Origin of the sequence: Deinococcus marmoris, from assembly GCF_001949125.1 — a bacterium.
Classification (GTDB): Bacteria; Deinococcota; Deinococci; order Deinococcales; family Deinococcaceae; genus Deinococcus; species Deinococcus marmoris_A.
In genome coordinates this window covers 1-52,023 of sequence record NZ_MSTI01000007.1, presented here as the reverse complement: position 1 = coordinate 52,023, position 52,023 = coordinate 1, and the positions used below count along the sequence as shown (strand labels likewise).

Annotated in this window: 72 protein-coding genes (1 of these 72 only partly in view); 41 read left to right on the top strand and 31 right to left on the bottom strand. The window is 63.8% G+C overall.

Annotated features, from left to right (window positions below; all coding sequences use genetic code 11):
• Positions 1-223: the 3' end of a hypothetical protein gene (locus BOO71_RS00965; RefSeq protein ID WP_075830130.1), read on the top strand. 293 nt of this gene lie to the left of the window's left edge; 223 of the gene's 516 nt are visible here — the last part of the coding sequence; its start codon lies off the left edge, out of view; its stop codon occupies positions 221-223.
• A 1-nt stretch (position 224) separates the two neighbouring features.
• Here BOO71_RS00965 and BOO71_RS00960 read toward each other — a convergent pair whose 3' ends face one another.
• The 3 genes from BOO71_RS00960 to BOO71_RS26630 are packed head-to-tail and all read right to left on the bottom strand — an operon-like array spanning position 225 to position 1,649.
• Positions 225-572, bottom strand: a complete 348-nt coding sequence (locus BOO71_RS00960; RefSeq protein ID WP_075830129.1) for a hypothetical protein — start codon at positions 570-572, stop codon at positions 225-227.
• Positions 569-1,276: a Rha family transcriptional regulator gene (locus BOO71_RS00955; RefSeq protein WP_075830128.1), complete on the bottom strand. Its 708-nt coding sequence runs from the start codon at positions 1,274-1,276 to the stop codon at positions 569-571. The genes BOO71_RS00960 and BOO71_RS00955 overlap by 4 nt, the downstream gene beginning before the upstream one ends.
• A gap of 52 nt (positions 1,277-1,328) precedes the next feature.
• Positions 1,329-1,649 (bottom strand): helix-turn-helix domain-containing protein, encoded by a 321-nt coding sequence (locus tag BOO71_RS26630; RefSeq protein WP_139322661.1) that lies wholly within the window; start codon positions 1,647-1,649, stop codon positions 1,329-1,331.
• 190 nt (positions 1,650-1,839) lie between these two features.
• Between BOO71_RS26630 and BOO71_RS00950 the strand changes: the two genes are divergently transcribed.
• Positions 1,840-2,403 carry a hypothetical protein gene (locus tag BOO71_RS00950; RefSeq protein ID WP_139322660.1) on the top strand — a complete coding sequence of 188 codons (564 nt, stop codon included), beginning with the start codon at positions 1,840-1,842 and terminating at the stop codon, positions 2,401-2,403.
• Between the two features lie 134 nt (positions 2,404-2,537).
• Here the strand turns inward: BOO71_RS00950 and BOO71_RS00945 are convergent, their stop codons facing one another.
• Positions 2,538-3,713, bottom strand: coding sequence for a hypothetical protein (locus BOO71_RS00945; RefSeq protein WP_139322659.1), 1,176 nt, complete (start codon positions 3,711-3,713; stop codon positions 2,538-2,540).
• Positions 3,714-4,099: 386 nt separating this feature from the next.
• On the opposite strand from BOO71_RS00945, the gene BOO71_RS00940 reads away from it, so the two are divergent.
• From BOO71_RS00940 to BOO71_RS00795, 32 genes are all read left to right on the top strand, one after another.
• On the top strand, positions 4,100-4,510 hold the full coding sequence (locus BOO71_RS00940; protein WP_075830125.1) for a hypothetical protein: 411 nt from the start codon (positions 4,100-4,102) through the stop codon (positions 4,508-4,510).
• On the top strand, positions 4,507-4,683 hold the full coding sequence (locus BOO71_RS27500) for a hypothetical protein (RefSeq protein WP_175607324.1): 177 nt from the start codon (positions 4,507-4,509) through the stop codon (positions 4,681-4,683). Before BOO71_RS00940 ends, BOO71_RS27500 begins: the two co-directional genes overlap by 4 nt.
• Positions 4,680-5,078, top strand: a complete 399-nt coding sequence (locus BOO71_RS00935) for a hypothetical protein (RefSeq protein ID WP_075830124.1) — start codon at positions 4,680-4,682, stop codon at positions 5,076-5,078. The genes BOO71_RS27500 and BOO71_RS00935 overlap by 4 nt, the downstream gene beginning before the upstream one ends.
• Positions 5,075-5,332, top strand: coding sequence for a hypothetical protein (locus BOO71_RS00930; RefSeq protein WP_075830123.1), 258 nt, complete (start codon positions 5,075-5,077; stop codon positions 5,330-5,332). Before BOO71_RS00935 ends, BOO71_RS00930 begins: the two co-directional genes overlap by 4 nt.
• Positions 5,329-5,754 (top strand): hypothetical protein, encoded by a 426-nt coding sequence (locus BOO71_RS00925; protein ID WP_075830122.1) that lies wholly within the window; start codon positions 5,329-5,331, stop codon positions 5,752-5,754. The genes BOO71_RS00930 and BOO71_RS00925 overlap by 4 nt, the downstream gene beginning before the upstream one ends.
• On the top strand, positions 5,751-5,999 hold the full coding sequence (locus BOO71_RS00920; protein ID WP_075830121.1) for a hypothetical protein: 249 nt from the start codon (positions 5,751-5,753) through the stop codon (positions 5,997-5,999). The genes BOO71_RS00925 and BOO71_RS00920 overlap by 4 nt, the downstream gene beginning before the upstream one ends.
• Positions 5,999-6,184: a hypothetical protein gene (locus BOO71_RS00915; protein ID WP_075830120.1), complete on the top strand. Its 186-nt coding sequence runs from the start codon at positions 5,999-6,001 to the stop codon at positions 6,182-6,184. Before BOO71_RS00920 ends, BOO71_RS00915 begins: the two co-directional genes overlap by 1 nt.
• Positions 6,181-6,810: a hypothetical protein gene (locus BOO71_RS00910; protein ID WP_075830119.1), complete on the top strand. Its 630-nt coding sequence runs from the start codon at positions 6,181-6,183 to the stop codon at positions 6,808-6,810. The genes BOO71_RS00915 and BOO71_RS00910 overlap by 4 nt, the downstream gene beginning before the upstream one ends.
• Complete coding sequence (locus tag BOO71_RS00905) at positions 6,807-7,166, top strand: hypothetical protein (protein ID WP_075830118.1); 360 nt, start codon at positions 6,807-6,809, stop codon at positions 7,164-7,166. The genes BOO71_RS00910 and BOO71_RS00905 overlap by 4 nt, the downstream gene beginning before the upstream one ends.
• On the top strand, positions 7,163-7,390 hold the full coding sequence (locus tag BOO71_RS00900) for a hypothetical protein (RefSeq protein ID WP_075830117.1): 228 nt from the start codon (positions 7,163-7,165) through the stop codon (positions 7,388-7,390). The genes BOO71_RS00905 and BOO71_RS00900 overlap by 4 nt, the downstream gene beginning before the upstream one ends.
• Complete coding sequence (locus BOO71_RS00895) at positions 7,387-8,247, top strand: DNA adenine methylase (RefSeq protein ID WP_075830116.1); 861 nt, start codon at positions 7,387-7,389, stop codon at positions 8,245-8,247. The genes BOO71_RS00900 and BOO71_RS00895 overlap by 4 nt, the downstream gene beginning before the upstream one ends.
• Complete coding sequence (locus tag BOO71_RS00890; protein WP_083652819.1) at positions 8,237-9,061, top strand: N-6 DNA methylase; 825 nt, start codon at positions 8,237-8,239, stop codon at positions 9,059-9,061. Before BOO71_RS00895 ends, BOO71_RS00890 begins: the two co-directional genes overlap by 11 nt.
• The gene (locus BOO71_RS00885) at positions 9,058-11,127 is read left to right on the top strand and encodes a DNA cytosine methyltransferase (protein WP_139322658.1); all 2,070 of its coding nucleotides are present in this window, start codon (positions 9,058-9,060) and stop codon (positions 11,125-11,127) included. Before BOO71_RS00890 ends, BOO71_RS00885 begins: the two co-directional genes overlap by 4 nt.
• Position 11,128: 1 nt before the next feature.
• Positions 11,129-11,461 (top strand): hypothetical protein, encoded by a 333-nt coding sequence (locus BOO71_RS00880; RefSeq protein ID WP_075830114.1) that lies wholly within the window; start codon positions 11,129-11,131, stop codon positions 11,459-11,461.
• The gene (locus BOO71_RS00875) at positions 11,454-12,128 is read left to right on the top strand and encodes a hypothetical protein (RefSeq protein ID WP_075830113.1); all 675 of its coding nucleotides are present in this window, start codon (positions 11,454-11,456) and stop codon (positions 12,126-12,128) included. The genes BOO71_RS00880 and BOO71_RS00875 overlap by 8 nt, the downstream gene beginning before the upstream one ends.
• On the top strand, positions 12,125-12,436 hold the full coding sequence (locus BOO71_RS00870) for a hypothetical protein (RefSeq protein WP_075830112.1): 312 nt from the start codon (positions 12,125-12,127) through the stop codon (positions 12,434-12,436). The genes BOO71_RS00875 and BOO71_RS00870 overlap by 4 nt, the downstream gene beginning before the upstream one ends.
• A complete protein-coding gene (locus BOO71_RS26625; RefSeq protein ID WP_175607323.1) occupies positions 12,409-12,666 on the top strand; it encodes a hypothetical protein in 258 nt (85 codons plus the stop codon). The genes BOO71_RS00870 and BOO71_RS26625 overlap by 28 nt, the downstream gene beginning before the upstream one ends.
• On the top strand, positions 12,663-13,637 hold the full coding sequence (locus BOO71_RS00865) for a hypothetical protein (protein WP_139322656.1): 975 nt from the start codon (positions 12,663-12,665) through the stop codon (positions 13,635-13,637). Before BOO71_RS26625 ends, BOO71_RS00865 begins: the two co-directional genes overlap by 4 nt.
• A complete protein-coding gene (locus tag BOO71_RS00860) occupies positions 13,634-13,918 on the top strand; it encodes a hypothetical protein (RefSeq protein WP_075830110.1) in 285 nt (94 codons plus the stop codon). The genes BOO71_RS00865 and BOO71_RS00860 overlap by 4 nt, the downstream gene beginning before the upstream one ends.
• Entirely contained in the window at positions 13,915-14,127 is a 213-nt protein-coding gene (locus BOO71_RS00855) for a hypothetical protein (RefSeq protein WP_075830109.1), read from the top strand. The genes BOO71_RS00860 and BOO71_RS00855 overlap by 4 nt, the downstream gene beginning before the upstream one ends.
• The gene (locus BOO71_RS00850) at positions 14,124-14,735 is read left to right on the top strand and encodes a hypothetical protein (RefSeq protein ID WP_075830108.1); all 612 of its coding nucleotides are present in this window, start codon (positions 14,124-14,126) and stop codon (positions 14,733-14,735) included. The genes BOO71_RS00855 and BOO71_RS00850 overlap by 4 nt, the downstream gene beginning before the upstream one ends.
• Entirely contained in the window at positions 14,725-15,267 is a 543-nt protein-coding gene (locus tag BOO71_RS00845) for a hypothetical protein (RefSeq protein WP_139322655.1), read from the top strand. The genes BOO71_RS00850 and BOO71_RS00845 overlap by 11 nt, the downstream gene beginning before the upstream one ends.
• Positions 15,260-15,466, top strand: a complete 207-nt coding sequence (locus BOO71_RS00840) for a hypothetical protein (RefSeq protein WP_075830106.1) — start codon at positions 15,260-15,262, stop codon at positions 15,464-15,466. The genes BOO71_RS00845 and BOO71_RS00840 overlap by 8 nt, the downstream gene beginning before the upstream one ends.
• Positions 15,467-15,659: 193 nt before the next feature.
• Complete coding sequence (locus BOO71_RS00835) at positions 15,660-15,944, top strand: hypothetical protein (protein ID WP_075830105.1); 285 nt, start codon at positions 15,660-15,662, stop codon at positions 15,942-15,944.
• Positions 15,941-16,360 carry a hypothetical protein gene (locus BOO71_RS00830; protein WP_075830104.1) on the top strand — a complete coding sequence of 140 codons (420 nt, stop codon included), beginning with the start codon at positions 15,941-15,943 and terminating at the stop codon, positions 16,358-16,360. The genes BOO71_RS00835 and BOO71_RS00830 overlap by 4 nt, the downstream gene beginning before the upstream one ends.
• Complete coding sequence (locus tag BOO71_RS00825) at positions 16,357-16,620, top strand: hypothetical protein (protein ID WP_075830103.1); 264 nt, start codon at positions 16,357-16,359, stop codon at positions 16,618-16,620. The genes BOO71_RS00830 and BOO71_RS00825 overlap by 4 nt, the downstream gene beginning before the upstream one ends.
• Entirely contained in the window at positions 16,617-17,294 is a 678-nt protein-coding gene (locus BOO71_RS00820; protein ID WP_075830102.1) for a hypothetical protein, read from the top strand. Before BOO71_RS00825 ends, BOO71_RS00820 begins: the two co-directional genes overlap by 4 nt.
• The gene (locus BOO71_RS00815) at positions 17,291-17,629 is read left to right on the top strand and encodes a hypothetical protein (protein ID WP_075830101.1); all 339 of its coding nucleotides are present in this window, start codon (positions 17,291-17,293) and stop codon (positions 17,627-17,629) included. Before BOO71_RS00820 ends, BOO71_RS00815 begins: the two co-directional genes overlap by 4 nt.
• The gene (locus tag BOO71_RS00810) at positions 17,626-18,036 is read left to right on the top strand and encodes a hypothetical protein (RefSeq protein ID WP_075830100.1); all 411 of its coding nucleotides are present in this window, start codon (positions 17,626-17,628) and stop codon (positions 18,034-18,036) included. The genes BOO71_RS00815 and BOO71_RS00810 overlap by 4 nt, the downstream gene beginning before the upstream one ends.
• Positions 18,033-18,401, top strand: coding sequence for a hypothetical protein (locus BOO71_RS00805; protein ID WP_075830099.1), 369 nt, complete (start codon positions 18,033-18,035; stop codon positions 18,399-18,401). The genes BOO71_RS00810 and BOO71_RS00805 overlap by 4 nt, the downstream gene beginning before the upstream one ends.
• Before the next feature lie 197 nt (positions 18,402-18,598).
• Complete coding sequence (locus BOO71_RS00800) at positions 18,599-19,354, top strand: ParA family protein (protein WP_075830098.1); 756 nt, start codon at positions 18,599-18,601, stop codon at positions 19,352-19,354.
• Positions 19,351-20,253 (top strand): ParB/RepB/Spo0J family partition protein, encoded by a 903-nt coding sequence (locus BOO71_RS00795; RefSeq protein ID WP_075830097.1) that lies wholly within the window; start codon positions 19,351-19,353, stop codon positions 20,251-20,253. Before BOO71_RS00800 ends, BOO71_RS00795 begins: the two co-directional genes overlap by 4 nt.
• 159 nt (positions 20,254-20,412) lie before the next feature.
• Here the strand turns inward: BOO71_RS00795 and BOO71_RS00790 are convergent, their stop codons facing one another.
• The 10 genes from BOO71_RS00790 to BOO71_RS00750 are packed head-to-tail and all read right to left on the bottom strand — an operon-like array spanning position 20,413 to position 23,755.
• Positions 20,413-20,661 (bottom strand): hypothetical protein, encoded by a 249-nt coding sequence (locus BOO71_RS00790; RefSeq protein ID WP_075830096.1) that lies wholly within the window; start codon positions 20,659-20,661, stop codon positions 20,413-20,415.
• Positions 20,651-20,938 (bottom strand): hypothetical protein, encoded by a 288-nt coding sequence (locus BOO71_RS00785; protein WP_075830095.1) that lies wholly within the window; start codon positions 20,936-20,938, stop codon positions 20,651-20,653. Before BOO71_RS00785 ends, BOO71_RS00790 begins: the two co-directional genes overlap by 11 nt.
• Complete coding sequence (locus BOO71_RS00780) at positions 20,935-21,207, bottom strand: hypothetical protein (protein ID WP_075830094.1); 273 nt, start codon at positions 21,205-21,207, stop codon at positions 20,935-20,937. Before BOO71_RS00780 ends, BOO71_RS00785 begins: the two co-directional genes overlap by 4 nt.
• A complete protein-coding gene (locus BOO71_RS00775) occupies positions 21,204-21,731 on the bottom strand; it encodes a hypothetical protein (RefSeq protein WP_075830093.1) in 528 nt (175 codons plus the stop codon). The genes BOO71_RS00780 and BOO71_RS00775 overlap by 4 nt, the downstream gene beginning before the upstream one ends.
• Positions 21,728-21,967: a hypothetical protein gene (locus BOO71_RS00770; RefSeq protein ID WP_075830092.1), complete on the bottom strand. Its 240-nt coding sequence runs from the start codon at positions 21,965-21,967 to the stop codon at positions 21,728-21,730. Before BOO71_RS00770 ends, BOO71_RS00775 begins: the two co-directional genes overlap by 4 nt.
• A complete protein-coding gene (locus tag BOO71_RS00765) occupies positions 21,964-22,344 on the bottom strand; it encodes a hypothetical protein (RefSeq protein WP_075830091.1) in 381 nt (126 codons plus the stop codon). The genes BOO71_RS00770 and BOO71_RS00765 overlap by 4 nt, the downstream gene beginning before the upstream one ends.
• Positions 22,334-22,621, bottom strand: coding sequence for a hypothetical protein (locus BOO71_RS26620; RefSeq protein WP_139322654.1), 288 nt, complete (start codon positions 22,619-22,621; stop codon positions 22,334-22,336). Before BOO71_RS26620 ends, BOO71_RS00765 begins: the two co-directional genes overlap by 11 nt.
• Positions 22,618-23,328: a helix-turn-helix domain-containing protein gene (locus tag BOO71_RS00760; protein ID WP_075830090.1), complete on the bottom strand. Its 711-nt coding sequence runs from the start codon at positions 23,326-23,328 to the stop codon at positions 22,618-22,620. The genes BOO71_RS26620 and BOO71_RS00760 overlap by 4 nt, the downstream gene beginning before the upstream one ends.
• Positions 23,328-23,543, bottom strand: a complete 216-nt coding sequence (locus BOO71_RS00755) for a hypothetical protein (protein WP_139322653.1) — start codon at positions 23,541-23,543, stop codon at positions 23,328-23,330. Before BOO71_RS00755 ends, BOO71_RS00760 begins: the two co-directional genes overlap by 1 nt.
• 2 nt (positions 23,544-23,545) lie before the next feature.
• Positions 23,546-23,755, bottom strand: coding sequence for a helix-turn-helix transcriptional regulator (locus BOO71_RS00750; RefSeq protein ID WP_175607322.1), 210 nt, complete (start codon positions 23,753-23,755; stop codon positions 23,546-23,548).
• 146 nt (positions 23,756-23,901) lie between these two features.
• Here BOO71_RS00750 and BOO71_RS00745 point away from each other — a divergent pair, with 146 nt between their 5' ends.
• The 4 genes from BOO71_RS00745 (at position 23,902) to BOO71_RS00730 (ending at position 25,471) form a co-directional block, all read left to right on the top strand.
• Entirely contained in the window at positions 23,902-24,309 is a 408-nt protein-coding gene (locus tag BOO71_RS00745) for a hypothetical protein (protein ID WP_075830087.1), read from the top strand.
• Positions 24,306-24,824: a hypothetical protein gene (locus BOO71_RS00740; RefSeq protein WP_075830086.1), complete on the top strand. Its 519-nt coding sequence runs from the start codon at positions 24,306-24,308 to the stop codon at positions 24,822-24,824. Before BOO71_RS00745 ends, BOO71_RS00740 begins: the two co-directional genes overlap by 4 nt.
• A complete protein-coding gene (locus BOO71_RS00735; protein ID WP_075830085.1) occupies positions 24,821-25,210 on the top strand; it encodes a hypothetical protein in 390 nt (129 codons plus the stop codon). The genes BOO71_RS00740 and BOO71_RS00735 overlap by 4 nt, the downstream gene beginning before the upstream one ends.
• 63 nt (positions 25,211-25,273) lie before the next feature.
• Positions 25,274-25,471: a hypothetical protein gene (locus tag BOO71_RS00730; protein ID WP_075830084.1), complete on the top strand. Its 198-nt coding sequence runs from the start codon at positions 25,274-25,276 to the stop codon at positions 25,469-25,471.
• Between the two features lie 26 nt (positions 25,472-25,497).
• Here the strand turns inward: BOO71_RS00730 and BOO71_RS00725 are convergent, their stop codons facing one another.
• Positions 25,498-26,934: an ISL3 family transposase gene (locus BOO71_RS00725; protein ID WP_075830083.1), complete on the bottom strand. Its 1,437-nt coding sequence runs from the start codon at positions 26,932-26,934 to the stop codon at positions 25,498-25,500.
• 125 nt (positions 26,935-27,059) lie between these two features.
• Here BOO71_RS00725 and BOO71_RS00720 point away from each other — a divergent pair, with 125 nt between their 5' ends.
• Positions 27,060-27,521, top strand: coding sequence for a hypothetical protein (locus BOO71_RS00720; RefSeq protein ID WP_075830082.1), 462 nt, complete (start codon positions 27,060-27,062; stop codon positions 27,519-27,521).
• A 231-nt stretch (positions 27,522-27,752) separates the two neighbouring features.
• On the opposite strand, the gene BOO71_RS00715 is transcribed toward BOO71_RS00720, so the two are convergent.
• The 10 genes from BOO71_RS00715 to BOO71_RS00670 all read right to left on the bottom strand — a co-directional run bounded on the left by BOO71_RS00715 (position 27,753) and on the right by BOO71_RS00670 (position 36,427).
• Complete coding sequence (locus BOO71_RS00715) at positions 27,753-28,505, bottom strand: hypothetical protein (RefSeq protein ID WP_075830081.1); 753 nt, start codon at positions 28,503-28,505, stop codon at positions 27,753-27,755.
• A gap of 74 nt (positions 28,506-28,579) precedes the next feature.
• Positions 28,580-30,232, bottom strand: coding sequence for a DNA methyltransferase (locus BOO71_RS00710; RefSeq protein WP_217694830.1), 1,653 nt, complete (start codon positions 30,230-30,232; stop codon positions 28,580-28,582).
• Positions 30,233-30,429: 197 nt separating this feature from the next.
• A complete protein-coding gene (locus BOO71_RS00705) occupies positions 30,430-30,858 on the bottom strand; it encodes a hypothetical protein (protein ID WP_075830079.1) in 429 nt (142 codons plus the stop codon).
• Positions 30,855-31,676, bottom strand: coding sequence for a hypothetical protein (locus tag BOO71_RS00700; RefSeq protein ID WP_075830078.1), 822 nt, complete (start codon positions 31,674-31,676; stop codon positions 30,855-30,857). Before BOO71_RS00700 ends, BOO71_RS00705 begins: the two co-directional genes overlap by 4 nt.
• Positions 31,677-31,786: 110 nt before the next feature.
• A complete protein-coding gene (locus tag BOO71_RS00695) occupies positions 31,787-32,530 on the bottom strand; it encodes a hypothetical protein (RefSeq protein WP_075830077.1) in 744 nt (247 codons plus the stop codon).
• Complete coding sequence (locus BOO71_RS00690; RefSeq protein ID WP_075830076.1) at positions 32,531-32,863, bottom strand: hypothetical protein; 333 nt, start codon at positions 32,861-32,863, stop codon at positions 32,531-32,533. It lies immediately after the preceding gene.
• A complete protein-coding gene (locus tag BOO71_RS00685; RefSeq protein WP_139322652.1) occupies positions 32,863-33,408 on the bottom strand; it encodes a hypothetical protein in 546 nt (181 codons plus the stop codon). Before BOO71_RS00685 ends, BOO71_RS00690 begins: the two co-directional genes overlap by 1 nt.
• Positions 33,366-33,791, bottom strand: coding sequence for a hypothetical protein (locus BOO71_RS00680; protein ID WP_075830074.1), 426 nt, complete (start codon positions 33,789-33,791; stop codon positions 33,366-33,368). The genes BOO71_RS00685 and BOO71_RS00680 overlap by 43 nt, the downstream gene beginning before the upstream one ends.
• A gap of 33 nt (positions 33,792-33,824) precedes the next feature.
• On the bottom strand, positions 33,825-34,241 hold the full coding sequence (locus BOO71_RS00675; RefSeq protein WP_075830073.1) for a hypothetical protein: 417 nt from the start codon (positions 34,239-34,241) through the stop codon (positions 33,825-33,827).
• Positions 34,238-36,427, bottom strand: a complete 2,190-nt coding sequence (locus tag BOO71_RS00670) for a hypothetical protein (protein ID WP_075830072.1) — start codon at positions 36,425-36,427, stop codon at positions 34,238-34,240. The genes BOO71_RS00675 and BOO71_RS00670 overlap by 4 nt, the downstream gene beginning before the upstream one ends.
• Before the next feature lie 163 nt (positions 36,428-36,590).
• Between BOO71_RS00670 and BOO71_RS00665 the strand changes: the two genes are divergently transcribed.
• Entirely contained in the window at positions 36,591-37,565 is a 975-nt protein-coding gene (locus BOO71_RS00665; RefSeq protein ID WP_083652814.1) for a tyrosine-type recombinase/integrase, read from the top strand.
• A gap of 243 nt (positions 37,566-37,808) precedes the next feature.
• Positions 37,809-38,447 (top strand): hypothetical protein, encoded by a 639-nt coding sequence (locus tag BOO71_RS26615; RefSeq protein ID WP_139322651.1) that lies wholly within the window; start codon positions 37,809-37,811, stop codon positions 38,445-38,447.
• Positions 38,448-38,853: 406 nt separating this feature from the next.
• On the opposite strand, the gene BOO71_RS00655 is transcribed toward BOO71_RS26615, so the two are convergent.
• From BOO71_RS00655 to BOO71_RS00630, 6 genes are all read right to left on the bottom strand, one after another.
• Positions 38,854-41,451, bottom strand: a complete 2,598-nt coding sequence (locus BOO71_RS00655; RefSeq protein WP_075830069.1) for a hypothetical protein — start codon at positions 41,449-41,451, stop codon at positions 38,854-38,856.
• Positions 41,435-42,106, bottom strand: a complete 672-nt coding sequence (locus BOO71_RS00650; protein ID WP_075830068.1) for a hypothetical protein — start codon at positions 42,104-42,106, stop codon at positions 41,435-41,437. Before BOO71_RS00650 ends, BOO71_RS00655 begins: the two co-directional genes overlap by 17 nt.
• Positions 42,103-43,839: a hypothetical protein gene (locus BOO71_RS00645; protein ID WP_075830067.1), complete on the bottom strand. Its 1,737-nt coding sequence runs from the start codon at positions 43,837-43,839 to the stop codon at positions 42,103-42,105. Before BOO71_RS00645 ends, BOO71_RS00650 begins: the two co-directional genes overlap by 4 nt.
• A 12-nt stretch (positions 43,840-43,851) precedes the next feature.
• Positions 43,852-51,075 (bottom strand): phage tail tape measure protein, encoded by a 7,224-nt coding sequence (locus tag BOO71_RS00640; protein WP_075830066.1) that lies wholly within the window; start codon positions 51,073-51,075, stop codon positions 43,852-43,854.
• 74 nt (positions 51,076-51,149) lie between these two features.
• Positions 51,150-51,554, bottom strand: coding sequence for a hypothetical protein (locus BOO71_RS00635; RefSeq protein WP_075830065.1), 405 nt, complete (start codon positions 51,552-51,554; stop codon positions 51,150-51,152).
• A 56-nt stretch (positions 51,555-51,610) separates the two neighbouring features.
• A partial coding sequence (locus tag BOO71_RS00630) for a hypothetical protein (RefSeq protein WP_217694829.1) occupies positions 51,611-52,023 on the bottom strand: 413 nt, incomplete at its 5' end.

Below are 52,023 nucleotides of genomic sequence, written 5' to 3'. Positions count from 1 at the left end.
CCAGTACGCCCGCCTCCAGACGCTGTGTCCACCCGCGAACGTCAGCGTCGCGGACCTGGTGGTCAACTTGCAGCAGATGGTGCGCAGGGAATCAGGCCGCGATATGCCGCTACCCGACGTGATGCGGCAGCTCGCCACGGCGCAGGAAGGCGGTGCCAAGGCGGGCATGACCTGCACGGAAACTGGCGGCATGCTGGCCGAGCTGCTGATCAAAGGGATGTAGCTCATGCGCTGGCCGCGTCCAACGTCATCGGGTCATCCGCCTGCGCGCTGCTGGCCAGCCACTTGGCCAGCAGTTCATGGGCGTGATACGCGAGGTTCTTGACGGCCAGGCCCATAAATCCGGCCTCAAACACCGCCGGGTCCACCCGTTCGCGGCAGGCCAGGAGTTTGGTCAGGAGCTGGCGCAGTTCTTCGAGCTGCGCGTCGTCCTGCACTTCTTCCAGCGTGGGCGGCTGATAGGGGCGGGGCGACATGGGGCGCTGGGCAGCGGCGAGCAGCTCAGGCGGGTAGGTGCGACTGGGATCGGCGTCTGGGAACAGGCCATGTGGAGCCGGAATGTTGCGGCTCATGCCCTCGCCTCAATCAAGCGGCCATCCTGGCTGTGCTGCGCGATCAGGCCACGCAGATAGCCACAGCCCTCTGGGAAGCGGCGGGCGGGCAGACTGGTGTATTTCGCCAGAGGCAGGCCCGCTTCCCCGAATTTGCTCTTGAACGCCCGGTACGCGGCGCTGTACCCGCCGGGGATGACGCGGGCCAGCTCCTGACACAGCGCGTAGATGGTGGCCTCCATCTCGGGGTGCATGGCAATGGGCGTATTGTCCAGTCGGACCTCCAGCGCGGCGGTGGTGGCCTGCAACACCCGGACCTCCTCACGGGTCTGCTTCATGCCGCGCAGGCTCAGCTCCAGCAGTTCCAGAGGATCGGTGGGCAGGATCGGCGCAGGGGCCAGGGCGACGCGGCGGCGGTACTCCCCGAACGCCTGGACCAGCTCGCGCTTCATGGGGACGGTGGCGTCGCTGTTGCGAACCAGAGTCAGGAGGAAGTAGCACTGGTCTTCGTTCAGGAGGGCATGACGGGATTTATTTGCGGCTCCAACGCTGTTTTTAACAGTCTCCATTTCAAATCGCAGGTGTCCAAGGCGACTAAAATCCTCGGCATAATCATCAATGAGACTCATCAGGCTTTTGTGCTTGTTTTCCATGCGGGCAGCGAGATGGCGGCTGTCCGCCCGTGCCTCGCCCTGGAATTCTTGAACTGCTACAATGCTGGTCATACGAGAACCTCCAAAACGCCCCTGGGATCTGACCCCTGGGGCAACTTCTTTTTTAGGACGTGGGGTTGAGGGCGGGTTCTATGTACTGACCTCCTACGACTGCGCCAAGAGTGGCTGGCAGCCCCAGTGCTTGGGCTGCACGATCCCACTCCTCGGGGTTCTCGGTAAAATCGCGTGGGCTACAGCCGTAGGCAGCAGCCAGCGCGAGCAGGGTTTCCATTTTTGGATTGGTGGGTACCTTGGCGTCGCCACGCCCCTCAAATGCCTCAATCGTCTTGTAGTTCAAGTGCGCTGCGCGGGCTGCTGCCTGGACAGATCGGATACCCGCCGCCAAGCGGGCAGCGCGTACCTTTTCACCAGCTACTGAAATCATGACAACAAAATACCACTAACTGGGGATTTTTGGAAGACGGTGAAACGCGCCACCACTTAATCAGCTTGTGGCTAATACCGATCAGAACACTTAGCTTGCCGCGTATTTTTGCGCTGGCAACGGGGTTTACTTCACATGGACCCTTGTATAATTCTCCCAGCTACTGGTAAACTTGCAGATAGGAAGTGCTATGACTGACACAAAACGCTACACGCGACGCCGCGCAACTCCACTCCCAGAGAGTGTTGAGACGGCTCAGCATCGCGGGCAAGTGTTTCAGCACATTCTGGATTCCAGAGAGATTTTCCTAGAGGACTTCGCAAAGAAATCCAATATCGCGCTCAGCACCCTCGGCATGTACATCACCGGGGAGCTGGACATTGCCCGCATGCGGCAGGCCACCGCTGAGCGTTTCATAGGCACGCTCGGAATTACCGACAAAGAGGCGTGGAAGTTGTTCCACATCCCTCTGCCGCAGCAGCGGTCTTTCAGGACGTTCCGGCCAAAGCCCTGGGGGCACGGTGAGGATTCTCGTAACCTCATCGAGTTGGAATTAAAAAGTCCTCTCCACGGAGAGTGGACAGTTCCTGCCGGGCATATTGTCCAAATTGACCCAGACAGCACTCTGGAAGGAATCGTCATCACCGAACTGGACGACGGCAGATTGTTCGCACTGCCCGCGCAGCTTGCTGCTGGCCGGGGCCGGGTTATGGGTCAGTTGGTCGGCGCGCTGGCCGCGTTCAAAGAAAAGTAAGACTCAGCAGCCGTGGCAGGGATCGTTGCCGATCCTGGAAGGGCTGCCCTGTGACCCATCACTGCCCTTCAGTTTGATTGCACCAGCAGGAGCAGTCGCCAGGATCAGACAGAGGACCGTTAGCAGTAATTTTTTCATGCCTCCAGTGTGCGGCCACTGGAGGGCTGTCCGCAATGGTAAGTTCCTGTGATTGCCCCTGGCAGCGCCCACCGGCCCCCATGCTCAAACAGGACGGCCTCCCGCGCCATTCTCCACTGGTGTTCCAGGCCCACCCGCTCCTGATCTGCGGCGGTCTCAATCAGGTGTTCCAGGGCCACCAGGATGGCCCCAAAGTTGGGTGCGCGTCCTGGCCGCGTCTGGACGTTCTGCTGGGCATAAGCAGCCAGCACCTGCGCCGTGGTGGGGGAGCCTGAACGCGTCATCAGCGTGTTCGCAGCCAGCGCGATCTCCCGGTGTGCCCCTGGTCCCACGCTGGCAATCACCACCGCCTCTGGCATCAGCCGCGTCATGATGCTCAGCACGTCATCTGTGCTGCCCAGTCGCCTCAGCGCGTCAGACAGTGTGGCGACAGTGTTGAGGGGGTCTGCGACAGTGCCGCCGCGCGCAAGGGCCTGAAGACCGATTCCAGCCCAGAGCGCGGCCATGTCCGCCTGCCGGGGAGGTGTCGCCCCGATCAGATCGCCCACCAGCCTGGCCCCTGTCACCGTGCGCGAGTAATCAAGAGCCAGCGCCAGGACGGCGTAACTGCCGACCAGCGAGTGGCCCAGATCAGAGACGCGGGGGACGGTCTGCCCGGCCCAGGCTTTGGCCCAGGTTCGGGCGGCGATCTGGGAAGCGCTGCGGAGATGATCGCCGCCGTCGATGCCCTGCAAGGCCAGCGCGGCAGTGTGGTACATGTTCCCAGCCTCTGAGGCCAGTGAGGCGCGGCGGTACTCCCCCCGCTGCAACAGTGCAGCCGCGTAATTTCCGCTGTGCCAGCTCCTGCGGCCTTCGGCCATCGGTTCAGCAAGGTCCTGGTGGATGATCTCAGGGACCGCGATTCCGAGCCGCACCTCAATCACCCGCGCGTGGAACCGCAGGAGCTGGGCGCGCTCTGGCAGCCCTGCGGCCTCTGCGGCGGCAATGCCGCGCCCAAGTTCCACCAGCGCTTCCCCAGGACGGCCCAGAGCGGCCAGAGAGGAGCTGCGCCCCAAGTAGAACCATGCCAGCCCGTCCTGATCGGTGCGCGCAGAACTGGCGCGGGGCATGGGCATGTCCAGAGCCTCATCGTGTTCACCCACCTGGCTGGTAATGGCAACGGACAGGCCCATGGCGAGGGGGGTCTGGAAAACAGCCAGTCGCTGGCAGGCCTCCTGCATTTTGCGTAGATGGTTTGCAGTTAGCGCCGCACGCGCCCAGACGGCGGTTTGCTTCAGCCCTGGCCCCGGTGGCACGGCAAGAATGGCGTCAGCGCCTCGTTTCTTCAAAGCGGCGTCAACCTCTTCTGGCCCCCAATTGGATGTTCCGGGCATATGTCTCCTGTGTGAATTACGGTAGCAGACAAATCAAGTTCAGGTGGGCGTTGCCGACCTTCCTATCTACTGGAGATATTGTTGCATAATATCCCCAGTAGATGGTAAGATTGTTTCAAGCCAAAAAGGCACTCCCCCGCCGAATGCCGCTAAGCAAATCCAGGCGAGGGAGTAACGGAGAAAGCATGACGCACACCGCCCCCGAAAGCAAGCCCCACACCTTCCCCCACGCGGACGCCGCCCAGTGCGCGTGCTGCGGCCTGGCGCTGAGCAAGGGCGGCTACGACGTGCCCTTCATCGGTGTTGTCGGCCCCAAGTGCGTCCTGAAGTTCGTCGCGTTCGCTGAAGTACTGAAGTTCATTGAGGGACGCGCGATCACCACCACCGCCAGCCGCGAGTTCAACTTCAGCGCCAGCCGCGTCATCACCGGCCTACGCGTGCTTGGTTTTGAGGTCAGCACCGACGGCGGCACATTCCACGTCGCGCGCCGCACCCGCCGCCTGAACGACGTGGTCAAGAGCTGGAAGAAAGTGCGCGCTGAGTTCGAGCGGGATCTGAAGGCGGCCAGCGGGCTGGAAGGACAGGTGGCGGCGTGATCCGCCGTCCCGCCCGCTCTCGCCTCGCCCGCCTGCGCCGCCTGCATGCGCTGGCGCTGTTCTCCGAGCTGTCTGCCGATCCCTGCACCCCTGAGCGCCGCACCCGCGCCCGCCGCAGTGACCGGATCGCGCGGGCCTGCCGGATGGAACTGAACCGCATGGCGGCGGCATGAGCAAGCAGATTCTGGACGCTGGTGACGAAGTGGTGATCACCCGCGACAGCTGGAGTGCCCAGCAGGCATGCGTCGTTTCGATGGACGAATACGGAACCTACACACTGGCTGCCGAGGGCGGTAGCGCGGCTGGGTTGATTCTCCATATGAAGCGTACCGAGCTGATCCGCTGCAATGGCGATCTCCAGATAGGCGACTGGGTGCGCGTGAACGGCACCTGCGAACAGGCCGTCAGCATGGACGTGGACACCCTGGAGGATGAGCCGGGCCTGATCGTGGACGATTACCCGGAGAAAGGCGGGCCAGATTTCAAGGTGTTCTTGCAGGGCGAGAACCGCCCTTACGAGTGCCGGGCCGGGCAGCTCACCCGCGTGGCCCGCAAGGATCAGCAGTGAACCTCCCCTGGCTCCCCACCACCAGCAGCACCAAGCGCCTGGAAGCGGACCTGAAGGCGCGTGGCTGGCGGGTTTGGTGGACGCAGGGCGGCAGCGTGCGTCTGTTCTCCCCGGAGGGCGACACCATCGAGGTGGACGGCGCAACCCCGGCTCAGGCCATGCGGAACGCCTACGCCTCAGCGCAGGAATACAGCAACGCGCAGGTGGTTGAACTGGCCCTCGACAACTGGCAGGAACTGGCGGCGCGGGCATGATGGACTCCACCCGGCCCGGCCTGCTGGCCCGCATCGAAACGTATCTAGCCTCCCACCCGTGGGCCTCTGTGCGCGTGATCGCCGAGGAATTGCCCCGCCCCATCCGCGCCCCACTGGACCCGGCAGGCGTGAGTTCATTGCTGCTGTGTCTGAAACGCCGGAAGCGCGTGGAATCCCGCCGCCAGTTCGAGGAGGGCATGCCCGTTCTGGGCTACCGCCTGACCGCTGCGGCCTGCCCGGTGACTGCCGAGCTGCGTCAGGTGCAGGACTCCATCCACCCGGACGTGCCTGCCCGTGACGTGTTGCTGGCCGACGTGCGCCGCCGCCGGGAGGAACGCCGCGCTTTGATCGAGCAATACGCCCAGCCCACGCCGCCATCCCAGCTCAGCCCTTTCGATCAGCTCCTGGAGGACTGCCGATGAATTACCCGATCTATTCCACCGCTCCTGCCCCGACTGCCCTGCGTGCCCGGCTGCGCCGCGCGAACCTGCGCCGCCGTTTGAGTGGGCCAGTGATGGCGCTGGCCTTGCTGATTTGCCTGCTGGCGGTCCAGTCTTTCTCGCTCCCCGCGTTTCTGCTGGGCGCGGCTCTGGCTTGCCTGGGCGTGCGCTGGAGCGGGCAGCCGATCAGCGCATGGGTGGATGTCGGACCACTGGAGTGGTTTTAGTGGCTGTCGTTCAGGACCACGAAGCGCGTGGGGGTTGCCCCAGGTGCCAGCACCTGTTTCCCGAGGACATTCTGGAGAACGCCTTCGGCCACCTGAGTGACGGCGTGCTGTATCTCGCCTGCCCAAACTGCCGCCAGGAGCTGACCGTGGAAGTCAAGTTCGTCTGGAGCGAGGTGCTGTCGTGACTGCCCCCACCCATCCTGCCTGGAATCAGACCCATGGGCACGTTGCCTTCGATTTCCTCAGCCCCACGCCCGCCCACATCAAGGACGCTGATGTGGCGCACGCGCTGGCCCACATCAACCGCTTCACCGGCCATCTCAATCGCGCCTTCTCGGTGGCGCAGCACAGCCTACTGGTGGTGGAACTGCTGGCCGAGCGTGGCCACCGGGACGCCGGGCTGCTGCTCCAGGGCCTGGTCCACGACGCCGCAGAATGTTACGTGGGGGACGTGTCGGCCCCGCTCAAGCGCCTGTTGCCGGACTACCAGAAAGTCGAGGCGCGCGTCTGGGCAGCGTGCGCGGCCCACTACGGCGTGCCCGTGGAGCTGGACCCCGCCGTCAAGGCGATGGACTGGCACGCCTGCCGCCTGGAAGCGCACGCGCACCTCCTGGGTGGGCCGATATACGGCTGGGCCGGAGAGGACGAAACGGAAGCCCTGAGTCAGCGGGCGCGCAACATCCTGTACGGCTACCACGCGACGTTCACCATTGAGCGCCGCTTTCTGGTGACACTGGATTTCCTGCGGGATGCGGCAGCGATGCAGCAGACGGTCCTCATGGAAAGACTGGGCGCGCGGGGCTGGCTGTGATCTTCTCTCTCGCTCCCACCACCGAGTCCTATGACGTGCTGCGCCTGACTTCTGAGACGGCCCAGTGGGAGTTCGGCTGTCACCGCGTGCTGTTTGGCGTTCGCGTGGTGGCGAACCGCGTGGGCGGTGGCGTGTATGCCGTCAATTACTGCGCGGGCGCGGACCCGGTGCGGATCGGCGTGTTGCGGAGTCTGGTGCAGCAGATTCTGGAGGGGTTGCCGGAGTCGGTCAGCGAGGGTGAGGTGCTGGCCCTGATGCCGCGTTGGACGGTGCGGCCCATGCACAACGATCCGGTGTGTTTCGAGGCCCTGGTGCTGCTCGCCCGGCAGGCCACGGCGAAGGCGGGGGCGGCGTGAGTGTCGTCGTCCCTGGGAGCGACATCCACAAGGTCCTCGTGGCGCTGAGCGAGTTCCTTGGCGTGCCGATGACCACGCGCGAGCTGGTGGACGAGACTGGCCTACCGCTCAAGCAGTGCAGCGGCTACATGTGGACCCTGCGGAAGCGCGGGCTGGCCCAGTCTCGCCCCAGTGATCAGCGCAATGGCCAGACGCTGGAACACTGGGTGGGGGAGCTGCTGTGACGGCTGCCCCGGTCCTGCGCTGGCCTGGCAGCAAGTGGCGCATTGCCGAGTGGGTCATCGGGCACCTGCCGCCCCACAAGGTGTATTGCGAGCCGTTCTTCGGTTCTGGCGGCGTGTTCTTCCTCAAGCCCGAGGCCGCCACCGAGATCATCAACGATCTGGACGGCAACGTGGTGGCGGTCTTCCGGGTGCTGCGAACCCAGCCACAGGCACTGGCGGAGCAGGTTTCCCTGACGCCCTGGGCGCTGGACGAGTACGAGGCATGTTGCGCGGCCCTGCTGGCCCCGGACGAATTGCCGGATCTGGAACGCGCCCGCTGCATGATCACGATCACCTGGCAGCAGTACGGCAAACGGGCCATGCAGCGCAAGACCGGCTGGCGCTTCCGGGGTGTCGATCAGCAGACGCCCCTCACAGCCTGGCGCAACCTGCCTGAGCGGATCGCCTTCGCGGCTGACCGCCTGATGAATGCCCAGATCAGCAACCTGGACGCTCTGGCGCTGATCCAACGGGTCAACAACTCAGAGACGCTGCTGTACATCGATCCGCCCTACCTCGGAGAAACCCACAAGGCTGGGCGGCTGTATGACCATGAATTGAAGACGCCTGCTGAACATCAGGCGCTGATCGATGCGGTACTCGGGCACGTCGGCCCAGTGGTCATGAGCGGCTACCCGAGCGCGCAGTACTCCGAGCAGCTCGCGGGCTGGCACCTGGTCAGCACCACCGCACGCGCCCAGAGCAACGGGCACCGTCAGGAATGCCTGTGGATCAATCCGGTGGGCTGGAGACGGCTGCGTGGCACGCACGGCAGCTTGGATTGGTTGGGCCAGGACGGCGGCTTAAATGACGTCTAAGATGGCCCGCGCCTATCAGCGCCAGTCTGCCGAGGCGGACCGCGAGAAGGGCTTCATCGGTGATCCGCTGCGCCTGCCGTTCTTCCGCATTCTGGAGGAGGTCCGGCGCGTCCGTGTGTCCGAGGCTTACCGCCGTCTTGTCCAGGCCGGGGCCGCTGCCCTGACGCTGAGCCAGCAGGAAGAGACGTATCTGGACGCCGTGCGGGGTCTGGACGAGCATGACCTCGGCGTAATCGTGCGGGCGTTCCACCAGTTGATCACCGACATGGATGACCGGCCCTATACCGATCTGCTGGGTCCGGTCTACATGGAGATTGGGCATCGGCTGGACCGTGCTGCTGGGGCGGAGTTTTACACCCCGCGCAGCATCTGCCGCCTGATGGCCCAGATGACCCTGAGCGCCGATCTGACCCCCGGTGAGGTGCTGCACTGCAACGAACCCGCCTGCGGCACGGGCGGCATGATCCTGGCCTTCACTGAGGTGCTGATCGAGCGCGGCGGCCACCCGCTCAACGTCTGCTGGACCGCCCAGGACCTGAGCGCCCGCTCCTGCTGGGCCACCTTCCTGAACCTGACCCTCTGGGGCCTGCCCGCGCAGGTGGTCTGCGGCAACACGCTGGCCCTGGAGAACCGCTGGACGTGGCGCAACCGCTTCTGGGATCTGGCGATGCCGTATCACAACCTCAATGCACCCCTCCCCGAAGAGGACGCCCAGTTCGCCCGCGTGGTGGACGCCATGCGCGGTTTCCTCAACTCGCCTCCACCCACTCACCCGCAGCCGGAGTTTGGTCCGCTGTTTGGAGGCCCCCTGTGAAGTCACCCACCTACGCCCCACTGTTCCCGTACCTCGCTGTCCGCCTGAACGCTGGGCTGCTGGCCGAGGGTGAACTCGTAATCGACAACTTTGCTGGCATCGGCGGGGCCAGCTCTGGGATAGAGGCCGCATTGGGCCGTCCAGTGGACCATGCCATCAACCACGATCCGGTGGCCGTCAGCCTGCACCGCGTCAACCACCCTCACAGCCACCACAGCGTGGAAGACGTGTGGCATGTGGACCCACTGGAGGTCACGCGCGGTCAGCCGGTGGCGCTGTGCTGGTTCTCTCCCACATGCACGCACTTCAGCAAAGCCAAAGGTGCGGCGCTGCTGGATCGGGGCATTCGTGGCCTGGCCTGGGTGGCGGTCCGCTGGGCGGCGCTGGTTAAACCCCGCGTGATCATCTTGGAGAACGTCGAGGAGTTCCGCGACTGGTGCCCGTTGTTGCCCGACGGCAGACCGGACCCCGCGCAGAAGGGCCGCACCTTCAACAGCTTCGTGAACGCACTACGCTATCAGGGCTACCAGGTGGAACACCGCGAGCTGCGGGCTTGCGATTACGGCACACCCACCATCAGGAAGCGCCTGTTCCTGATCGCCCGCCGGGATGGCCTGCCCATCGTCTGGCCCGCGCCCACGCACGCCGCCCCGACAGACCCCTGCGTGAAAGCTGGCCTGCTGGAATCCTACAAATCCGCCGCGTCCTGCATCGACTGGGACATCCCCTGCCCCTCCATCTTTGACCGGAAGAAGCCGCTGGTGACGAACACCATGAACCGCGTGGCCCAGGGCCTGCGTCGCTTCGTTCTGGAGGCTGCCCAGCCGTTCATCGTGACCTGCAACCACAGTGGGGCAGGGTTCAGAGGTCAGGGCCTGGATCAGCCGTTCAACACCATCACCGCCGCCCACGAAGCGCACGGCCTGACGCGCCCGCTGCTGGCCCCGTATGTGGTCAACAAACAGCACAGCAATCCTGCGCGCTCGCCGGATGCGCCGCTCTCCACCGTGACCACCAACCACAACAAGAACGAACTGCTGGGCGCGTACTTTGTCCCTCGCAACGGTGAAGCGCCCGGTCAGCAGGCCCGCGCGGTGGACGTGAACATGCCAGCCGCCACCGTGACCACCACGGCGAACGGGGCGCGGCTGGTGGTGGGCCAGGTGCTGAAGTTCAACACGGGCAGCGTGGGCCAGAGTGCCGACAAGCCGATGTATACCGTGACCACCGGCGGCACGGGCGCAGCGGCCCCACTCGGGATCTCCACCGCCCACTTTGTCCAGCACAACGGCGGCAGCCTCCCGCCCGAAGACGCCAGCTATTCCGCTGACCGCCCGGCGCGCACCGTGCTGGCCCAGGGTGGTCCGCAGGCACTGGTGACCGGCGCGCTGCTCAAGACGGATAACCAGCGCAGTTGGAGCCAGTGCGTTTACCCCGTCACGGCCCAGCTCCCCACCGTGGTCAGCAAGAACAGCTACGGCCTGACCACCGCCTGCCTGACCGCGTACTACGGCAGCAACGGCGAGGGCGATCCAGGCCAGGAAGCGGACGTGCCGCTGCGGACCATCCCCACCCGTGACCGTTTCGGCGTCTCGGCAGCCACCCTCATGCGCCAGCTCGGCACCAGCAACGGCGCGGACATCACGGCCCCTGCCCCCACGGTGATGACCCAGGGCAGCGGGGGGAAAACGGGTGTGATCACCGTCACCTGCTGGCCTGCCCTGACCAGCGCGGAGCTGGATCGGGCGCGCGAGGTCCATGCCTTCCTGCTGGCGTATCTCGGAGAAGGCGCGCTGGCCCCTTACAGCCGCGACGGCCTGGTGGTCCTGAACATCCGGGGCGAGTGGTACGTGCTGGCGGACATCGGGATGCGGATGCTCAGCCCGCGTGAGCTGGCGCGCTGCCAGGGGTTCCCAGACTCGTTCGTGCTGGAGCGGGATGCTGAGGGCAAGTCGATCAGCAAGGCCCGCCAGGTGCGTGGCATCGGCAACAGCGTCTGCCCACAACTGGCGCAGGTGCTGACCCATGCCCAGCTCAGCGCCGTGGTGGCCGAGGCGGCGGACTGAAATGCCAGACCATGACGTCACTGCTCAGTTCATGATCGAGGCCCCCCAGAGCTACATCCCCCTGTTCACTGTCCACCGTGAGCGTGTCGGCCCGGTCTTCGGCGCGGCCCTAGCGGTGGCGTTCGGGCATGCCATCGACGCGCCCACCAACCTGCGCGTCACGTTCACGGACCGCTTCCAGTTGGTGGAGGCCAACGGGCAACACGGGCGCGTTCCCAGCAGTGAGGAGGTTCAGGGCCTGCTGCTGGGCGTGGCCGTCGCCCTGGCTATAGACCTGGGCGGCCACCGGCACACCGTTGTAGACCTGAAGTCCGGGAGGGTCACCGATGCCTAACCACAGAGAGAAGCCCATCATCTTCAGCGCCCCTATGATTCCCGGCCTGCTGGACGGCAGCAAGACGCAAACCCGCCGAATCATCAAGCCCCAGCCCCACGCGGGCCTGCGCGCCTCTCCGTTCGTCCCCAGCGGTCTGGAGGACGGCCACGGGCGGCAGGTCAAGTGGAAGTACGCCGAGGGGGACCGCTTATGGGTGCGCGAACGGTTTCTGCTTGACCCCAGCGCAGATGACGATGCCTGGTTCGACGACGACGCCCGGCTGAGCTTTTTTGAGTGGGACGGGGGTGAACGCCGAACCGCCGATCTGCCGCAGGCGCTGCGTATCCGGGAGAACGTGCTGTATGCCGCCGATCAGCAGGAGCCGGAGTGGCAGTGGAAGTCTCCGATCTTCATGCCCCACTGGGCCAGCCGCATCACCCTGGAAGTCACGGCAGTCAGCGCCCAGCCCGTGCAGGCGATCACCGAGGCCGACGCACGGGCCGAGGGTGCACCCGCTGAATTCCTGATGGACGCTGCCAGTTTTGTGCAGGGGCAGGCGCTCCCCGAGTCCACCCACCGCAATGGCTTCAGGAGTCTCTGGAATCAGATCCACGGGGCAGGCAGTTTCGAGGCTGAGCCGTGGGTCTGGGTCTGGGCCATCACATTCAAGCGGGTGGAGGCATGACCTGGCCCGCCCACCGCGTCTCTCCCTGCCAGATGGGGGACCGTCACGCGGTGCTGTCGGTCCTGAGCGCTGAGCCGTGTGCCCGTGAGGAGATTCTCGCGCGGCTGGCGCGGCGCAGTCAGGAGATCACCCGCCTGGGCCACCGCCTGAGCGAGCTGTGCGTTCTCGGGTACGCCCGGCGGGACGAGGGCAGCTACGCGCTCACCGCCAGGGGCGAGACGTTCCTGGAGGACCTCTGGTGTCCCAGTCCATTGACGAAGGAGTGCAGGTCCGGTTTGTCGTGCCGATCTTTGCAAACCCCCACCTGAACGAGTACTACGCCGCTGGAGAACGATTCGGCACCGTCCTGCGTCATTGCTGGTACGTGCCAGGCATCGGCACCTGCTGGGCCATCCAGACCACCACCGGCGAGGAGATCCATGTCATCGAGAAGACCTGGGAACTGAGTGTCATCACACCCCCATCTGCACCCCTGTCAGTTCCCAAACCCACCCAACCCAAAATGCCGAGCCTGTTCGGCGCAAGGAGCCAACCGTGACCGCCTCAATGATCAATCCTGCCGACATCGCCGCCATCAAAGCCCAGCCGCGCCGCGCCCCCACGGCAGACCTTGTTCCCCCAGAGGACTGCGCCCTGTCCTTTGCCCGCGCTGCCCGCCTGACGGACCGGGAGTGGCGCAGGGCCTGGATCAGCGCGATGGACGTGCTGACGGTCCACACCACGGCGGCGCGCAAACGGGAGGACGGGAGCGAGATCGCCGCGTACCTGCTGGACCGCACGCTGGACCTGACCTCGTTTGCCCTGACCGAGTTTGCCGGGGCCTCTGCCGATCCGCGCCGCCGCATCCGGGACCGGACGGATGAGGCGCTGGCGGTGATCTGGGACGGCATCAAGGCCAGCATCTCGGAGGGCATCGAGGTGTACCGCACCGAGATCGAGGGGCAGAGTCAGGCCACCCTGGCTGCCGAGCGCGAGCAGATGACTGCCGGGGCCGATGCGGCTGCCCGTGAGGCGACAGAGGCGCGGCGGGCGCTGGATGCCGCCTCCGCCCAGTTGACCCGCGAGCGCGAGGCGTCAGCGCGGGAGATTGCCCGCCTGACCCGCCTGCTGGACTCCGAACGCAGCGCCAACAACAACCGGGAACGCGACGCCCGCAATGAAGCCCACCAACTGCGGCAGGACCTTGCCTCCAGCCGCACCGTGATCGCCAGTCTCAACGCCGAATGCGAACGCCTGGAAGCCCAGGTGGCCGCGCCTATCGCTGTGGAGGAAGTGCCTATGCCCAGTGATCAGCCCAAGAATGCCCTGGAGAGCGCGAGTCTGTGCCTGTTCCTGCGGAAGAAGCAGAACGCGCCAGGGCTGACCTGGAAGGAGAACCAGCGTCTCATGCTGCTACCGGAATCCCATCCATTTGTCCTTGAATGGCGAGCCGCCTATCCCACCCCTGAAGCCATGCTGGCCCAACTGCGGGCTGTGGTGTTGCCGATGCTGGGGCGGGTGGCCGCGTGAAGACCTTCGCGCATGGGGAGGTCATTCCAGCAGGGATCGTCACGCCCCGCCTGACGCCAGAACTGAAGGCGCGGGCCGAACAGTTGACCGAGGAGCTGCACGCCGCTGGTTTTGACGTTGTGCTGGCCCTGAATGCGCCTAAAGGGGAACAGGTGCCGACATGGCTGCTGGGTGACGCCGTGCATCTGCTCGCTCGACTGGCCCGGACGGCGGAATACCTCCAGAAGCAGACCTGCACCTGCGACACCTGCCGCAAGGCACGGAAGGAAGTGCGGGCGTGAAGGGCAAGTGGGGCGGCAACTGCAACCGGACGGCCTGCCAGCAGCCGGGCGCGGTGTGGTGGAACTCCAGCACGCGGGCGTTCTATTGCCAGACCTGCGCCGCGAAGATCAACGCATTTAGTGTCGGGGCCGATGGGTACGCGCTGTGCGTGTTGAGCCAGGACGGCCAGGAAGTGGCAGCGCCCTACGGCGGAGAGGTGAAGGCATGACGCGCATCGTCGAGCGGGCCAAAGCGTTGCTGCCCGCTGCTCTCCACGCCGTCGTGCAGGCCCGCATGGAGGAAGGCCGCGAGAAGTACGGTCAGGAGCTGGACGAGTGGCCGGGGACACCGCGCCGGGCGGCCATCATGCGTCTTCAAGAGTTGTTGGACGGCGTGAATTATGCGTTGTTCGAGGGGGACGATGAAGGGGCGCAAGCTGATGCTGCCCAGACTGCCCGCATTCTGGCACGCTGGCCAGACCTAACGCCGGAGGAGATGGGCGTGCGGGAGACCACGCTGCCGCCTATACCTGCCCTCAGCGCCGATCAGCCCACCTACCTCTCCCTCGGTGTCCCGCTGGCCGAATATCAGGAGGCAGAACAGGAGATCCTTTGCTGGAATCCTATGGACATGGCCCGGTTCGCACATCTCTGGCGCGCAGGCGGCCATGACATCGCCCCCAAGATGGAGGCTGAGCTGGGATACATGAATCGTCATTTTCTTGGGATGGCCCGCCAGCACGGCATGAAGTGGCGTGAGGTTGCCTCTGCCGAGCTCAAGGAAATGCAGGAGCGCCGCGCCGCCAGCACGGTACAGGAGCTCCCCGATGACCAGTAGCCCCATGTCCGAGCTGGAGCGCCTGGACCGGGCCTGTCGCGCCGTGTCCGCCAGCATCGCGGAGTTCGACACGATCACAGACCCTAAGCTGATCGACGAACTGGACGCCGCGCTGGACGGCTTGCTCTTGCCAGCGCCGGAGCCGGGCCACTCCGAGGCAACACTCAACACGTTCACGGTGGAACTTGGCGCGCTCTGGGACAAGAAGGTGGCAGGCACGGATACGGAAGGGGACCATGCCGCCTTCCTGGCTGCCCGTCATGCCATGTTGACCGCCCTGAAGGCCCCGGTGGACTCCGGCTTCTGTGCCTGCGAGGGCTTCGACGAGTGCGTAAAGCTCGGGGTGATCAAGCACGCCAGCCACCAGGTGCTGAACACGGCCACGGGCACCCTCCGCACCGTCCACTACTTCCATATCGGCCCGGACAGCGAGAACGGGGTGATCATCCAGTACTGCCCCGGCTGCGGACGGGTCATCAAAGTGAACCAGGAGGCGCTGGCCGCATTCTCAGAAGGGGAAGATCATGCCTGACCAGTGGAAGGCAATGCTGGCCGAGTACCGATTTACTCGGACTGATGGCCACCCCCTGACTGCCAGGCAGCAGCGGGAGATGGACGACAGCATGTTCGAGCTGATCGGTGGCTGGGCGCAGCAGCGCGGGCTTGCCGTTGAGGGTCAAGCGCTGTTCGAGCGGATGGGCGACGACTTGCCCGACGGGGCCAGCAGGTGAGCGAGCGCTTTCGCCACAAGCGGGGCGGCCCCCACACGCTGCTCAAGCGCCGCCTCTATGCCCGAGGTTGCCCATGAATGAACCATGCACCCACTGCTGGCACACCACTGGCCCTGCCCTGCTCTCTATGCCACCCCAATGCCCGCAAACCTGCTGTCGCTGCGGGGGAACGCGCATACTCAAGGACGCCCCGATGGACCGTGCTGGGCATGGCCCCTTTCTGCCACTTGCCGCCGCCCTTTCTGAGCCAGCCCATGCCCAGAACCCGGCCAAAGCATTTGAAATTGCGTGTCACCAGATGTCTGACGAACTGGCTGGCTCAAAAATATGGTTTGAAGAGGCGATCAAGAGGATTGGACATCTACTTGACGCCCCGGAGCGGATGGCAACCGCTCTTTTGAACATGGGCTATGAAGATGGTGACCGCATGTTTCTTGAACGGTATATCGCCGCTCTTAACGCTCAGGCGGCCCCATGACCCCAGCCGACACCCTTGCCCAGACCTGGGAGGACCGGGCCGCGTTCCTCCGCCAGCTTCACCGCGACGAATTCGGCTGGAAGACCACCGAACCGCGTGGGGAGGCCGAGACGCTGCTGACCTGCGCACGGGAGTTGCGCGCCCTGGCAGCAGATGCGGACGCAGAGACGGTCACGCTGCCGCCGTTGCCCTCGCTCCGGGTCCAGGCGGCGCATGTGGTGCTGCTGCCACTGCTGGACGCGGAGTGGCGGAGTACCACCGAACTGTGGCAGGCGGTTCAGGGACAGGTGACGTGGGGGATTTTTCAGGCCGCCCTGCGCCGCGCGGTGGACGACGGCTGGGCCGAGCGGACCCCAAAGCAGAAACGAAAGATGGCGTACTGGCGACTGGCCCAGACGCCGGAGGTCCATCCATGAAAGACCGCGTGCCCACTGGCATCAATCAATTCGTCTACGTCCGCCTGACCCGGCGCGGCGTGGTGGTCCTGCGGAAGCACGAGGCCGCCCAGCGAGATCTGTTGCCGCAGTCCATGAAAACCGACTACGTGTTCCAGCAACCGGACCTGGACGGGCAGATGAGCTGGCCGCTCTGGCAGTTCATGGCGATCTTCGGCCCCGCCCAGTACAACGGCGCAGACACATGCTTTGAAGTCATCCAAATCGAGGTACACCCATGACGCATCCTGATCTCTCCGCCGATACGCAGTTTGAAGACGCCATCATCGCCAGCGTTGGGGAAGAGGGCCGCACCGTCACAATGGACACCGGCTGGTCTCTCGGCATTTCCGCTGGCCCATTCATCCCACAGCCCGGCCAGTCCATCCGCCTGTATGGCAAGGGCACCGGCTATCCCGTGCGAGGCATCGTGATTGACGGGCAGGTGTTCCTGTATCAGACCGAGGCCCAGCACATGGCCGAGTGGCAGCGGGACATCGACGAACGCCGCGAGAAAGACCGCGACGAATATCTGGAAGGGCGCGCCGCCCAGGAGGCCGCCATCGCCCTGCTGCCCACGCCCTTCCAGGCCCGCCTCGCCCGCTTCCTCAAGAACGCCCCGGACACCGCCTGGGCGCATCAGGGTTATGAGCTGGCCACCTGTCAGGCTGCCGTGGCGATTGCCGATGCAGTGGGGGAGGGCGTTCAGGCGTTCCGCGAGCTGACCTATGAGGAGCAGATCAAGCGGGTGCCTCTGCTGGACGAGCTGGGGCTAAGTGGCAACCAGTTCGGCATGGCGGTTCGTCTGGCGCATCTGTCTCAGGCCAATCCCTCTGCCGTATCGGAGAGCTGTGCAACCATCTCACCCCTCGTGGGCTGCCAGGAAGCGGGCTGCGTGCCGGGGCAGGGGCTGTGAGCGGCTCCTATGCCCTGACTGCCCTCGCCGACTGGCTGGAGGCCCGACAGGATTATCAGCGCCTGAGCGCCCTGCGCTTTGACGCACCGGAACCTGAGCTGAGCGATGCGGCCCTGCGGGTGCTACGGACGTTCAGTGAGCTGGAGAAGCTGGGGGGTCAGGATGTGCGGCGCTGGGCCACAGAGCTGGCGATGGGCACGGTGGTCATGGAGGGGCGGCGGGTGGGGCAATCTGCCAGAAGTGCCGAGATAGCCCGTGATCTTGGCATCGACGTGGCGGCAGCAAGGCTGGCAGGCGTGGGGCTGGGGATCCTGGACCCGGAGGCAGGAGCGTGAGCCTGCCCGATCTACTGATGGAGCTGGCCGAGCTGCTGCCTGAGCGGTTCAGCGTCCGCAGCATCCCTGTACGGACCTATCACGTCACCAGCTTCCATGGACGGGTGGATGGCAACCGGGAGTACCTGGGTTGCACGTCCACCATGAACACCCTAGACCAGCCTGGGGAAAGCTGGCAGCAGCGAGTAGCCCTGGAGGGCGCACTGCGCGAGGAATGCGACGAGCGCGGCTGGGAGTGGGCCATCTACCGCTCCGGCAAGACCTACCGAGCCGCGCTGTACCGCAACCCTGGCCAGGACTCCACGGAAGTCGAGGACGTGGATGACGTTGAATCCGAGGAACCCTCTCCCGCAGAGGCGCTGGCGGCTGTGGTGCTGGACGCGCTGAAGGCGAGCGCCGACTCATGAGCTGTGAGTATCCCACCCAGCACATTGACCGCCGATTTGAACACCGCCCGTTCAAGTGCCCCGCCTGCAAAGATGACGCCCGCAACCGCCAGACCGTTCTGGCCTTCCAGTCGGACGCCGAGATGCCCCGCACGGATTACGAGATCGGCTGTGAGGCGTGCGGTCTGGTCTACGAGGTGACGGTCTACCTGCGTGGCTCTGGCGGGCCACCCCTGACCGACGGCCCGGCCCGCGAACGCTGCCCGGCTTGCGATGGCAGCGGCGTGGGCGAGGAAGGGGCCTGCGCACTCTGCGACGGAGAGGGCCACGTTTGGGCCACGGATTTCGAGGGATGCGAGATGCGGGGACAGGTACCGCTGTTCTAGCTTTACGTTAAGTTGACCCCGCTCCGACGCTTTGTTGTGGTGGGGTCTTTGCTGGAATGCCTCCCCATTCCCCACAAACTGCACTCTGAAAGCCCCGTCCCACACACGCTAACTTTGAGGCGTTGTCCCACAGCCCCCCATCAATCCGCCCGCCGCCCGATGTGGCCCCGCGCACATTCCGCGCTAGCATCCTGCACATGGTTACAGCCACAGTGTTCAACCACGCCGGAGGGGCAGGGAAGACTTCAATCACCCTGAACGTGGGGCATGAGCTGTCTCGGATGGGCCTGCGGGTGTTGCTGGCCGATCTCGACCCACAGGGAAATTCTACGTCCTGGATGGGTTTAACGGATGTTGATCTTGCGGAAACAGTCTATCCCGTTGCCACCGAGGGCGCGCCCCTCCCCACTCCCCGGCAGGCCCACGGCCTCTCCGTCATCCCCGCCCAGGTGGATCTCGCTCAGGCCGAGATTGGTATCGCCAGCATGCCCGGCGCACACCTGTTCCTCCGGCAGGCGCTTCAGACAGTGTCGGATCAGTACGACGTGTGCCTGATCGACAGCCCGCCCAGCCTCGGCCAGCTCGCCATCCTCGGCGCGCTTGCGGCTGATCGCCTGATCGTGCCAGTGCCGACGCGGCAAAAGGGCCTCGACGCCCTGCCCGGCCTTCAGCGGGCCACCGCCCTGTATCGCCGCCTGCGCCCGGAACTGACGGTGGCCCTGTACGTGCCCACCCTATACGACGCCCGCCGCACGCATGACCGCACGGTATTGGACGAGCTGCGCGCCTACCTGTCCCCGCTCTCGGAACCCATGCCGCAGAGGGAGGCCGTGTGGCTGGACAGCACGATGGCCGGGGAGCCAGTGGGCGTGTATGCACCGGGCAGCCCCGTTCACGAGGACATCAAACGCCTGACGCGCGAAGTCGCGCAGGCCCTGGGAGTGGTGATATGACCGCGAGACCGAAGAAACCCAAACCCCGTCTGGGCCTCGAAGCCCTGTTGGGCGACGCCTCCGCCCTGGCCCGTCCCGGTCTGGACGCCCGCAGCGTGCCCCTTCAGAGTCTGCGCCCCGGCTCCTTCCAGCCACGCCGGATGTTTGCCCAGGCCGCCCTAGACGAACTGGCCCGCAGCATCCGGGAGCAGGGCGTCCTGCAACCCCTGCTGGTCCGGCCCGCCGAGGACGGATTTGAGATCATCGCGGGTGAACGGCGCTGGCGGGCCGCTGAACTGGCCGGGTTGAGCGAGGTGCCGGTGATCGTGCGGGATCTGGATGACACTGCCGCCCTGGCCGCCGCGCTGATCGAGAACCTGCAACGCGAGGGTTTGAGCATGTACGAGGAGGTCACGGCCACCGTGCGCCTCGCCGCCCTGGCCCTGGGCACCGATGCGGACGGCGCACGCGGGCGGCTGTACCGGGCCAGGAGCCACGGCGGCGAGGATGTCGCGGCGCTGGAGGCCCTATTCGCCCGGCTGGCCCTGGGGGAATGGACGAGCTTCGTGACCAATAAGCTCCGCATCCTGAGCTGGCCTCAGCCGGTGCTGGACGCGCTGGACGCCGGACTGCCGTACACGCTGGGCGGCGTGGTGGCGGCTGCGCCCTCAGAGCATCAGGCGGAGCTGCTGGCCCTGGCCCTGAGTGGAGCCACGCACCGGGAACTGAGGGACCGACTGGCCGCACTGCGGGACCGGCCCACCCGCACGGCCCTGAACGAGCGCGAGGTGGCCCGGCTGGGGCGCACGCTGGGCAGCGTGACGTGGCTGAGGCGGCTGAATGACAAGGAGCAGAGCGAGCTAAACAAGTGGATGGGGAAGATGCCGGACTCGGTCAAGAAGGCGCTGGGACAGGAATGAAGAACCGCGCCGCCCTGACGACAGGCGACGCGTGTATAGGGTTTCCGGAAAAGGGTGTTGCTGGCGTTTCCATGAGGACATTGAGAGGGGGATGGCAGGGGCGACGCTAGAGGATCGGCGTGCCCTTCTTGTTCCGCCTGTGCCTGGGGCTGATGCCGCTCATTTCTCTCCTGCAAAGATCAGTAGGCGCGGAATTACGATCACCCGCTCAGCGTTCGTGCCTGGACTGCGGACAACCAGCTCGGTATAGCCGCGCCGTGCCTGAAGCGAAAGTGCGCGGGTGATTTGCAGCGACTCCCGCACGCAGTCGGCCAGGCTGTTATACCTGCCCTCGTCCGTCATCTGCTCCAGCGTTCGAAGGCTGGTGTCATCGAACGTAAAGGCCACGCGCTTGCTCTTAATCCCCATCTACTTCCTCCTCTGGCTTGGCCTTGAGGGCTGCGCCGCGCATGTGTGACACGTTCTCGCTCAATTCTCTTGCCGCCTGTTCAGAGAGCGGCGCTTCCAGGGCGTATTCGCTCTCCAAAAACCCCGCCATCTGCCGCAGGTGCGTAGCTGCATGCCGGAGCATGTTGTTGCTTGCCTCATGGGTGACGTGATGGGCGATGGCCGCCACAAAATCAGCGTGATCGTGGGCCTGATTCGCCAGCCGCCGCGCCTTCTCTGATGCTTTTGCGTCTTTCATATCGCTTCTCCCCTTGCTTGAACCTGCGCCCACTTCTCCGGCCATTCCTTCTGAATCACCACCACGAAATACGGCTCCACTTCCCGGCGGTAGTGCGCAAGGTCCACCCCGATCATCTCTGCTGCCCGCCCGCGCGTGATCCAGCCCGACAACGCCGCCATGACGGCCAGCAACTCGAAATCGTTGTGAGCGCCCGCGCCCAGCAGTTCGACGGCCTCGCGGCGGCGGGTGGCCAGCGCCTCCAGTTGCGCCCTGACATCGGCCTTCACGCCGCCGCCGTTTTGGCTTTAAGTGCCTCCCGATACAGCGTCCGCACCTGCGCCAGCGCGTCCCGTTCCAGGCTCCACAACCCCTGCGCCCCTTTGTGGGGGACAGATTCAGAGAGCGGGGTCACGTCGGCCAGGTGCCAGTGGTACTGACCGAACACGCTCCAGGGGTTGTCGTGGTCCTCCCGCACATCGGCCAGCCGTGCCACGGCAATGATGCCAGTGGGCATGTAATCCGTTTCATTGGCGACTTCCAGACCGCACCGCAGTCTGAGCATGGTCTTTGGATCTTGCTCGCCTTCCCAGCCCATCGTGGTGATGACCGAAGCCAGGGATACCCGCGCTTCCGCACGCCCCGCCGTGTTCGGGCCGTGCAGCCGTCCGCCGTGAATTGCCAGATACATGCCGATCCGTCCGCCCTGCTTCTCTGGCCGCCAGGTCCGGTTCTCGATGTTCTTGCCGCCTTCCGCGATGACCCAGGCCCAGGGATGGGTCAGGGTGATGCCCTTGATCTGCATGGTGGTCATGACTCTGCGTCCAGGCGGCGCAGACTCGGTCCGTCCACCCATATGCCGCGTTTCCCGCCGTAGACGTGGGTGCATTCCGGCCAGTCCACGCGGCAGGCGGGAATGTCTACGCCATCCGACTGATAGATGCCCTCACCTGGCCTGCTGAGTTCGGTGATGTGCCCCCTTGTACCTGTCAGGATGTTCTTGCCACCGTTCAGCACTTCCACCTGATCGCCAATCTTGAAGCTGTTCATGCGCCCATCCCAGCAAACAGCGGCCCAAAGTTCAGCATGACGGTGGCGCTGGCCTCTGGCGTGCGACTCGAATAGAACGGCCCGCGCGCCGCTTCAAAGTGTAGGCCCCACGCCTCCACTCCGCCCGGCGTCAGGCTGGCAGCGGCGATCACCTGGGCATAGGCGAGTTTGCTCTGGCGGCGGTCCTGATCGAACGGGCCATGCAGCATGTCCTCGCAATAGGTGAGGCGGTCTTGAAAGCCCTCCTGCGCGTATAGCTCCTTCGCTGCGGCCTGGGCGTCGGTGATGCCACGCCGCTGGAAGTCAAGAATGCACTGCGGGACCATCAAGGCGAAGTAGATTTGCAGCTCCTGAGCGCGTTTGTCATTAAAATCCACCGGGTTCCTCCTCGTCAGTAACGTAAGGGCTGCGCGTTTCTTCCAGAGCTTGCCGGACAACGATCTCGAATCGGTCTCGCTTGGCGATCATCCAGCGCAGGCGTCGGCGGGCAGAGTGCCAACGAGCGCGGTCTCCTGGCAGATGGACAGGCTTGTCTTTCTTAAGTTGAGGCAGTTCCAGCAGCTCCTGAAGATGGCCCGTGTCGGCAGCCTGATGGTGGATGATGACGTTCAGGCGCTCAAGCTGGCGTAGATCATCGGCTAGAGTGCGGGTCACGGCCTTCCCTCCGGTCTCCAGACCTCGATCAGTTCCTCCAGGCCCAGAGTCCGTCCGAGCATCTGATCCAGCACGCCTGCCAGACAGGTCAGGGCGGTCACGCTGGCGTGGGCCAGATCGCCCCGGATCATGCTGTGGGTGATCGTGCGGGGCAGGCCCATCCGTTCAGCGGCGTCGGCCACAGCCTTCGCGGACAACTCGTTGTCAGCCACCAGACCGCCTACCAGCAGACGCACGCCGTAAGCCACTGGCTCCGGCTGGCGCACCCACATGGGCCGCCCGTTGCGGTCCCAGGTGTCCAGCGCCGCGTGCGCGATCTTCAGCGAGCGCCGATCTGGCCCAGTGGCTTCCAGAGCGTGGCCGTCGATGGCCGCCATGATGGTCTTCACGTCCACGTCCATCAGCCGCGCTGCCTTCACTGGGGTCAGCGGCATCAGCACCTGCTTGGGCTTGGGCGGGTCCGGCTGCTTGTTCTGCGGAACAGGAAAGTCGCGGGTGTCCATCCAGCGCACCAGCTCGGCGTGGGCAATCGTGGCAGGCCCGTACTTGTCGGGAAGTGGCGTCAGTTGCCCCAGACGGATGGCGCGGTACACCGTTGACTTGGGGACGTTGGCAAATGCGGCGGCGTCGCTTGTTCCGTAAACATCGTAATACGGCACTTTGCGCCGTTCACCTGACTTGGTCTTGCAGGGGTCAATACCGCCCATCAGCCATCCACCTTCGGCCGCGCGGCCATGAATGCTTCCAGCGCGGCCACCTCGTCCACGCCCACAGCCATGTACGCCCGCACCGGGCCGTCCGTCATCTCCTCCAACACTTTGGCAGCGGCAATGGGCAGGCGCATCAGGGCCTCGGCTCCCACGAGGCTGCGCTGGGTCACGCCACGGTGGGCCAGCTCCATCACGGCTCTACGGTCTGCCATGCTCATGGCTTCTCCTTTGAAGACTCCACAGTCAGACGCAGGTCGAGGTACTCGAGGAGTTCACTCCAGCGCCCGGGCATCTTGCTTGTACTGCCAGAAAGCATTCGGTTGACGTAGACCCTATTTACGCCGAGTGCTTCAGCGACCTGTTCCTGAGTCAATCCCTTCTCCTTGATGACGGTCTTTACTGCTTGCCTAACGTCCTGATTCATGCTCATAACGTAACGCCTCCCGTTGCGTTATGGGTAGAGTAACACTTGACGTAACGTACCGCAATAGGTTACTATAGGGACAGCAGAAAGGGCGCTAACCCCACTACGAGAAGCGCCCCACTGACTCCCCGTTCGAAGGAATCGAAATGAACTCTAACACCCGCGCCACCACCCGCACCTGGAACGCCTACACCACCTACCGCGAGTGCAGCGTCGTGACCGCCCTGGCCGTCCATGTCGTGACCATGACGCGCGCGGGCGCGAGCTTCATCGCCGAATTGGATGGACGCCCCGTGGACATGCTGCATGCGGACCGCGTTCTGCGCGCCGCCGATCGCCTGGAAGTGGTGGTCGAGGTGCTGGAAGCGGCCCCCATCGGCAAGGCCACCGCCTGCGCTTTGCACCGCGAGCTGGGCGCACTGGGCTACAAAAGCCACTACGCGCTGGCGAGCGAGGTTCTCGGAGTGCCGGTGCCCAGTCTGGCCGCGCTGACTGCCGAGGATGCGGCTGTGGTCCGTTCATACGCTTACGGCCAGATGGGGCGTGCCGCATGAGCAGCTTCCCCGTCAGCATCCCCGACATTGCCGAGGATTTCGATACCGTTACCGTACGCGTGGGCCGCATCCTGACCGAGGCCGAGGTGGCGCAGGTGGGCGGCTGCCTGGGCTACGCGCTGCGCGTGCATGTGGCTGGGGAAGACCTGGGGGACCCGGAGAGCGTGGCCTACCAGGGCGGTCAGACGATCATCCGGTACTTTTTCGACAGCACCAAGGCCCAGCGGAGCGATCCTGACCCCCAGCACGCCTTCCAGGTTGCCGCCGAATTCATTTTTGATGGCACACCTATCCGCAGCAGCAACCGGAGTGGCCCAAACACTGCCGGTACCCGCCTGATTCAGGGCATCGGCCCCGTCGCGCTGGCCTTCAGCGTGAATGAATACCCCGAACCCACCCCGCCCGCCGCTCCTGCCCTGCCGGACCCCTCGGAGCTGCTGGCGGCGCATCAGGCCATGCTGAATGCCCAGGCCCGCTACGCTCAAGCTGTGAGCGACTTCCGGGGCCACGCATGACCCGCTTCATCGTGGTGATCCCGGCAGGTGGGGAACCGCTGGCGGTGCCGCTCGGCGAGGATCGTCTGGCCACGTTGCAGAGCGCGGTGGGCGGGCACATTGACTATCTCCCCGAGGCATTCCACGAACTGGACGGGTTTGAGGTGGTCCATCTGGACGACTGGCATGGACGGGCAGCCAATCCCGCCGCCTCGCGCCTGATCGGCCTGCCCACGGCCTGCGAACCCCTGCGCGGCCCCGTCGTGCTGGTGCCGCTGCCGCAGGGCCAGGACAACCGGGCTGAGCGGGCACATCAGCGGCGCTATTTCGGGATGCTGGACGCGGTGGAGTGCGGCTTCTGCTCGGCAGACGAGGCGGGCATCGGCGCGCTGATTCGGGTGGCCTAGCTCATCTGGCAGATGTGCGCTGAGCGGGCCTCCTGAACACTGGACATCAGGAGGCCCCTGCCCATGACCCTGACCGCCGATCCCCGTCCACGCGCCCACCTGCAAGGGCGCAACGCCTACGCCGCGCTGGCCGCCTGCATGATGGCTGCTCGTTACGCCGGATGGAGCGACGCGCAGATCCGTGCGTTCCGGCTGCGGGCCACTTCTGGCAGCGTCGAGGACGTGTTGCGGGCCTGCTGGACGGAGTTTAAAGCGCGCTAATACTGGGACTCCGGAAAGTCCTGTTGTTACCACTGCCAGTAATCGCCGTGGCGGTTGTGCGCCCGCCTGGCCTGCTCGTGAAGATAAGCGGCCACAAGGTGCAGGTCCGCTCCATACATGAGATCGCTGGACGGCTCCCTCCGGGTGGTGGCCCACTCGCTCAGCTCGCCCAGGTGGACCAGATACTGGTGGGCATCCTCGTCAAAGGCCCGCCTCGCCCGTTTGGACTGGCTGGCCAGTTTGCTTTTCGCCCGGAATTCCTGCCCGAAGATCGCCTTCGCCCGCAACACGCGGAAGGAATGGCCGCGTCCACTGCGATCAATATCGCGGATGACCCGGTTCATGCTCTCGGTATAGGCGTTCGTCAGGCGATACTCGAAATACGCCATGATCTCGCCCTCCCAATTGCTCATGGCCGTCACCAGCTCATGCCACGGCCCGCCCTTGATCCGCAGGGATTCGGGAACGCTGGCAAGCCAGCGGGCGTATCTGCGCCGGGCCTCCAACGCCGTGCTGGCGTCATACACGCCATAGAACCGTTCTTTCAGCTCATAGGCGGCGATCAGGTCCGGGAACTCCCCGCGCCAGTTCTCGATGTCCCGGACCTCCTTTTCGGTCAGGGTCTTGCGCCGCTTGAGGAGTGTGTAGCGGTTGCCGCGCATCCGACGGCGCTGCGCGGGATCCAGACCTTTGCGGTAACTCTTGCGAATCTGCTCCAGGGCATGGTTCGCCAGCCGCACCACATGCCATTTGTCCACGATCACCGCCGCGTGGGGCAGCACCTCCCGGACGGCGTCCCGGTAGGGCCGCCACATATCGATGGTCACGGCCTGCACTGTGGGGGCGTCCAGGGTGCGCAGGAAGGTAATGATGGTGGCCTTGCTGCGGTCTTCGAGCATCTCGATCAGGGTTTCGTCGCCAATATTCGTGAACACGGCGCGCGGCGTGTCGCCGATGTACAGCTCATCAATCCCCAGCCATTCGGGCGTCTCGAACTTCGCGTTGCGTTCCAGCCGCTGCACCAGATTGTCCTGGATGTTGCGGACGGTTTTGTCGTCCACGCCGTACATATGGGCCGTCTGGATGTTGCTCAGGGTCAGGCAGTCGCGCTCGATGGCCTCCACCAGGCGGCGGGTGGCCTGGCGGTCCGGGTGGACCCACGCCAGGGGTTCGAGGCTGGTGGCCCCGCAGCTCTTGCAGCGGTAGCGTTGCCGCTCGATCACCAGCCGGACGTGTGCGGCGTAGATGGGGGTGTCGGCGAGATGCTGTTCGATGCGGCTGAAGCGGATCAAGTCCCCAAACACTCCGCATTTGGGACAGGCGTTCAGGCGTGGTGTGTGCTGCACTTTCAAGACGTACAGGCTGTGGCCCAGCTCGTTGCCGTATCGGCCCTCTATGACCCGCGTGCCAGGCAGGGCGAGCGTGGGTAGCTCATCAGCCTGGAGGACGCAGAATTCCGACACTGGAGGAGCTTACTGTCCTTCTGGACACCCTAGATACAGGAATGAGGCGGGGTGCCAGGGGGCGCGGCTGCACTGGCCAGGGCTTTCGGGCGGGATTGACCTTATTCCGTTGATAGAATTACGCAATGAGCGAAACGTCACCCGCCCCCACGTTCACCATTCCCGCCCTCCAAAAAGCCCATCAGTTCGGCGCACTTGAGCGAATCGTCGAACTGATGCTTGAAGGGCGGAGCGCCGAAGTCCTGTGCGTGACGGGCGGCCTGGCCGCTGGACAGCTCTCCCTTGGGACCGCCGAAGACGACGGTGCCCTTCTGGACGAATTGGAGTGCCATATCTGGGCGAGAATCCAGGAGGAAACGCCTGTCGCCACCGCTTTTCTGGAGACGTACAGGGATCACCCTGTCCTTATCGGCGTCATCGAGATGCTGCATGACGAGGCACCCGTTCAGCGACTGTGGGCACTCCTGACGGGACTGATGATCGGCGCACGGAGTCCTTATCCCCGCATGCACGGGATGATCATGGTCAACACGCTGAGCAACCAGGTGGAGGCGGCCAGGGGCAGGGAGGCTGCTATTCCGAACTGATGGGCTACTGGTGGGTCAGAGTTGATGCTCCGGGCAAGGTTCCACGAATTCCACGTCCAGCCAGTACTCCGCCTGATCCCAGTCCAGTGGGTTCAACTCGGCACACCACGCGGCCCAGGCCGCAGCCCGGGCTTCCTCGTGGCAGCCCAGGTAATCCGCGAGGGCCGTCCGCTCAGCAGGGGAGGGGAGGTCATCGGACTGACCAAATGACTAATTTGTTCAACCACCTTTTTAATCCCCTAAAGAAATTAATTCTCCACGCCGAAAACGCGAATTTAAAGTCTTTTCAAGATCTTCAGCAAGTATCTTAAGATCACCCTCAACAATGCCGTTTAATATAATCCCAGCCACGAGTCCCGTCGCATCCTTCAAAACAGTGCGATGTAACTGAAGATGGGATCGCGCTTCTGTTTCTGCTTCATTACTATCCATCAGAAAACCTTGTTGCTGACTAGCGACTTCAAATTTTCTCTTGACGTCTGCCATCGCCTCCAAGTCTCCTGAACTCATGTCTCCACCAGTACGATGCAGCTTGCCTTTGCGGAAAACTTCTAGTGTCGGCTCCATCGTTTCGGGGGCTATATAAGTGGTCAATACGTAATCCAATTGCTGAGGGCCATCGCGCAAATATCCATTTGCTGCCGCATCATGATCTTCAAGCAGGTCCGGCCCACCTGGAAGAGATACTTCACCCACTATGTATTGATCCTCTGTTAAAAAGAGATGGGATGCGGCGACATGGGAAGCTTCGTGATACGCAAGCCGGATCATTTGGATTAGGGTCATTGCTTGCTTGGCCATCTTGTCGTCCAAAGTAGGCTCCTGCTGGAGCCGTGACAATTCCTGTCCCGCAGGAGTGTGAGCGATCCCCTGCACCTGTTCTAGAAATATCGGGATGGCTTGATATAGAACGGATCGTCCCTCATCAGTGTCGAAAAGCCATATCTCTAGGTCGCCAAAAGGAACGTCGGGAAGCTGCAACATGGCCTGCTTATAGCAGAATTCATGATCTATTCGACCTTCGATATCTGTGCGGTTCTCTTGCCGCAAAAATGTATCTAATCAGCAAACAGCGGCGTCGCTCCCTTATCTTTCCCTTTCTTGCCCGTCAGGCTCTGCGCCGGTTTGCGTTCCAGACTTACGTTGACTGAGCCAGCAGGCAGTTGCGGGCGTTTACCGTCGATCACATCCGCCGCCGTCAAGATCTGCAGTTTCGGGAAGGTCCGCCCCTCCCATTCGTAAGAGCCTGCCTGAGCGGTCTCCTGAATCATGCCTTTTGTTGGCTCATGCGCGAGCAGCAGCACCCCGATGGCAGCAGCCTCCCGCTCCACTGTGCCGCGAAGATCTCTGACCATGGCTGGTCCAATGTTGTGACCCGCCTTGACGCTGATGATCACCTTCTCGATCTTGCCGCCAGTAGGCGTGCGGAAGAAGATCTGGCCGTCGATACCCCGGTCCGGCCCCTTCTTCCCGCGCCGGTCATCGCCTACCGCCCCGAACGCGGTTCCACCAATTTCATGGACGGCCCAAAACTGGAACTGGAAGGGATTGTTCTCAGCCAGGAACCTAGCCCCGGCCTTGTCGATGGGAAGCGAGAGTTCCTCGTATCCCTTGCCTGGCAGCAACTGGTGGTCCGTCCTGAGTCGTTCTTTGATCAGGGAGATGCTCAGGTGGGTGACATCGATGCCTACCCAGGCGCGCCCCAACTTCTCGGCGGCGCTGATGGTGGTGCCGCAGCCGCAGAACGGGTCCAGCACCACGTCGCCAGGATTGCTGCTGGCCTGGATGATGCGTTCCAGCAGACTCACGGGCTTCTGGGTGGGATAGCCCAGCCGCTCTTGAGCTTGAGAAGAGAGCGGACCAATGTCTGTGATGACGTCCTGAATGGAGACTCCAGGCATCTCTCTTAAAAAACGCTTTAAGGCCAGCCGCTTCGTTTTGTCTGGGGGATAGTGGATTCGCCCCTCGTCGTGCAAACGCTGCATCGTTTCGGGCTTGTACGCCCAGCCATTGGCGTGTGGCTGATAGCCCTTCCATTCATACATCAGGTTGGGACGTGGCGAGGGGCTGCGCATGTCGCTCAAGCGATATGGCCCGCGCCCATCCCCGTCGTCATGCCGGTAGAACTGCTGGACGTACTTCTCGTCGTAGGGGGTATGGACAGCGTTCCAGGTAAATTTCTTCCCCTTGACGTAGTACAGGATGACGTCGTGAATGTCACCCCAGCGCTTGCTGTCGTTGTGCGCGCTGCTGCGCTTCCAGATGATCTCATTGCGAAACTGTTGAGCGCCGAAGATGATGTCCAGCACGATCTTCAGGTAGTGGCTGGCGGCTGGATCGCAGTGCAGGTAGAAACTGCCAGTGGGCTTCAGTACCCGGTGCAGTTCCACGAGGCGGACGGCCATCATGACCAGGTAGGCGCTGAGGCTGTTCTTGCCCAGACGCCGCACTGTCTCGTCTAAGAACGTTGCTAGTTCTCCATACCGGACTAGGAGGTCCTGCATGGCCTGTTCACTTTCCTCGCCCCAGACCCAGGTGTCTTTGAAGGCGAAGGCCTGGGCGTCGCTGCTGTCACCCTTATGGTCTTTGAAGAGGATGTTATAGCCCGCCTGGGAATTAAAGGGGGGATCCAGGTAGACGAGGTCAATGCTGCTAGCGGCAATCTCGTCACGTAAAACGGTCAAGTTGTCGCCGTGATAGAGAAATTTCACGCTGAGCCTCCAGTACTGGGTGACAGCAGTCGCCTGCCCCATCCAGTTGCCAGGTGGCGTGGTTGGGATTCACAGCGTTCTGTACGGGGAAAATTACGGGGTTGGCTCTTAAAAAACTCTTACACCAGCAAAAAGCCCCCACCCGCCCAAGCCGAAGCGCAGGAAGGTGGGGGCTGTCAGATCGCCTGAGTTGTCCGCTACCTTGCGTACACCACCACGGGGACCGCGCCTTTGCTGGGCCGGTAGGCCGCCAGCGAGGCGCTCGTGATCTGTGCCGCCAGACTGGCATCGTTGGGTACGAAGGTGATTCTCAGCGGCGTGAGGCGGACCGCGTCAAAGGGAATCTCGGGCAGGCCGCACCGCCAGCGCATACCGACGTCGATCTTGACCTCCTCGCACCACGCAGCGGCACCAGCGTCCGGCTTGATGTTCACCCCACGCACGTTCAGGGCTGGGCCGTCGCCCGCCACAGAGGGATCGCCAGTCAAGGCGTCCGGGCCAGGATTGGTGACCACCAGGGACAGGCCCTGCTGGGTCAGTGTGGCCTTCTCACCGGGTTGCAGAACCTGGGCGACAGGCGCGCAGGCGGAGAGGGTCAGGGCCAGGATGATTGCCAGGTACTTCATTTCAGACCTCCAGCGGCCAGCAGTTCCTGTGTTGCATCCAGGATGTCGGCGCGGTTGCGCCAGTTCAGATGAAAGTCGCCGTCCGCCAGATCAGGGAAGACCTTGATCAGTTTGAGCGCCAGGTGGGCGATGTTGTCTGCCGTGGCGGGCAGATGGAGCTGATTCAACACGCCTTCCAGCAGCGAACCCAGCGTGGCTTCCACCACTGCGCTGCCAATGGCTCCCCCGAAGAAGGGCAGCGCCTGTGCAGGGACGGCATCTGGCGTGAATCCGGCGGGCAGCAGGTTCTCAAACCCGGAAGGCGGCGCAGGGTCCGTGGTGGCGGGAGGCGTCATGTCTACGGGTGCGCCGGGCAGGTTTGGGGCACCGATCCAGCCCAGGGCCTGCTTGAGCAGATCGCGCCCGCCCATTGCCACCAGGGCGGAGGCCACCCCGAACAGCACGGTGGTCCAGGGCGAGACCAGCCCGAACAGTACCAGCTCTGCGCCGTAATTGGCGATGCTCAGTCCGAACGCGCCGCCGATCCCCAGCAGCAGGGCCAGCCCGCGCCACACCCAGGGGTTGCCAGTGATCTGGCCGTACTTCTTGAACTGCTGTTGCTCGCTGGCCCGCTTGATCGCCGCGATGGCCAGCAGGATGAACCCACCGAATTTGAAGGGCGACGTGCCCCAGCTCATGGGGTCAATGGTGGGGAGGATGTCGCTCCCCTGCGCGAAGGCGTACCCGCCTGCCAGCAGCGCCAGCGCCAGCACCCACAGCGCGTAAGCCCGCAGCAACAGCAGGATGTTGATCACCTGTTCGACGATTCGTTTCAGCATGTGTCCCTCCAGAGGGAAGAGAAATGGCCCGCGCGCAGTCGGGCCAGCAGTGAGGGCAATCCAGTTGCGCGGTCCTGGATCTATTTCGGCTGCTTTGTTGCGCGCTGGCTTTACAGTTCGTCCGCCCGTGCGGGCCGGACAAACCAGCGGCCACCGGAGAAGCCCAGGACGGTGGGATAGGGGAAGGTGTATTGCGCCTGACTGGCAGACTCGAACCCGCTGGGACCCGGCACCATCAAGCCGGGAAAGGCAGAGGGGGCCGTAAGTACAGGGGGTACGACGGGCACACCGCTGCCCAGCACGCCCCGCGCTCGCAGTTCGTGCATCACCGCCAGCACGCCGGGCCGGGTGTCCGGCTGATCGATCCGAACGCGGATGGCGGGATTGGCGAGGCTGGGCACGGTGCCCCGAATTCGCATCTGCACGCCGTTCTGCGGATCGTTGCTGGCATACGGGCTGTTCGCCACGCTGCCGTAGCCGGTGCCGTTGTACAGGAAGGCCGCATAGCCGCAGTCGGCCAGACTGGAGAGTGGGGTCAGAGCGGGGCGGCCAGCGCTCTTGAGCTTGGCCTGCACGAAGGCAGCGGCGCAGAGGACAGCGGTACGGGGATCTCGCTCAGGGTCTGTCAAATCGGTGATGCCGTATGCAGCTCCGTACTCGCGGACACGGGCAGAAGAAAGCGGTGGATCAAATTGCAGAATGCCCCCCACCCGGCCCGTGCTGGCCCCGAATGCGGTTTCCCGGTAATGCAGGGCCGCCAGCAGGTCACGGGGCACACCGACGCGCCGCTCGGCCTCGATGTAAAACGCCGCCCATTTACGGGCGGCGGCGATCATGTTTGCGTTCAGGTACATCTATTCGTCCTCCAGAGGTGGATCCACCGGCCACTGTCGCGGCGGCTGGTGGCTGTAAATCTGTTCCAGCAGCCGGGCATAGTTCTGCGCGTCGTTGCGCTGGCCCAGCACGGTGTAGAAGCGGCTCATCACGCGCTCCAGCTTCTTCTCGGCCTTCGCCAGTCGCCCTTCCACCAGCTCCAGGCGCTCGCTCAGACTTTCCTTCTCGGCCACGCTGGCCTTGCCGCCCCGCCACTGGCTGAGCAGGTACCCGATGGCCCAGATCAACACGGCGGCACCACCGAACAGCGGGGACTTGCTGATCGCGTTCAGAATCACTTCCTGATCTGGCATCAGCCCTCCCGCCGTTTGATCCAGGCGGGCGGGTGGTCCACCAGTCGCTTGACCCACTGCTGCCGTGGGAACCAGTCCCGGAAGTCGCGCAGCAGCAGCCACAGCGAACCGATGGCCAGAGAGGAATACGTGAAATAGCTGGTGGTCAGGCCGCTGCCGGTCACGAATACGGATGCCACCAGAAAGAAGTACGCGCTGGAGAACAGGTGGGCCGTCTGAGACCAGCCCGTTCCTGGCTTGACCAGCAGAAGAGAGAGCGCGATGGTCCCCGCCACCCAGCCCCAGACCTTCCAGGGCAGCACGTCATCAAAGGCGTTGAAGCTGCCAACGATGTAGGGCAGGTAGGGCCGCAGCACTACTGTCAGCACGAAGCCGAGGTGGACCGCCAGCGTGACCCAGTGCAGGGCGGACTGGGGGCGATGGCCGAAGAAGGTTTGAATCCACATCCAGATCGCCCGGACCATCCCTGCCGGACCCGAGAGCAGCCGTTGCCAGCGCGCCCTCACGGTTCCACGCCGTCCCGCCAGACTTCGCCGTCCAACCATTGCCACTTCCAGCTATAGGAGGTCCACAGCTCGCGCCTGGGCACCGTGCCGCCGTACTTGCCCAGGGTCCAGGAATAGACGCCGCCGTAGCGGGCGCTGCCGTCCGGGATGATGGGCTGGTACGGCGCACCGTTGCGTTTGCGGCTGATGGTGCTGGTCTTGCGGACCCGCAGGCTGACCGTGAACAGGCAGTCGCTGGACGGCTGAAGAAATGCCTGATAGGCGAAGCCCAGGGTGTAATCGGGGAAGACGTTCAGGTGGCAGTCGGGCACGGAGGCCGCCGCGAAGGCAAAGAGAGGCGGCGTGGGCGGAATGCTGTTGAGCAACGCTCCAGAATGGGTTGCCCCAGCCAGCAGGGCCAGCAGCAGCACAGAAGTTCGCATGGGAATCACCTCCTAGAAAGGTGGGGAGTGGGTTCAGGGACGGACGGCCAGCGGGTCCGGCAACGGGCAGTCGGTGGGTGCCCACCCTGGCCAGCCGAAATCACCAGGGGAACAGCCGGCCATGACCGCTGCCTCACCTACCGCGTCCGCGTGTGCTTCCAGGGCGTTGCAGTTCCAGGCGGGCTGGCGCAGACAGGCGGCTCCCAGGAACGCGGCGGGAATCAGGTAATGGCGCTGCTGCCACAGGTGCGTGACCTCATGGGCCACCATCCGCGTGCTGACCTGCCCGGATTCGATGCGGATCACACCCCGGCCAGCAGTGGCGGCCAGGGGTGCGAGGCTGCCCGGTGCAACCTCGATGGCGGTATAGGAAAGCCCCCAGACCGTTGGGGAATCTGGGGGCAGTTTTGGCGCGCAAGCGCACAGCAGGAGGACCAGCAGCCACCTCACGCCACCCGCCGCCCCACCACCACATCTGCCGCCGCCCAGACCGCCAGGTGATCGGCGATCCAGTCGGTGATCAGGGACTCAGGCACCGCCCCCGCCGTGTACGAACGGTTGCCAATCGGCCCCTCGGTGGCGTTGTCGCTGAAGCCGAAGTCCAGCCTGCGCCCTGGCTGTCCAGCCAGCGGCGCAGCCCAGGCCACATCGTTGTCGTCCACGATGTTCGTGGTCTTGTCCATGAAGAAGTTGCTGGCGTAATTGCGGGCATAGATGCCCACGTCAATGTTCGCGCCGTTCTGGTCCACCCGAGACCCGTCCGGCGCAAAGCCGGTCTGCGCGATCCGGTTGCTGATGATCTTGCCGAAATTGGTGGACGACATGCTGATGCCCGTGTTGGAGGTGCGCACGGCGGTGTTGCGCTGCGCCGTGGTGTATTCGCCGCCCTCGTCGCCCATGACGATGGCCGAACCCGAGTAGATATTGCTGGGCACCGTGTCATACGCGCCGTCGATGAGGTTGCGGTCAATCATCAATGGGCTGGCCGACGTGCCGCCCGATTTGTAGGTGTTGATGTTGTCCTCGACGCGGGATTCTCCGGGCAGATTGGTGACCCAGTTGTCCTTGATCGACATGCCTGCCACGCCGCGCACCTTGTCGAGCTGCACCGCCTGCACGCGGTACCAGCCCACGCCATCACCGCCCAGCGAGAACCCGTTGGGCGAGCTGCGGTCCCGGAAGCGTCCGTCGATATTGCGGAAGCGGTTGCGCTCGGCCCGGAAGGTGCCACCGCCCCAGCAGCACGTCTGGAGGTTGATGCCCACGCCGTTGAAGTTGCAGTTCTCGACGATGATGTTTTTCGCGTACTCGAACAGGATGCCGCCGCCGCGCTGTCCGTCTGCGAGATCCAGCCCTGGCGTGATGACGCTGCAATCGCGGATCACCACGTCCACCGCGACGGTGTTGCCCGGTGGCAGGCCGTAGGCCGCGTTGCCGATGGCGGCCTGCCCGGTGGTGTTGCCTGAAGGCGCGCTGGCCGTGCTGTGCGTCAGCAGCAGTGGGCGCGTGGTGTTGACGTAGATGGCGCACTGGCCCTTGACCAGCGTGCGCGCGGTCAGGCCCGTCACCAGTGAACGCCCAGCATCCGGCCCGCCCACAATCGGCACAATGCCCAGGCCGTCCAGGTAGGCATCGTTGATGACCACAAACGCGCTCCAGGTGATCGTGCTGGGGTCCGGCTCCACATACAGGGCAGGGTCTGGCGTGGGCGGCGGCGTGCCTCCCGAGATGGCGACAGTGACGTTGGTTGTGCCCTGCGCCGTTCGGTTCTGGCTGTCGGTGGCGATGGCGATCAGGGTCAGGGTGCCGTTGTCCGCAGCCGTCACATCGGTGGTGGCCGTGTAAGGCGGACTGCTGGAGCGGCTGATGAAATTGGCCGGGCTGACGCTGCCCCGGTAGAAATCCAGCCATTTGATGGTCAGACCGCTGGGAGGGGTGGCCACTGCGCCCAGGGCGAGCGGCCTTGCGGTGGTCACGCTGCCGGGTGAAGCACTCACGCCGACGGTTGCTCCTGGCAGCGGGATGGCGACGGTGACGGTTTGCGTGGTGGTGGCAAAGTTGCCAGCAGCATCGGTGGCCCTGAGCAGGTAGACGTGCGTGCCGTTGCTGGACCGCGTGATGCCCTCGGTGACCTCGCCGCCGGGGGGGATGGTGATTGCCGTACCGTCCCGCGTGAGCAGCAGCGTGACCGCGCCGCCCGCATCGGTCCCGCTGGCGTTCAGGGTCAGGGTGCCGTCGGCAGTGAAGTTAAGCGAGCTGGCGGTCAGGAGGGGGACGGGTGCGGTGGTGTCGGGCACGCCGATGGCAACGTCGATCTTGAAGCTGACCTCACGGGGATTGCCTTGCTTGTCCACCACCACCGCGCGGAACTGGACCTCGCCGTTGTCCACGAAAGTCAGCTCGGCAGGGCAGGTATAGGGGGCAGACAGGCGCTGGCCGATCTGCACGGTGCCTTTGAAGAAATCCACCCGCGCCGTGTTGCTGCTGTCACTCAGCTCGACAGCGAGCGGATAAGGCGAGGCGGTCACAGGGCCAGCAGCGCCGGTGAACAGGATGGTGGGCCGAGGCGGCGGCGCTGAACCAGAGCCGGGCCGAATGCCCGCGAGCAGGGCCAGCAGACGTGCGATTGAGGACATGGGGCCTCCAATGGCCAAAGCAAAGCCCCCACATTTCTGTAGGGGCTTGCATAAATTCTGTTGTGGACGTTGACAAGGCTATGCGTTAGTCGTCAAGCTAAATGAGTAGACCCTCGCGGTGTTAGAGCACCCAGGGCCACCTACGCCTTACGGGAGGCACAGCATGAAAGAGAATACAACCGCTCCGGCGGAGTCCATGCCCTATGACTGGGACACCCTGCTCCGCGAGAAACGGGAGAAGACGGTCAGGAAGGCGCTGAAGAGTGGCGATATCGATCTGCTCGTCAGCCTGACCATGCACAACCTGCTGGCCTACGGGCGCGGCGGGGCGCACACCAGCCCGCACACGATGCGCGGGTACACGACTGGCGTGCGGGCCTATCTCGCCTACGCGCTGCCCCTCGGCTGGAAGCGGCTGACCGAACACGATACGGACCTGACCATCGGCTACATCCGGGGGCTGGAGCGGCAGGGGATGAAGCCCGGCACCATCAACTCCAGGCGCAGCGCCGCCCGCGCCCTGTACCGCGCCCTGCGGTGGGCCAACGTGCTGGAAGGTGATCCTTTCGCCGACACCCCTCGCGCCCATGACACTGAGGACAAGTGGACGAAGCGGGAGGCGTACTCGCGAGAGGACATCAATGCCCTGCTCGCCCTAGCGGACGCGGACGAAACGCGGTTCTTGCTCCTGGGCGCGCATGGGGCGCTGAGGATGTCTGAGCTGATCGGTTTAAGGTGGCAGCACATTGACCTCCTGAAGCGGGTGATGGTGGTGACCGGCAAAGGCCGGAAGACGGCGACGGTTCACCTCACCGCAGCGCTGACCGAGTCGCTGGCCCAGGTGCCGGAGGAGGACAGGGAAGGGCCGGTGCTGGCCTGGCAGAACCAGAAGACCGTGCGGCTGGTTTTGCGGAGTCTGTGCAGCCGCACCGGGGTCAAATACGAGAAGCGCCACGTCCACGGTCTGCGGCACTCGGCGGCCACGCTGCTCCTGGACCAGTGCGGCGACATCTTCGTGGTGGCGAGGCATCTGCGGCACAGCAGCATTTCAACGACAGAAACCTATGCGAAGTTGAGCAGCACGAAGCTCACCGATGCGCTCAAGAGCTGGGACGTGGCAGAGGACGCAGCGGACTAACCCCGACATCAGCAGCGCCCAGGAGATGATTCCTGGGCGCTTTTCTTTGGCTTTCTTTGGCCGATATTCGGCTTGATCTTCAACCCGACATCTGAACGTATCGGGAGAAATCAGCGGATGCGGTAGCCTCAGCAGAACACCCCGCGCACGCCAATGCGGGGGTGTGGTTGGGCCGCCCGAAGGCTGCTGGATCGCGGTGATTTAGTGTACTTCGGAAACAAATGCGGTCTGCGTTGGAGCCTTATGCCTTTTATGAATGCTCGCTGCAATGCTTGCGGGACTATTTTCCCGTCAGTAATGGAAATACCCGATGACGGCGACGATATGAGAGTTTCAAATATAGTCTTCGGGCCTTGCCCGAACTGTGGAGGTTCCGGCCCCTTAATTGCAGATGGTTTGACAATAAGTGTTTCAGGTGGAAATGTGACTGTTCCACGAGGGGGCATATCGAAAGCTGATTTAGCGATTATCACCTCCGTCCTCTCGCCGTTCCAGTTGAACGGACGAAGTAAGAAGGCTACTCAGCAAGCAATCGCTAAAGTTTTGCCTGAACTTGCGCCTGAAATTAACAAACTCAATGAAGGGCAATTGGCTGTACTACTTGCCTTTATTATTGGGTTATTCACCTTTCTTCAAAATCAATTGAATTCGGACAGCGCTTCGGTCCAGGGAGAACAAATCATTCAGCTTATTCGAGAACAAACTGCTGCAATCCAGAAGCAGACAGAGCAAGCTCAGAGAAGTTCGGATCGATCATTCCAACTTGATCAAGAGAGGAATGATCTGCTGCGACAGCAGTCAGAACTTCTCAAAGAACATCTGAAGGAAGCTCCAGAACAGCATGAAGGCTCCCATCCCCAGCAAAAACCAGGGGGGAAATAGCGCAAGGGGTCGAGGCGGAAGCATTTTTGCGAGGCCGGTGCCGATCATCAAGGCACTGACCAGGGCCGCAAATAGAACGCCGATGGTCATCGCGGTTAGGATCAAGGTGCGCTCCCTATATGAAATGTCTCCAATCATCTGGGGGCTGTTTTGCTGGCCGATTCTGTGTGCTATTGGTTCCCCGGATGCTCGGTACAGCCAAACTCGGCATTGGTGTATAGCACAGCCTCGTCCCCGCTTTCGGCAAAAGCCCAAGCGTTTTCACCATCACCATCTGGACCCGCATACGATGTGGTGGTTAGGGCGCAGGTTTTCACATCCTCGTCGCCAGCATCATTCATCACAGGGTCTTTTGCGCCCCAGTGAGGGCAGGTATTACACCGTTCCATGCGTCCTCCTGTCTGCGTCATGCGAGTAGCCCCCCGTCCCGCAGGCGGGTTTCGAGTTCTGCTTCCCGCACTCGCAACGCCTCCACTCGCGCAATCAACGAGGTCAAGACCGCCTGATCGTAAGCTGCCGCCGCCACGATTGCGGTGTTGGGCGGGACTGTGCTGGTCAGCGCCAGCGCCTTGAGTGGTTTGGGGTACAGGCTGCCGTCCAGCGTGGAGAACGGGCTGCTCGTGGTGGCGACACCTGCCGCACCCGTCTTGACGAACACCCCTGGCATCGAGAGCGCAGACGCCCCGGCCTGAATCCCGATGCGGGCCACGAACAGCGTTTGCCCGATGGAGGTAGGTCCGGTGTACCGCACGTTGATTTTCGGGTTGTGCGTGTTGCCAGAGGTCAGCCCCGTGACGAGCATCCAGAGGATGTGCCAGTCGTGACCGTCAATCGTTCCCAGCTTGATGCTGCCCTGCGCGGCGTTGCCATAGTTGACGTTCCCGTCCAGGGGCTTGAGTGTGGGCGTCTCGTCACTGGGATAGGTCCATCCCACTGCGCCGCGCTGAACGTTGCTGGCGGTCACGTCGCTCAGGCGCAACCGGAAGGGGGTGGTTCCGATCTGCGTTCCCACGCTGACCAGCGCCCACACCACAGCCTGCGTGGCGTTGATGACCACATTCCGGCCCGCGCCCGTGGTGGACCCGGCATCGGAGGTGATGACAAACTTGGTGGTGTCATACGCGCCGCTTGGCCCTTTGCGGTCTGTGCTGTTGGCAGTCACGGTCTGCCCGCCGTCCACGGTCCACTGCGCCACAAAATCATCGGAGTACGGCATGTCGTTCACGGCGGCAACGGGTTTGGCCGTGACGGAGGTGTAGACCGGGTTCGGCTGGCCCGCGACTGCCTCATCCCCCAAGAGCACCCAGCCGGATTTGCCTACGCCTGTGGCCTTGAGGTACTTGAGCGTCCCGAGTGCGCCGTCTGTGCGGGTGTACTCGCTGCCAGGATTGGCGGTGATCACACCTTCCGGGCTGCCTGTTCCCACTGTGCGGCTGATGGCCGGGGCATCGGGTGAGCCGCCCTGGGTCATCACGCCGCTAAAATGCACGTTCCCCACATGGAAGGCATCGCTGTTGTAACTGCCCGTGTAGTGCGTGCGTCCCGGCCCCAGCACGTCCTTGGAAGGCTCTGGGAGGTTGCGAAACCAGTAGGCCGCGCCGTTTTGCCGTGCCCCGAACACATTGATGATCGGGCAGATCGAGCCAGCGCCAATCCTGAACACGGCGTCTGAGCCGTTGGAGTTGGTGTAGCCGCCGAAAATGTTCAGGGTGCAGAGTCCGGTGTACTCCAGTTGGTAGAGCGCCCCCAGGTTGGCCTCGGATTTGGCGTCATAGACCGAGAAGGTCATGGTCCCGCTGAATCTCATCAGGCCCAGTTGGTTGTTGTCGCCGCTGGGGCCATAGACGGAACCCACGCACGCGCCGCCGCCTGCCAGATCAAATCCGTATTCGTCTGATCCGTTGCTCGTCACGTTGTCAATGCGGTGCGGGGCATGAACCCCCTCAGTGCGAATGTTTGATTTTCGCCCGTTCTTCACCAGCAGGTTTTGGATCACGCAGGTTTCGCCCAACTGCCACACGGCCAGCGGATGCCCGCCGCTGGAGTTTTGGCTCTTGTTGCCGTCGATGACGAGGTTTTCGAGGCGGGCGTAGTGCAGCCAGTCCCCACCGAGCTTGTTGGCCCAACTGCTCGATTGGATGGTATTTGTTCCCGCTGGTGCGCCGGGGGCCAGCTTGATCTGTGCGCCTGCGGTGGCGTCACAGCTTGATCCGCGCAGGGTAAACCCCGGAATCCAGATGATCGCCGTGTCGGTGTAGTAGGCGTTCAGGGCGGACGTAAACAGTAACGTGCCGCGCTCCCAGCGGTTCTTGACGCCCTGCGCGGCCATGTTGATCCGCACGCCGCCTTTCGTGGCGTCATTGACCGGGAGTGCGCCGTAGACACCCACGCTAATCACGCCGGGGCTGGCTGCTTGATACAAGAAATAACCATTCGTGGCCGTCGCGTGCCGGATATACATGCCGCCGTCATCTGCCGGGTAGCTGCCTTCCTGCCAGATGTAGACGCCGCCGCCGCCGTCGCCTGGGGCGTAATAGCCACGCACTCGGATGGTGGCGTTAGCCCTGCGGATTGGGTTGGTGCGGAGTGCGGCGATGGTCCCTACGCTGTTGTCCCGCAGGTTGAAAATCGGCAGACTGGGGGTGCTGCCCGCCATCATTTTTAGGTAAACGTCGCCCGTCTCGGCGTCAGTAAGGTTATTACCCACCGGGGTAGCGGCCCACTCCGTCCCTACGGCGGCAGCGTTGGCTACGGTTTTGCCCAGGGCGGTGCTGATGGCGATGCTGGCGAGTGCGGCCTGGGCGTTGGCCTGCGACTGCGCGATATCGGTCTGAAGATCGGCCAGCTCCCCCAGCACCACCTGGGCATCCCCCACGAACTGCCCGATCTTGTCGGCTTCAGCCCCCGCCCGGTCTGCCTGGGCTTTCGAGTAGGCGATATGGGCGTCGAGAACCTGTAAATCATCGTCGGTGACGACACGCTTTCTGTTACTGGGATTCGTCATCGATGACCTCCAGGAGATGGCTGTAAGTGAATGTGGCGTCTGGGTAGCTGTACGTCCGGCCCGATTCCGCGCCGAACCCCACGCCTGCCAGCGGTTCCACCTCGTAAAGCCCGTCCTCCACTGCCGTCACGCGCAGCAGCCCGAGTGGGTAATTGCCCGCGACACCCGCGATGGGGTTGGGCTGAGGCGAGGGATCGCCTGGATACAGCCGCCACAGCGGATCAGCCAGCAGATAGGTCACTGAGAAGGCACGGGCATTCCCCTCGCCGTAAGGTTCTTCGTGATCCATCACGGCCCGGATGGCCACGCTGCTGGCCCCCTCGGCAAACCCGGTGGCCGCCAGAGCCAGGGCATGCCAGCGCGCAGCCCGCGTGCCCACGTCGAAAGCGTTGATGCCCTCCACGCGGAAACGCACCTGCATCTGAACGGGTTTGGGCTTGCGGCTGCCACTCGCCCAGGTCACCCCCCTGGCGGTCTGGCGCGCGGTGGTGTTCAGCGGCACCTTGATCTGATCGCGGTGCGCTGATACAGGGGATGGCCCCTCGGAAGCCAGATAGATCAACCCCCCGACAATCAGCGCGGGCGGCAGCGCCTCGGAAGGCGTGCTGTCAGGCAGCAGCCGGGGCAGACGGTTCAGGAGGTCCAGCGCCGTCATACGGCCCTCACGGCGTCCAGCGTGGCGGTCTGGTCTTTCGCCGTGATGGCCGCCGCAAAGCTGAGTTTCTCGGCGTCATCACTCTGTCCACAACGCACCTCCGTGTACAGCTCGCCGTCCTCGTCCACGTCGTACACGAACAGGTCCACCGGCAGTTCTCGGGTGCCTGTCAGGTTGCCCGCGAGATCCCGGCGCAGGATGCGGATTTTTGGTGCAGGATCGGTGTCCCAGCCAGGCAGCCGAACCGTGGCCGGGTTCTGGATGGGCAGCCGGGCCAACGGTCCCGCCGTCGCCAGCATCAGCTCTGCGTCGGCCTGAATGAGGGCAGCGGCGCTGATGCGCAGGGGCGTGGCCACGCTGGCCTGCGAGACCGTGAAGGACAGGCGCTTGCCCACGCTCCAGCGGTCTCGGAGTCGCCCGTCCCGGAGTTTCCAGGGGAACAGGTTCAACCCGCCTGCCGTGGTGTTCGGGCGTTCCACGGTCAGCAGCACCAGATCGTCGCCCGCCTGCCCGCTGATGGTCACCCGTTCCACGCTGCCCCCCTCCACCGCCAGCACGAAGCCATCGGGAAGCGGGGTGGTGTCGGGGTAGTCCAGGGTCAGGCTGTAGGTCACCGCGAGCGCGCCGGGCGGAGCGCTGATCTCGATAGCCGTGTCGGGCTTGCCATCAGCCAGCAAAGGACTGTCCCCGGTCACGCTGGGCGTACCAGGGGGCACGCCGTCCGGGTAGAGGGCTGTGGCCACCGAGACGCCCACTGTTGGAGCTTCCAGCGGCTGGAACAGCTCAGCATTGGCGGGCACGGCCACACTGCGCCATGCCTGCCCATAGGTATGCGGGGCCACGGGCACCTCGCGGGTCAGCGGGCCAGCCCGGGCCAGGTCCTCTGCGTACCGTGTGGCGTCCCGCAGGTTGCCCGTGCTGGACAGCAGGCTGTACACGGCCCCGGCTTGCAGCGTCCGCGCCCAGATCAGGCGCACGTCCGTCACCAGTGCGGTGCTGTCCACGTCCAGGCCGTCGATCTCCACCAGTTCCCCGGCCTCATCGATTTCCAGCAGGCCAGTCGGATACCCGAACACGGGGCGGCGGTCTGCGTTCACGCCCCAGTCGGGGTTCTCGTCCCGGCTCTCGGTGCTGCCGTCCGCGTTCAGGTAGACCTGGCTGCGGCGGCTTCTGCCCTTGAGCCGTTCGTCGATCAGCTTGGCAACAGACCAGAAGTTGCCGTCAATCGCCGCGCTGGTGATGTCCAGGTCTGGAATGTTCGGTTCGTCCGGGCGGATCAGGATGGGGCCGATCTGCCCGTCGATGCCCAGTTGACCAGAGGCATTGAGCTGCAAGAACAACTCCCGCACCTGCGCGCCCAGGTCCATCTCAGGCAGAGTGCCCCGCACTTCCACCTCGGTCAGGCGTTTCATGCGGAAGCCCTGCAACTTGTAGCGCCCGATCTCGCTGTCTGCGCTGCCGTTCACCACGGCCACTCCGGCGTAGCGGTTGCGCCAGATCGCGTTTGGGCCGCTGCGGAACTGGACGGTCACGATGTCACGCGGGCCAATGCCGAGGCTCACTGGATCCCCCTCGAACGTGGCTTCACGGCAATCGCCGTTGCCGCGCACCTCCATGCGGCGGGGGCCACCGTCCAGGCGCAGCTCATCCGGCCCCATCTCAAGCTGCCGGTAAAAGCGAAAGGTGCCTTCTGGGGAAAGCACCTCCAAGCGGTATTCGTCTGTTAAGCCCATTGTTCACCTCCCTTAAAGTGCCCCGGTGGTGCTGACGTAGCCGGTGCCCGTCCCTGCTGGCCCGGAAACCTCGATCCTTACTCCACGTCTGAATGTTTCGTCGAGGCTGCCCACAGACCCCTTGAAGCTGTCCGCCGCTTCCTTGATCCCTCGCATGCCTTCCAGCAGCGGAGTCGCAATAGCGAACTGGATCGGCTCCGGCAGGGTGCTGAGGTTGCTGGTGTTGACCCCCTGCGTGTCCGGCGTGCCCGTGATGCCGTATTGCTGGGCGTAGCCCTGGAGCCTGGGGGCCACGTCCGTATAGAACTTGCTGGCCAGCCCGTCCACCTGGTTCACGGCGGCGTCGATGCCAGCGAGCGCAGCAACATCGTCCTCGGTACCCGGCGTCTTCAGCGCGTCGGACCACGCCTTGATCGCCGGGGCGATGATTTCCTTGAGCAGCGTTTGGTTGATGAACAGGTCGATGACGCCATTGAGCATCCCATCGAACACCGTTTCATGCAGCTTGTCCTTGAACTTGGAGAAGTCGTTGTTGAGGATGGCGTCCTTCAACCCACCCTTGATGCCATCCGTGAAGGCAGCCGACATGGTCTTGGCGAAGGTCAGGCCCAGCTCGTCGATCTGGTTGACCACCTCTGGACCGCCACCGAACACGTCAGCGAAGAAGCCGCGCGAACGGGTGAAGGTCTTCTGGTAATCGCCGCCGTTCAGGAGCGGGTTGTCCTTCTGGAAGTCCTCCTTGAGCTTCTTGACCTCGGCCTGCGCCTTCTTGAATCCGGCGATGGCGTCGGCGATGGAACTGGCCACCTTCGTGATGGCTCCCACCCACGCGCCGATGTCTGCCGGGTTCAGCAGGATCTTGCTCACATCGGAGGCGAGGTCCACCAGTTTCCCGGCGGCGTTCCCGATGCCTGTGATGTTGGCGATGATGTCTGTGCCGCTCGTCCCGTCGTCCAGGGCAGCGAAGGCCCCAGCGAGTTGCTGAACGTACCCGGCGTATTCCTGGAACTTGCCGATGGCCTGGAGCGCCCCCGCGATGGCAGGATTCATGGCCCGCAGACTGGCGGCCAGCTCGTCGAACTGCCGGGCCAGCACAGGGTTCCCCGCCTCACGGGCCGCCTGCGCAAACCCTTCCAGCTCGGTTCCGGCCTGCTGGAGGCCCTGCACAAATTCGGGGGCTGTAATCTTCCCGGAATCGAAATCCTCGGTGAGCTGCTTGATACCGTCCTGCATGTCCTTCAGGTCAAGCTTCTCGGTCAGCTTGATGTCGGGTTCCGATCCGAACTCCCGGATGAGGTTCAGCAGGTTCTGAAGGTCATCCTCGGTGAGCCGCCCTGCCTTCCGGGCGGTGTCCAGAGATTCGGTCAGGGCATTCAGGGTGGTGGTGTCGCTCAGGCCCTCGCTGCCCAGCCCGAAGATGGTGTCGGACCATTTGGTGAATTCATTCGTGGGAGCAGCAGGGGCGTCCAGTGTCCGGTTCACGCCGTCCTGAATCCCGTCTGCCGTGATGCTGGCCAGCGCATCCTGGTACGCCTGCGCGTTCTCGATCCCGTCTTGCAGCGCCTTGCGGGTGGCAGCGGGCAGGGCCTGACCCACCTCCGAGGCGAGCAGGTCCGCTGCCTGCGTCATGGCGACGCCCAGAGTTGCGGAATCTAACTCGGTGTTGAGTGCTGGCGTCAGGTCACGAGCAGCAGCGATAGCCCGCGCTGTTTCAGCCCCGCCCGGCTGGGTGTTCGTGAACCCGCCTCCGTTGCTGCTGGGGGCGTACCCGGCCTTACTGGGGTCTTCGTAGGCGGCCACGCCTTGGCGCAGCTCAGTTAGAAGCGCTTTGAGTCGCGCCACCATCGCCGGATCGGTCACGTGATCAAGCTGGTCCACCACCTGTGAAATCTGATCCTCGATGGTGCCCGAGAGGCCAGAAAAGAACAGGTTGAATCCATCTGTAAGGGCAGTAGATTTCGCCAGCGCATTGATCTTGTCGGTCAGATCGCCGATGGTGGCAGCGGCGTCCTCGCCCCGGTTAGAGGCTGCCCACGCTTCGTCCAGGGCCTCCTGCAAGGTCTGCATGGCCCCCGAGGTGTCGCCCAGCTCCACCAGGGCGTCGGAGGTCTTTCCTGCCTCGGTGGTCAGGCGCTCCATCCAAGCGGTGGTGTTGGCCAGAATGACCTCCTGATCACGGATGGCTTGGCTGACCGCATCCACCGTGCCAGGGGCGAGTTTTCCAGCGGATTCCAGGTCCTGAAGCACCTTTACGTAAGCAGCGTTTGCCTCGGTGCTGCCAGGAATCTGGTCTAGCGCGGTTTGCTGGGTGGCCACGTAGCCCTGTGCGGCCCGTTGCGCTCGGTCATAGCTGTCGGCGACATCCGCGTAAGCTCCAGCGGCAATCTGGGCGTCGATGGCCTGATCCCGCATCAGGTCCGAAATATGGGCCACCGTGCCGCCCGCCACCTGTCCAGCTTTTGCCATGTCCTGGAGCAGCTTCAGGTACTCGGCGTTGCCTTCGATGGTTCCTGGCATGGCCGCCACGGCGTCTTCCAGGCTGACCGCATAACTCTTGCCTGCCTCTGCGGCCCGGCTCTGTCCGTCGCCCAGGTCTGCGAACATTCCGGCAGCGATCTGGGCGTCAATGCCCGCCTGATAGAGGGCCTCGGCGCTCTGGCGCGCACCTTTGACATATTTGGTTTGAGCCACACCACCTTTAGTGGCAGCGTCTGCGGCCTGATCCATGCCCACGCGGTAAGCGGTCAGATCCGCGATTTCTACCTTGCCCGTGGCGATCTTCTCGCGCATCCCATCGGCGAGCTTGCTATAGGCGTCGCGGGCATCCTGGATGGCCTTGGTCTGGTCTTCCAGGGCCTGGTTTCCCGCGCTGGTCTGGGCGTTCCTGAGTTTGACCACAGTGTCGGCATAGGTCTGGTTTGCAGCATCGATGTTGCGCTGCTTATTCGGATTGGTGATGTCGTTCTGGAATGCACGGATGGCCTTGTCGCGGGTGGCACGGGCAACCTGTTCGCTGGCGTTGAATTCATCTTGCCCCTGACGCTTGATCAGGGCCACCTTCTGGGCTGCGGTGCCCTTGAAATCGGCCAGTTCCTTCTTGTTCAGTTCCTGCGTGCGGGCGAGGTCTGCCTCAGCCTCCTGCACGTCCAGGTCACGGCGCTCGGCAGCATATTTGGCGCGAAGCTGGGCCAGCTCTTTGGAGCGTTCCACAGCAGCTTTGGCGGTCTCCTCGGCCAACTTTCCGATCAATGCGGCGTTATCCTCCAGCGCCTTTTTCGCCGCCTTGCCTGCTTCGGTGTCCAGATCGGCGCGGCGCTTCAGCTCGGCCTTCGCGCCGTCCCAGCGGGCCAGATCACCCTCTTTCTGGACACCGCCCTTGATGATGTCGCTCAGGCGGCCCGTTCCAGCGTTCCGCATGTCGGCCACCATTTTCTCGGCAGCAAGCCGCTCGGCCAGTTGCTGCTGTTCGCGCTGGGTGGGGGTGAGATCGGGCTTCTTGTCGGTGATGGATTTCAGTTTCTTGGCTGCGTCTCCGGCCAGATCCAGGAGTGCGCGATACTTCGCCGTCTCGCCGTTGCGTTTCTTCTCGGCACTGGCGGCAGCCAGGGCATCGGTGCTGATGGCTTTGAGATTCTTGCTGATCTCGGCAGAGGGGCGGCCCAGATCGCCCAGGCTCTGCGTGATGTCGAGCTGGCCCTTCAAACGGTCAAAGGTCTGGCCGTACTGGGAGGTGGCTTTATCTGCCTTTTTGGTGGCCAGTCCAGCATATTCCAGCGCTCGGGCCGTGATGTCGCTCTGATCGCCAAAGGATTTGAGGGCATCTTTGGCCTTGTTCCATTTGGCCGAATTGGGCGCGGTGCCGCCAGGTGCGTACTTCTCCACCTGATCCAGAATGCGTCTGGCCTCCTTAACGTAGGTCTCAAACGCCTTGATCGGCGCAGCAGACGCGGCTCCGCCTGCTCCTGCATCGGGCCGGACCTCGGGCACCTTGGCCCCCAGCACGGGCAGCATGTCACCGGGACGCACGATCCAGTTGGGCGTGCCCAGTTTACCAATCGCCACATCGCCCACGGGGTTCACGCCGGGGCTGGTGGGGTTGCCATACTTGTCGAATTTGCCACCGTTGGCCGCATAGGTCACGCGGTTGTTGCCACGCACCATGCCGTCGCCGATGTAGATACCAGTGTGATTCTGGCCATTCTCCGTGTAGAACACCACATCGCCCTTCTGAAGATCTTTCGTGCCGCTATACCGCTGAGCAAAACCCGCCTTGAGCAGGTTACGGGCGGCATCGGTGGCCTCGGTTTTGCCGTCCCCATTGCTGTCGGTCTGGAACAGGGCATTGATCTTGCCTGCCACTTCTGGTGTGGCCTTGCCAAGCACGAGCCGCACCCACTGGGCGCAGTAATTCACGATGCTGTCGGCGCTGACCTGTCCCAGCTTGCCCGCCCCGGCCTCGACCACCTTTGCGCCCAGGGCGTCGGCTCCCGCCGCCGTCAGGGCCACACCCGCTGGGCCACCGGTCTGAAGCGGGCCAGTGAAGGTGCCGTTGGCCTGGGCCTCCTGCTGCACCTGAAAGCTCAGGTCTGCCACTGCGGCTTCCAGCGCAGCCACCTTGGCTTTCTGGGCGTCCAGACGGGGCTGGAACTGCTCTGACACTTTGCCCGTCGCGCGTTGCTGCGCATCCGCCACGCTCTGCGCAGACGCCAATTGGCTTCTGGCCGTGGCCAGTTCCTCTTCCTTGGCCTCCTTCTGCTTGAGCAGATCCGACTTGCCGACGCCGTTTTTCAGGTCACGCGCCTGATTGAACTTGCTCAACACGTCGTTCAGGCCCGTGAGCATGTCGTTGATACCGTCCAGCACGCTGGTTTTGGTAGACGCAAACAGCTCGCCCACATTCACCCACAGCGACTTCCATTTGGCCGAAACCTCATCAGATTTCTGGCTGATGGTGGCGGCCACCTTGCCGTAGGCTTCCGCCGTTTTACCTGCCGCGTTCGCCTGCCCTTCCAGGGTGGCGGTCAGGCGCTCGAAATTGCCGTTAGCCAGACCCGTCACGGCGGGCAGACCGCCCACGTCGCCGAACAGCCGGGCCATCGCCTCGCTGTTGCCGTCGGTCTTCTCGATCACGTCGCGCAGGAATGGCACGAGGCCCTTGGCTGCCAGCGCCTGGGCATTGAACTGGATACCGAGATCTTTGGCGGTCTCTTTTGCCTGCATGCTGGGCTTGATGATGTTCGTCAGCGCCGAGCGCAGGTATTCGATGGCGGAGGACGGCTTGATGCCCTGCGCGGTCAGTGCGGCCACGCTGCCCAGCACCTCGTCCAGACTCAGGCCGGCCATTTTGGCGGTGGGCAGCACCATACCGAGACTCTGGGCGAGTTGCGAGAAGCTCATCTTGCCGTCGTCGACGGCCTTAAAGAGTTTATCGCTGACCATTGTGGCGTCAGACGCTTCCAGTTTGTAGGCGTTCAACACGCTGGTCAGCACGTCGGTGGCAGTGGCAGTCTCCGTGGCTCCAGCGCGCGCCAGTTCAGCGGACTGCTTGAGCAGCGCCAGGCTGGCCGTCATGTCCTCAGTGCCCTTGACCCCTGCACCCAGCACGTCATACAGACCCGCGTTGAGATCCGTGTAGGTGGCCCCCACGTCGCCGCTCATCTTCAGGATCGCGCGTCCAGTGTCCCCGAGCTGGGCGGTGGTCTTGTCAGTCAGCGTAGCGATCTGCGCCAGCCCCTTCTCAAATTTGGCGTACTCGTTGACCGCTTTGGTTGCCGCCAGCGCCGCGCCGCCCACCACCAGGGCAAGCCCACCCACAGCCAGCCCAGCAGGGCCAGCAGCAGAGGCGATGCCCTGGAAGGCATTGATGGCCGCGCCGCCCTGGGAAGCCATCATGCCCAGTTGACCGGGCAGCATCCCGAAGCTGTTGACGATGTTGCCGGACAGGCCACCCGCATTGATGCCGCCCCGGATGGTGTTCTGCTCACGGGCGAGGCGCTGAATCTCGCGGTTGACCTGACCAAGCTGCGTGGTGGTCAGGTTGCCACTGCGGGCCATCGTCTGCAAACTGGCGGTGATCCGCGCACTTTCGGCGGCATAGACGGCAGATGCGGCCCGGAACTCGGTGGAATTGCGCCGCACGCCCGCCGTGGCCGTGTCGAACGCCGCCCGCATGGCTCCAGCCTCGGTCCTGATCCGCTGGAAGGCGTCGGTGTTAATGGAGCGCAGGCTGCCCGTCAGGCGGGTCAATCCAGCGTCCAGCGCCTTGAAGTCGGCTGTCCCGGCTGTGGCCCCGGCAGACGCCGTGCGGAGACGGCCTTGCAGGGCAGTGAGCTGGGAACCGAACTGCGCGGCGTTTACGTCCCCGCGCTTCCACTGGTTGTTCAGGGCTTCCAGCTCGGCCAGGAGTGCCCGATTAGCTGCTGAGATGCCCGGCCCACCGCGTCCGCCGCCGCCACCGCCGCCCCCACCACCACCGAGAGCGCGGAGCTGGCTGATCAGGCTCTGAAGGGCCGTGATCTGGGTGTTGATTTGCGTGTACACCGCATTCAGCGCCGTGGTGTTCACGGTCACGCGGTATTGCATGTTCGCGCCGAGGCCGTTCAACATGCCCTTGAGGGTGGTCAGGTCATTCTTGATCGCGTCGAAATTCGAGAAGCTGACTTTCAGCAACACCGAGCGGCCCTGGAGGCGGGCCAGCTCAGCATTGACGCTGGTCAAATCAAACTTCAGGCGCACCGTTCCAGTGTTCTGGAGTTTGCCCAGCGTTTGCATGATGCCCTGTAAAGCCGTCTGTGCCCGTGCGAGGTCTGCGGCGTTGCCTGCCCGTCCCGCCAGTGTTGCCGCTTCCTTGCGGGCCGTCACGAGTGCCCGGACTGCCGCCGCCGCCTCGCGGTCTGCCTGTGCGCCTAGCCGCGCGGTCAGGACCGACTGGGCTGACAGGGTTTTGAGTTCTGCCGTCACGCCCCGGATGGCCCCAGCCTGCTCTTTGTAAGCCGTCCCCAGCAGTCGGGCAGCTTGCGCGCGGGCCTGAGCGTCCCGCTCTGACATTCCCTTGAGGGCAGCCAGATCAGCCTTAACCTGCTCAATCGCAGTCTTTGCCGCGCGGTTGTCGATGTTCAGCTTCACACCGTTGGTACGCTCAACAAACTGACGGGCCTTCTGAAGATCACGCTCGATGCCTGTCAAATCTAGGCCCGTATCGATAAAGAGGCCGCCCACAGATTGACCTTTGGTCATGGTTTAGTCACCTCCAGGGCAACGAAAAACCGCCCGGAAGGGCGGCGTGAATGGTTATGAACCTGAGAGGCGATCTATTCAATGTCTATTTCTAGATTTGTGCTGCTGCCCGTGCATTGATAGGTGGATTGAATCAACGCACCGAAACTGTTTTGCGCCTCTATTGTCCCATTCAGACGGTAACCACTCGTCACCGTCAGCACGTCACGGCCTATCTCATTCCCAAACTTTGCGGTAGATGGGGCCTTGAGCTTTTCGCGCACGCCGCGCTGGCAGGCCACCAGAAAACTGGTTTGGTAGTCAGGCGTGGAGGGAGCAAGAGAACCCCAGATCGCCAGCGCGGCCAGGACGGCGATTGGAACCCCGATCAGTACCGCCGCCCATTCCCAGAAGCCCTTACGCTGGCCCGTGCGTCGCACCTGCGCCCGGTAGGCTTCCTCGGCTTCAATGCGGGCGTTTGTCTCAGGGTCCAGGGTCATGCCCCCAAGATAAACGCCCCAGCGAGTGCCAGGGCGCGGGTGCGGATGTGGGCGCGTCAGTTCAGCTCCAGCACCCGTTCATCCTTTTTTGCTTTCACGTCCAGCAACGGCGCGGCATCAATGGTGCGGGTCTGGTCAGGAGCGCCCACCCACTTCTGATGAAGCTGCTCCAACATTTCTTTGATCCGGGTCACGCGCACCGGGCCGTAGAGCTGTCTCCCCTCTGGACTCTGGGCAATCTGCGCCACTTCATCCATGCTGTACACATCCAGGGCCGTCAGGGCAGCCAGGACTTTCGAGGCGGCGCTGTCGAAACGGGCCGCAGCTTTGGCGTAGTCACGCTGCTTGAGTTCCTGCTCCCGGGGAAGCAAGGGCAGCGAGGGCACCTGAATCACTGTGCCGTCCTCCAGTTCCAGATCCTCAATCTCGCGGGGCAAGGGCGTAAAGGGGCGCTTAGTCAAGGGAGGAG

Excerpts from the sequence above, each read along its gene's own strand:
- BOO71_RS00960 (WP_075830129.1), bottom strand. The coding sequence starts at position 572 with ATGAGCCGCAACATTCCGGCTCCACATGGCCTGTTCCCAGACGCCGAT.
- BOO71_RS26615 (WP_139322651.1), top strand. The coding sequence starts at position 37,809 with ATGCCTTTTATGAATGCTCGCTGCAATGCTTGCGGGACTATTTTCCCG.
- BOO71_RS00800 (WP_075830098.1), top strand. The coding sequence starts at position 18,599 with ATGGTTACAGCCACAGTGTTCAACCACGCCGGAGGGGCAGGGAAGACT.
- BOO71_RS00635 (WP_075830065.1), bottom strand. The coding sequence starts at position 51,554 with ATGACCCTGGACCCTGAGACAAACGCCCGCATTGAAGCCGAGGAAGCC.
- BOO71_RS00735 (WP_075830085.1), top strand. The coding sequence starts at position 24,821 with ATGACCCGCTTCATCGTGGTGATCCCGGCAGGTGGGGAACCGCTGGCG.
- BOO71_RS26630 (WP_139322661.1), bottom strand. The coding sequence starts at position 1,649 with ATGATTTCAGTAGCTGGTGAAAAGGTACGCGCTGCCCGCTTGGCGGCG.
- BOO71_RS00830 (WP_075830104.1), top strand. The coding sequence starts at position 15,941 with ATGACCCCAGCCGACACCCTTGCCCAGACCTGGGAGGACCGGGCCGCG.
- BOO71_RS00655 (WP_075830069.1), bottom strand. The coding sequence starts at position 41,451 with ATGACGAATCCCAGTAACAGAAAGCGTGTCGTCACCGACGATGATTTA.
- BOO71_RS00875 (WP_075830113.1), top strand. The coding sequence starts at position 11,454 with ATGCCTAACCACAGAGAGAAGCCCATCATCTTCAGCGCCCCTATGATT.
- BOO71_RS00715 (WP_075830081.1), bottom strand. The coding sequence starts at position 28,505 with ATGTTGCAGCTTCCCGACGTTCCTTTTGGCGACCTAGAGATATGGCTT.
- BOO71_RS00950 (WP_139322660.1), top strand. The coding sequence starts at position 1,840 with ATGACTGACACAAAACGCTACACGCGACGCCGCGCAACTCCACTCCCA.
- BOO71_RS00820 (WP_075830102.1), top strand. The coding sequence starts at position 16,617 with ATGACGCATCCTGATCTCTCCGCCGATACGCAGTTTGAAGACGCCATC.
- BOO71_RS00650 (WP_075830068.1), bottom strand. The coding sequence starts at position 42,106 with ATGACGGCGCTGGACCTCCTGAACCGTCTGCCCCGGCTGCTGCCTGAC.
- BOO71_RS00730 (WP_075830084.1), top strand. The coding sequence starts at position 25,274 with ATGACCCTGACCGCCGATCCCCGTCCACGCGCCCACCTGCAAGGGCGC.
- BOO71_RS00770 (WP_075830092.1), bottom strand. The coding sequence starts at position 21,967 with ATGAACAGCTTCAAGATTGGCGATCAGGTGGAAGTGCTGAACGGTGGC.
- BOO71_RS00665 (WP_083652814.1), top strand. The coding sequence starts at position 36,591 with ATGAAAGAGAATACAACCGCTCCGGCGGAGTCCATGCCCTATGACTGG.
- BOO71_RS00700 (WP_075830078.1), bottom strand. The coding sequence starts at position 31,676 with ATGCTGAAACGAATCGTCGAACAGGTGATCAACATCCTGCTGTTGCTG.
- BOO71_RS00755 (WP_139322653.1), bottom strand. The coding sequence starts at position 23,543 with ATGGCAGACCGTAGAGCCGTGATGGAGCTGGCCCACCGTGGCGTGACC.
- BOO71_RS00685 (WP_139322652.1), bottom strand. The coding sequence starts at position 33,408 with ATGGTTGGACGGCGAAGTCTGGCGGGACGGCGTGGAACCGTGAGGGCG.
- BOO71_RS00640 (WP_075830066.1), bottom strand. The coding sequence starts at position 51,075 with ATGACCAAAGGTCAATCTGTGGGCGGCCTCTTTATCGATACGGGCCTA.
- BOO71_RS00750 (WP_175607322.1), bottom strand. The coding sequence starts at position 23,755 with ATGAATCAGGACGTTAGGCAAGCAGTAAAGACCGTCATCAAGGAGAAG.
- BOO71_RS00880 (WP_075830114.1), top strand. The coding sequence starts at position 11,129 with ATGCCAGACCATGACGTCACTGCTCAGTTCATGATCGAGGCCCCCCAG.
- BOO71_RS00695 (WP_075830077.1), bottom strand. The coding sequence starts at position 32,530 with ATGTACCTGAACGCAAACATGATCGCCGCCGCCCGTAAATGGGCGGCG.
- BOO71_RS00775 (WP_075830093.1), bottom strand. The coding sequence starts at position 21,731 with ATGACCACCATGCAGATCAAGGGCATCACCCTGACCCATCCCTGGGCC.
- BOO71_RS00945 (WP_139322659.1), bottom strand. The coding sequence starts at position 3,713 with ATGGGCCTGTCCGTTGCCATTACCAGCCAGGTGGGTGAACACGATGAG.
- BOO71_RS00845 (WP_139322655.1), top strand. The coding sequence starts at position 14,725 with ATGACCAGTAGCCCCATGTCCGAGCTGGAGCGCCTGGACCGGGCCTGT.
- BOO71_RS00825 (WP_075830103.1), top strand. The coding sequence starts at position 16,357 with ATGAAAGACCGCGTGCCCACTGGCATCAATCAATTCGTCTACGTCCGC.
- BOO71_RS00705 (WP_075830079.1), bottom strand. The coding sequence starts at position 30,858 with ATGAAGTACCTGGCAATCATCCTGGCCCTGACCCTCTCCGCCTGCGCG.
- BOO71_RS00890 (WP_083652819.1), top strand. The coding sequence starts at position 8,237 with ATGACGTCTAAGATGGCCCGCGCCTATCAGCGCCAGTCTGCCGAGGCG.
- BOO71_RS00690 (WP_075830076.1), bottom strand. The coding sequence starts at position 32,863 with ATGCCAGATCAGGAAGTGATTCTGAACGCGATCAGCAAGTCCCCGCTG.
- BOO71_RS00850 (WP_075830108.1), top strand. The coding sequence starts at position 14,124 with ATGACGCGCATCGTCGAGCGGGCCAAAGCGTTGCTGCCCGCTGCTCTC.
- BOO71_RS00925 (WP_075830122.1), top strand. The coding sequence starts at position 5,329 with ATGATGGACTCCACCCGGCCCGGCCTGCTGGCCCGCATCGAAACGTAT.
- BOO71_RS00870 (WP_075830112.1), top strand. The coding sequence starts at position 12,125 with ATGACCTGGCCCGCCCACCGCGTCTCTCCCTGCCAGATGGGGGACCGT.
- BOO71_RS00805 (WP_075830099.1), top strand. The coding sequence starts at position 18,033 with ATGAGCTGTGAGTATCCCACCCAGCACATTGACCGCCGATTTGAACAC.
- BOO71_RS00940 (WP_075830125.1), top strand. The coding sequence starts at position 4,100 with ATGACGCACACCGCCCCCGAAAGCAAGCCCCACACCTTCCCCCACGCG.
- BOO71_RS00835 (WP_075830105.1), top strand. The coding sequence starts at position 15,660 with ATGGACCGTGCTGGGCATGGCCCCTTTCTGCCACTTGCCGCCGCCCTT.
- BOO71_RS00920 (WP_075830121.1), top strand. The coding sequence starts at position 5,751 with ATGAATTACCCGATCTATTCCACCGCTCCTGCCCCGACTGCCCTGCGT.
- BOO71_RS00840 (WP_075830106.1), top strand. The coding sequence starts at position 15,260 with ATGCCTGACCAGTGGAAGGCAATGCTGGCCGAGTACCGATTTACTCGG.
- BOO71_RS00955 (WP_075830128.1), bottom strand. The coding sequence starts at position 1,276 with ATGACCAGCATTGTAGCAGTTCAAGAATTCCAGGGCGAGGCACGGGCG.
- BOO71_RS00740 (WP_075830086.1), top strand. The coding sequence starts at position 24,306 with ATGAGCAGCTTCCCCGTCAGCATCCCCGACATTGCCGAGGATTTCGAT.
- BOO71_RS00760 (WP_075830090.1), bottom strand. The coding sequence starts at position 23,328 with ATGGGCGGTATTGACCCCTGCAAGACCAAGTCAGGTGAACGGCGCAAA.
- BOO71_RS00785 (WP_075830095.1), bottom strand. The coding sequence starts at position 20,938 with ATGAAAGACGCAAAAGCATCAGAGAAGGCGCGGCGGCTGGCGAATCAG.
- BOO71_RS00935 (WP_075830124.1), top strand. The coding sequence starts at position 4,680 with ATGAGCAAGCAGATTCTGGACGCTGGTGACGAAGTGGTGATCACCCGC.
- BOO71_RS00670 (WP_075830072.1), bottom strand. The coding sequence starts at position 36,427 with ATGTCCTCAATCGCACGTCTGCTGGCCCTGCTCGCGGGCATTCGGCCC.
- BOO71_RS00795 (WP_075830097.1), top strand. The coding sequence starts at position 19,351 with ATGACCGCGAGACCGAAGAAACCCAAACCCCGTCTGGGCCTCGAAGCC.
- BOO71_RS00790 (WP_075830096.1), bottom strand. The coding sequence starts at position 20,661 with ATGGGGATTAAGAGCAAGCGCGTGGCCTTTACGTTCGATGACACCAGC.
- BOO71_RS00645 (WP_075830067.1), bottom strand. The coding sequence starts at position 43,839 with ATGGGCTTAACAGACGAATACCGCTTGGAGGTGCTTTCCCCAGAAGGC.
- BOO71_RS00745 (WP_075830087.1), top strand. The coding sequence starts at position 23,902 with ATGAACTCTAACACCCGCGCCACCACCCGCACCTGGAACGCCTACACC.
- BOO71_RS00720 (WP_075830082.1), top strand. The coding sequence starts at position 27,060 with ATGAGCGAAACGTCACCCGCCCCCACGTTCACCATTCCCGCCCTCCAA.
- BOO71_RS00680 (WP_075830074.1), bottom strand. The coding sequence starts at position 33,791 with ATGCGAACTTCTGTGCTGCTGCTGGCCCTGCTGGCTGGGGCAACCCAT.